A 57,671-nucleotide genomic window follows, 5' to 3' on the forward strand; every position below is an offset into this window, starting at 1 on the left:
ACTGTTTTGGATTGCAAAAAAAACGGCGCAGCCTTTTCAGGCCGCGCCGCTGTTTTTTGTGGCTACCGATCAGACGATAGGCTGGTCGCTCCACTCGCCATTGACCAGACGTTTCAGGCCCAGCGGGTTGGCGTTCTGCAGGGCAGGTGGCAACAGGCTGTCAGCCTGGTTCTGATAGCAGATCGGACGCAGGAACCGATCGATGGCCAGGCTGCCTACCGAGGTGCCACGGGCATCGGAAGTCGCCGGGTAAGGACCGCCATGGACCATGGCATCGCAGACTTCGACGCCAGTCGGGTAGCCGTTGACCAGAATACGACCGACTTTCTCTTCCAGCAGCGGCAGCAGCCAGTTGTATTTGGCCAGGTCTGTCTGCTCGCCGATCAGGGTCGCAGTGAGCTGACCACGCAAGGCCAGCAGCGCTTTCTTCAGTTCGGCATCGTCAGCGACTTCGATCACCAGCGTGGTCGGGCCGAAAACTTCTTCCTGCAACAGTTCGTCACCGTTGAGCAGCAGGCTGACATCAGCCTTGAACAGTTGCGCCTGAGCCTGCTTGCCTTCCTGCGGCTTGCCTGCCAGGTGAGTCACGCCCGGATGCGCCAGCAGGTGCTCGACACCCTTGCTGTAGCTGCGCAGGCCACCGGCGTTGAGCATAGTTTGTGGCGCCTGACCGCCCATGTGCTCGGTCAGTTGCTCAAGGAAGGCCGAGAAGGTTGCAGAGCGCAGACCGATCACCACGCCAGGGTTGGTGCAGAACTGGCCAGCACCCATGACAACCGACGCCGCCAGATCCTTGGCCACTGTTTCGCCGCGTGCTGCCAGCGCTTCCGGCAGCAGAACCACCGGGTTGATGCTCGACATTTCCGCGAAGACCGGAATCGGTTGTGGACGCTCGGCGGCCATCTTGCTCAGGGCGTTACCGCCGCCCAGAGAACCGGTGAAGCCCACTGCCTGAATGGCCGGATGCTTGACCAGACCTTCACCGACGCCATTGCCGAAGATCATGTTGAACACGCCTTTTGGCATCTGGGTGCGTTCGGCTGCGCGAATGATTGCACTGCCTACCAGATCGGCGGTGGCCATGTGACCGCTGTGGGCCTTGAAGACGACCGGGCAGCCGGCTGCCAGCGCAGCGGCGGTATCACCACCGGCGGTGGAGAAGGCCAGCGGGAAGTTGCTGGCGCCGAAGACGGCGACCGGGCCGACACCGATGCGGTACTGGCGCAGGTCGACACGTGGCAGAGGCTTGCGATCCGGCAGCGGCAGGTCGATGCGGGCACCGAGGTAATCGCCACGGCGCAGAACCTTGGCGAACAGACGCATCTGGCCGCTGGTACGACCACGTTCACCCTGGATACGCGCTTGAGGCAGAGCGGTTTCCTGGCAGACGATGGCGACGAAGTCATCGCCCAACTGGTCGATCTCGTCAGCGATGGCTTCAAGGAACTCGGCGCGACGGGCCGGGCTCAGTTGACGGAATTCAGGGAAGGCTTCTTTGGCAGCCAGGGCAGCGGCATCGATTTCGCCATCGGTGGCCTGGGAGAAGCTGTACGGCAGTTCTTCACCGGTCGTGGCGTCGAGGCTTTTCTGCTGGATCTGACCCAGGGCGCTGCGGCCGCCAGCGATGAAGTTGTGGCCGAGAATGTTAGGCATCGGTATCTCCTGTTGTTTTGAGGTGGGAGACAGGTCCGGATGAAAGCGGTACCTGCGCTCCTTTATGGGTTGCCGAATCTGTGAGGTCAGCAGTCATCGTACAACTTGGTCGACAGCATATGCAACTGCCAAAGCAGGATAGAGGTGGTGCGAATTGATCACCCGCGAAGCGCATCCAGCACCTTGCGCAATGCCTTGCTCACCGGTTTGTCCTGACGCAACACGATACCCAGTGTACGGCTCAGTCCCGGTGTCAGCGAGTGGACCTGCAGCCCGCGCCGATGATGGGTCGCGGCTACCGACATACGGGGCACGATGCTGTAGCCCAGGCCGGCGGCGACCATTTCCTTGATGGCTTCGATGCTGCCCAGTTCCATCACCGGTTTGATGCGAATCCCCGCCTGCAAGTACCACTCGTTGATGAGCAGGCGTGTGCTGCTGCCGGCTTCGAACACCACCAGCGGGTAATCGCTCAGTGCCCGGGGTGTGAAGGCCTCGGGCAGCGGGTCCTGCTGGCTGGCGAAAATCGCCACGAATTCATCTTCCAGCAATGGCGTGACTTCCAGGCTGCGGCCCGAAGCGGGCAGGGTGACCAGAGCCAGGTCCAGACGGTTTTCCTCCACAGCCTTGAGAATCCCGTCGGTATTGCCGGTGCTGACCCGCACGTCCAGATCCGGGAAGCGTCGTCTCAGGTCTTGCAGCATCGGCGGCAGCAGATGAATGCAGGCGGTGGCTCCGGTGCCGATGGCAATCTGTCCGGCTATGCCATTGGCGTGGCTGGCAAGCTCCAGCATGGCGTCTTCGACTACTGCGTCGATTCGTGAAACATGCTCCAGCAAGGTGCTGCCTGCCGAGGTGGGTTTGATGCGTTTGCCCACCCGCTCGATCAATCGCAGGTTCAGATGTTCTTCCAGTTGCCGTACTTGCAGGCTTACCGCGGGTTGGGTCAGGTTCAGGCGTTCGGCTGCCGCCGAGAAGCTGCCGTGGGCGATGACCAGCGAGAAGGTGTGCAGATGATTGAGGTTCAGTCGGCGCATGGCAAAGTTTTACTTATGCTGAGGATCAAGGATCATAGCTTTGTTTATGGTTTGCCGCGCTGCATCATTGCCCTCATTCACTAGCACCCGCCAAAGAGTTTTAAAGATGAACGATGCCCTGATTCTGCGTGACGCCCGCGACGACGATATGCCTGCGGTCCAGGCGATCTATGCCGAGCATGTCCTGGAGGGGATTTCCAGTTTTGAGCTGGAGCCGCCGAGCCTGGCGGAAATGCTGCGTCGACGCGCTGAAGTGCTGGCCAAGGGATTGCCTTACCGGGTCGCCGAGCGTCAGGGTGAAGTGGTGGGGTATGGCTATGTCACGCCGTATCGGCCACGTCCCGGCTACCGGTTTACTGTGGAAGACTCGGTTTATGTGCGCAGTGGCCTGGGTGGTCTGGGGATCGGTCAGGCGCTGCTGGGTGAACTGGTCGAGCACTGTGTCGCGGGCGGTTGGCGGCAGATGATCGCGATTATCGGTAACAGTGAGAACGTTGCGTCGATCCGCCTGCACGAGCGCCTGGGTTTTCATCGGGTGGGAGTCTTCGAGTCGGTAGGCTTCAAGCACGGGCGCTGGGTCGATACCGTGCTGATGCAGCGAGCCTTGGGCGACGGTTCGCTCAGCATGCCTGAACCTGTTGTGTGAAACCGGGTGAACGGCTCGGGGTTGCCCCGGCATGCGGTGTTACGACTGGGCGTTGCGCAGTTGATCAATTGGGGCGTGACGTTTTACCTGCCGGGCGCTTTTGGCAACGCCATCGCCGATGACCTGGGCTGGAGCGGGCAACGGGTCTTTGCCGGATTATCGGTGGCGATGCTGGTCATGGGACTGGTTTCTCCGCTGGTTGCCCGTCTGATCCAGCATCTGGGCGCACGGCAGGTGATGCAGACGGGGGCCTTGCTCAACGCGGTCGGTTGCTGTGCTCTGGCCCTGTGTCATGGCCCGACGCTGTATTTCATGGCCTGGTGCATCCTTGGCCTCGGGATGCGTCTGTCCCTTTACGATGCGCTGTTTGCAGTGCTGGCCGGATTACTGGCTGCCAGAGCACGTCCGCTGATGATGCAGATCACTTTATTGGGTGGCCTGGCGTCTGCGGTGTTCTGGCCCTTGGGCCATCACTTGCAAGAGATGTTCGGCTGGCGCAGTGCGCTCGGGGTGTATGCCGCTTTGGCATTGCTCGGCGGGATGTTGGCAGGCGGGCTGCCGAACGCCCGCACAGCTTCTATACCGGAGCGTGTCGAATCCGGTGATGCAACGATTGCTACGCCCTGGCTGCCGCAGTTCGGCTATGCCCTGAGCATGATGCTGATCGGATTCATGTCCGCGGGCCTGTCGGCGCACTTGCCCGCCATGCTCACTGGGTTGGGTGTGCCGCTGGGGCTGGTGGCCTTGTGGGGCATCGGGCAAACCTTCGCCCGTCTGTTGCAGGTCATGCTTGGGCAATCGCTATCGGCGCTGCGTTTGAATGTCTGGGTGGGCGCCGGTCTGACCCTGTGCTTTACCGTGGCGCTCATGAGCCAGGGACGAGTCTGGCTGGCCTGTCTGTTCCTCTTTGGCTATGGCGCCATGAATGGTCTGTGTACTTTGTTGCGTGCCAGCCTGCCGTTCGAGCTTTTTGCCCATGCCCGTTACACCCAGTTGCAGGGCAGGCTGCTGGCACCGGGTTTTTTGTGTGCGGCAGGCGCCCCCTGGTTCTACGCTCTGGTGCATGAACTTTCAGGGGATCGCGGGCTGATAGGGCTCTCGCTGGCCATCAGTCTGCTGGTGTGGGGCCTGGCGATTGCTCTGCGATGCCGCGGGGAGGTTTCTGTTCTTTGATAGACTATTTGCATATTTATATAGAATTTAAATGAATTTATAGAATGTTTTGTCCGGTGATATGGTTTTAAACAGTCGCTGGATCCTTGAGAAAGGTTATTAAAACCTTTCGGTGAAGGCCGTCACCGTTTTCATTCTCAAGGAAAGACCTGCATGGCCGCTTTTGATTCGTTAACCCGTCGCCGCTTGCTGGGATGGGCCAGCGCCGTCCTTGCCAGCCCTTTGCTGTTGTCGTTGCCGCGCTCCGGCTGGGCAGTGGACGAGCATGCCGGGCATCTGAGTCATCCGGATATCGAGCCTGCCGGCACCGGCGATTTCATCCGTCTGGACGAGCCGCGGGCGCTCAAGCTGGCGGTCAACCTCAATGCAGTCTGCCTGGCGCCGGTGGTCATCGCTCACGGCCAGGGTTTCTTCAAGAAGCACAATCTGGACGTGGAACTGGTCAACTTCGGCAACTCCACCGAAGTGCTGCTTGAAGCTATTGCCACGGGCAAGGCCGATGCCGGTGTGGGCATGGCGCTGCGATGGCTCAAGGCGCTGGAACAGGGTTTCGACGTCAAGCTGACGGCAGGCACTCACGGCGGTTGCCTGCGCCTGCTCAGTGCCGTCAACAGCCCGATCAACAAGCTGGAGGACCTCAAGGGCAAGTCCATCGGCGTCACGGACATGGCCAGCCCCGACCGCAATTTCTTCTCGGTGCTGCTCAAGAAGCATGGCGTTGACCCGGTGCGGGATGTGGACTGGCGTCTTTACCCCGCAGACCTGCTGGGTACGGCGCTGGAGCGGGGCGAGGTGCAGGCGGTCAGCGGCAGCGACCCGTTCATGTATCGCCTGATCAACGCTGGCAAGGCGCGTGAACTGTCGACCAATCTGGTGGAGGAATACGCCAACCTGAGCTGCTGCGTGGTGGGTGTCACCGGCAAGCTGGTGCGTGAAGAAAAGCGTGTGGTGGCGGCCCTGACTCAGGCGATTCTTGAGGCTCACGCTTACGCCGTGAAGCATCCCGAAGTGGTCGCCAAGGGCTTTCAGGCCCATGCCTTGAACACCTCGGTGGAAGAGGTTCAGGCGATCCTTCACGATCATACTCACGGCCATCATGCCGTCGGTGCCGCATTGACCAGGGAAATCCAGACCTACGTCACGGACCTGAAAACCGTTGAAGTCATCCGTCAGAGTACCGATGCCGTCGAGTTCTCCAGGGAGATTACCGCCGATGTCTTCAGCTGAAGCTTCTACCCTGACGAGTGAAGAGCCCCGCGAGACTTTCGGCTTCTGGAAGCTGGGCGCAGTGGCTGTCTTTGCCTGGATTCTGGTAGCGGCATTGACCTTGTACTTGCCCAATGCCACACGCAAATGGCCGATGACCGAAGGCCTGGCCAATCTGTGCCTGGCCATTGCCCTGTTGATTTTGCTGGCCGGTATTGCCGGGCGCTGGTCCGACAGCCTGGCGCGTCGAGCCCAAGCGGCCGGGCCGTGGCTGATTGCATTGCCGGCCCTGCTGGGGATCTGGGAAGTGCTTACGGCCAAGTCGGGTTTGCTGCCTGTGCCATTTTTTGCACCGCCACAAGCCTTGCTGGATGTCTACGTCGAAGACTGGCCGCGTCTGCTGGAAAGCCTGCTGCATTCAGCCCTGTTGCTGGGCACTGGCGTGGCGCTGGGGGCCGTGACCGGTTTTATCGCCGGGGTCGCCATCGGCTGGTCGAGCAGCATTGGCTACTGGCTGCATCCGGTTCTGCGCATTCTTGGCCCGGTGCCTTCCACAGCCCTGTTGCCGCTGTGCTTCTTTCTATTCCCCACGAGCTGGAGCGCCAGTGTGTTCCTGATTGCGCTGGCCACCTGGTTTCCGGTGACGGTGCTGACCTGGTCGGGCGTTGCCAGTGTCGACAAGGCCTATTACGACGTGGCGCGCACTCTGGGTGCCAAGCCCGGTTTCCTGATTTTCAATGTGGCGATTCCTGCTGCCTTGCCCCATGTGTTCGTCGGTCTGTTCATGGGGCTTGGGGCATCTTTCTCGACTCTGGTAGTGGCCGAGATGATGGGCGTCAAAGCCGGAATCGGCTGGTATCTGCAATGGGCCCAAGGCTGGGCGGCCTACGCCAATATGTATGCCGCGCTGTTGATCATGGCGCTGGCGTGTTCCGGCCTGATCACGGCGCTGTTCCTGATTCGTGACCGCCTTCTGGCCTGGCAACAAGGAACCATGAAATGGTAGCCACCGCTCACGCTGCAAATCCTTCCCGGGCCGGGCTTGCGTTGCGTATCGACAGCCTCAGCCATGGCTTCGCTCTGGATGGCCAGCGCCTGCCGGTACTGGACAAGGTTTCACTGGATGTCGCCCCCGGCGAGTTTGTCGCGCTGCTCGGGCCTTCCGGGTGCGGCAAGTCCACTTTGCTGCGACTGGTTGCAGGGCTTGAGCCCGCCGACTCCGGCGCCTTGCTGGCCGATGGCGTGCCGATTGGCGGCCCGGATCCTTCTCGGGTCGTGGTATTTCAGGACCCGACGCTCTATCCCTGGCGTCGGGTGTGGGACAACGTGGCGCTTGGGCTGCAAGCCCAGGGTCTGCTGAAAACCCATTCAGCCAAGGTCGATGCCGCTTTGGCCAAGGTCGGGCTCAGTCAGTTCGGTCGTGCTTATCCACGGCAGTTGTCCGGCGGCATGGCTCAGCGGGTGGCGCTGGCGCGAGCCTTGGTCAACGAGCCGCGATTGCTGATTCTCGACGAGCCACTGGGCAAGCTGGATTCCCTGACCCGGATTGCCATGCAGCAGGAACTGATCGACCTTTGGCAGCGTCAGGGCTACACCGCGTTGCTGGTGACCCACGATGTCGAAGAGGCGTTGCTGCTGGCCAATCGGGTGATCGTTTTCAGCGACAGGCCTGCCAGTATCAAGGCGCAACTGACCATCGAGCGTCCTTATCCGCGTCATCGTGACGATCCTTATCTGGTTGATCTGCGCCGTCAGATCCTCGGCCTGTTGGGGCTGGGTGAGCAGTGGTAGGTGATAGTCGGTGGTGCTACGGGATTGCGACCTGTGGCTTGAGTGAGTAGGGTACGCCCCTGAACAAGAAGGAGCCTGCCATGACCCGGCACAACTCACAGGACACGGGGTCGCCAGCTATCCGGCAACGACGTGCACCCAAAGGCGAAAAACGCCGCGAAGAACTGCTCGATGCGGCCTTGCAGGTGTTCTCTCTGGAAGGTTATACCGGAGCGTCAGTGGCCCAGGTAGCGGCGATTGTCGGTATATCCGTCGCGGGCCTGTTGCATCACTTCCCCAACAAGGTTTCGTTGCTGATGGGGGTGCTGGACCGGCGCGATGAAGTCAGCCGCAAGATTGCCGACGAGGTTCGTGCAGAAAACAACCTGGCCAGTCTGCTGGGCAGCCTGCGGGCCATCAACCGTTCCAATGCCACGGCGCCGGGCGTGATCCGGGCGTTCTCGATCCTCAATGCGGAAAGTCTGCTGGACAGCCATCCTGCCTGGGAGTGGTTCCAGACACGTTATCAACGGATTTATGAGCGGCTGCTGGGGCAGTTCACGGCGTTGGTTGAAAGCGGGGAGGTGCGGAAGGATGTGGATTTACCCGCGCTGATCCAGCAGATCCTGGCAATGATGGACGGGCTGCAGATTCAATGGCTGCGTTTCCCGGATCAGGTTGATCTGGTGAAGAGTTTCGATGCCTACATTGCGCAGGTCGATCAGGCGATAAGGGTTCGTTCCTGAACCATAGAAAAAGCATCGTCCTCGGTTTAAAAAGCGCAAGCGACAAGCACAAGCGTAAAAGCTCTTTGCCGCAATCGTGAAGGCGCCGCAGAACGCGACGTTGGTGAAGGCTGAGTGGAGGTAGTGATCCGGTGGTAACTCTGCATGGATGCAGAGTTAGCCGCACCGGGCCATGGATGGCCCATTGCGGCGACCGCCGGATCACTGCCGGAACGAAGGAACCCCGCCGTCAGGCGGGGCCGAACCCGGAGCAATGGCTTTGGTTACTTTGGCCGAAACCAAAGTGACGCGCCGTAAAGGCGCAAGGCGGCCTCAAGCCGAACACTCAGTCCGCCACAACATCGCACCTGCTTGCTGAGCGAGAGTGCGACGCCAAGGCTACGGGTGATCTCCTGCGACGTTTACTCGGTTTCCTGCTCAAACACCCCACCGGTTTTCACCGCTGGCTTGCTGACATTCACCGAGTTCAGTGCAGAACGTGGCAGCGGGTTGCTGGTGGTAGTCGAGAGTTCCTGACGGAACGGGTTGACCAGCTTGGCGTTCAGGCGGATGTCCTGAGACGAACTGCCCAGCGACAGGTTGAAAGTGTCGGCATCCACCACCCACTTCTTGGCGTTGACGTCGTAGTAAGCCAGCGAGCGATCGTTGAGCTCGATAGTCACACGCTTGCTTTCACCCGGCTTGAGGAACACCTTCTTGTAGCCCTTGAGCTCCTTGAGAGCACGCTCGACTTTCGGATTCTGCTGGCCAACATACAACTGCGCGACTTCCGAACCACCGACCTTGCCGGTGTTGGTCAGGTCGAACGAGACCTTGATCGGCGTATTGCCCACCGCTACGCCCGGCGTAACGCTGATATTGCTGTAACCGAAGGTGGTGTACGACAGACCATAGCCGAACGGGTAGAGCGGCTTGATGCCTTTCTTCTCGTAACCGCGATAACCCAGCAGCAGGTCATCCTTGTAGTCCATTTCCTTGAGCGTACCCTCGTTGTCGAATTTCGGGAAAGACGCATAGGCCGGGTTGTCTTCGATATTGCGCTCGATACTGATAGGCAGCTTGCCCGACGGGTTGACCTTGCCGAACAGGATTTCGGCCAGCGCCTGACCACCGTTCTGGCCCGGATAGAACGCATGCAGTGCCACCGGAACCTGATCGATCCAGTCGCTCATTTTCAGGGCGGTACCGCCGTACATGGTCACCACGGTATTGGGGTTGACCTTGGCGATGTTCTGGATCAGTTCATTCTGGAACTCAGGCAGATCGAAGCTGTGGTCGAAACCTTCACCTTCGTATTCGGCGCTGTTACCGACGGCTACCACTACTGCATCGTAGCCGGACAGATCCTGAGGAGCGTTCAGCGCCGCCCAGCTCAACTGCACGCCTACCAGGCCGCCCATGGTCGACAGGTAACCGGCACGACGCGAGTATTCGAGCTTCACGTCGTAGCTCTTGCCGGCTTCCAGGTTGATCTTGGCGTATTCAGGAATGGTTGGCGGAATGCTGTTGTCCGGCAGTGGCTTGCCGTCGCCGTTGTCGATGATTTTCTTGCCATTGACGTACAGGCGCACGGCACCGTCAGCACGAACCTTGAACACCTGCTCGCCGCTCTGGGTCGGGGTGATCTTGCCGGTGTAGCGAATCGACGTGGACGAGGTGTCGCCATTGAGCGAACCTGAAGTCGAGCCCTTGCTGGTGTACGGATCGGAGGCTGAGGTATTGCTGTCGAACGGCAGGTCGGTGTCGTTGGCCCAGTCCAGATCGACATGGCTTTCAGTACGGGTTACTGCTGCATCGCCGGACCAGTTGGCGTTGCTGAAGTACTCGACCTTCATGCCTTTCACTTCGTCGCCAGCGGTATTGGTGCTGGTCCACGGAGTGGTTTTCGGGTCCAGTGAGAGGCCTTCGATGAATTCGACCTTGGCGTTCGGTGCGATCTGCTGCAGGCCGCTCAACTCGCTGACGTAGCGGTTTGCCTGCACGTTGGCGCTGCCGAAACCGGTAGGCGGTGCATATCTGGCCAGGCTGCCGACCACGGCGATTTTCTTGACCTTCTGCTTGTCCAGCGGCAGCAGATCGTTCTGGTTCTTGAGCAACACGATGCCTTCACGGGCGGCGTTCAGGGCGACCTTGTTGCTGGTGGCGCTGTTCATGTTGTGGGTGGTCAGCGGCGTCTTGGTGTCGAACTTGTACAGGTAGATCTGCTTCAGGATGCGGCGGACCTTGTCGTCGATGGTCGCAGCGCTCAGTTCACCGCTGTCCAGATAAGGCTTGAGGATGGTGCTGTTCATCTGGTAGCCCATCATGTCTAGGTCGGTGCCTGCCTGAGCGGCGTTCAGACCATGGACGACAGCGTTGTAGTCGCTCTGTACGAAGCCCTTGAAGCCCCATTCCTTCTTGAGAATCTGCTTGATCAGGAGATCGTTTTCACAGGCGAACTCACCGTTCACTTTCTGGAAGGCGCACATCATCATCGCGACGTTGCCGTTCTTGGCAGCCGACTCGAACGCAGGCAGAGACATCTCGCGCAGTACGCGTTCATCCATGAGCTGGTTCAGGTTGAAACGGTTGCTTTCCTGGTCGTTGGCCGCGTAGTGCTTGGCGTTGGCCCACACTCCACGTGCCTGGATACCGTTGATGACGCCGGGTGCCAGGCTGGCGCCCAGGAACGGATCTTCACCGGAGAGGTATTCGAACGCACGGCCGCCGTAGGGCATGCGATACAGGTTCATGCCCGGGCCGGTGATGAACTGATAGCCGCCAGTGGCGGTGTCATAACCCAGGGCACGGCCCAGGTCGATGGCGCGACGCGGGTTCCAGGTAGCCGCCAGGTTCGGACCGGACGGATAGACCACGCCCTGATCGTTGCCTTCGCTGGTGTAGCGCACACCGACGCCACCATCGGCACCGTGAATCTGCGGGATACCGTAGCGGGACAGTGGCTTCACGTCCCAGCCGCCGGTACCACCGATGTAGGCCAGTTTTTCTTCCTGGGTCATCTTGTCCAGAGTCTTTTGCGCGGCCTTTTCGGCGCGGGCCTCACGAGCTTCCTGCTGAGTGGCGTCGGCAGCGTGCACCTGAGATACAGCCAATGCCAGCAGGGCCAGGGCCGACTGGGCGCCGATCATTTTCCGTTTGTTCATGCGTCTCTCCAACAACTTGTTCAATAAGGGTTCATGCAGTGAGAAGCGGCGATGGGGTCGCTGACTTCATGACTTTTCGTTGGGCAACAGTTTCCCGTCACCGCGATTCAAAGTGTTTTAACTTCGAGCGGGTGTTGCTGTTTTATGAAGTTTTTACCCTGTAACTATTATTTGATTTTTTCGCTTGATTGATTTCAGAGTGCCACTAGGTGATGGCGCTTTGAAATAACAAAACGAAACAATTAAGACGAAAAGTGCAAATAAAAGTCAAATAAAAGTGTGCTTTTGTTCGATTTTTTTCATTTTTGACTTTTTTCTTTACAATTTTGGAACTCTTGTTAAACCTACTGGTCGATGGGTTTAAGAATTTTCGAGCCCTGTCTGCGGGGTCGAAAGCCGCTTGATGGTCGCAGGCTTAGTTGCCAGGCCTGATTCGGTTTCTTGGCCTTGCTTGATGTAACCCTTGAATTTAGTTAGTTGGAGTATTTGCTATGAAGTTGTCGATTTTTGGTGCGGGTGTTGTTCTGGGTATGGCGCTTAGTGGCGCGGTAGTTGCGGCTGAAGCAACGGATGCAGATGCGACCTCCGGTGCAAGCGACTCCACGGTGATGACCCAGACTCAAGACACCAAGGCTACTCGCAAGCAGAACACCGAAACGACCAAAGGCGGTCGTCCTCAGAGTTCGACTACTCAGAAATAGTCCGATTGATTGTAAGACGTTTCTGAGCATGGCCTCCCTCGCTATGGGGGAGTGCTGTAGTCTATGCCCCTCCGATGTGTACAGATTTCCTCCCAAATGCATTCAGAACCCGTCGATGCTACTCAGCTCCTGATTCCCGATGCCGCTCAGGTATGTGCCTGGCTGATGGGCAATGCCGGTCTGAAAACCCAGGATCTTGAGCGAGCACAGCGCTTGCAGCAGGAGTCCGAAGGCACAGACCTGCTGGCTCTGTTGACCCGGTTGGGTCTGGTTTCCGAATTCGAGCTGGCCCGTGCATGGGCCGCTTTATTGAATGCCCCGCTCTTGATGGCCGAATCTGCGCCGCCCTTGCTTGACCCTTTGCCTGCGTTGACCGAGCGCTTCATGCGTCATTATCAAGTGGTGCCGGTAGGGTGGAGTGACAACGGTCTGCAGGTGCTGGCGGCGAACCCCGCCGTGTTGTATCCGTTCCAGGCCATTGCCTATGCCTGCGAAGTGCCGGTCAGTCTGTCTGTGGGGCCGCGCAATGAAGTCGAAACCCTGATCGAGCGCTATTACGGCCAGGGACGTTCGGCCATGGGCACACTGATTGAAAACCTCGATGAAGACGGCGGTTCGCTGGAAGACATCGAGCATCTCAAGGATCTGGCTTCCGAAGCGCCGGTGATTCGTCTGGTCAACCTGATCCTGCAGCGTGCAGTCGAACAGCGTGCCTCTGACATTCATATCGAACCCTTCGAGAGCCAGCTCAAGGTGCGTTACCGCATCGATGGCGTATTGCACGAAGCCGAAGCGCCGCCTTCCAGTTCATCGGCAGCGGTGATTTCCCGGGTCAAGATCATGGCCCGCCTGGACATCGCCGAGCGTCGTTTGCCTCAGGACGGGCGCATCATGCTGCGCATCCAGGGCAAGGAACTGGACTTGCGGGTTTCCACCGTGCCGACCAGTTTTGGCGAGTCGGTGGTCATGCGTCTGCTGGACCGTCAGACCATCGATTTCGATTTCCCGAGCCTGGGTTTCGATGGCGAGCGCCTTCAGCATTTCCTTGACGTGCTGGAGCGCCCCCACGGGATTCTGCTGGTGACCGGCCCGACCGGTTCCGGCAAGACCACCACGCTTTATACCGCCTTGTCGCGGCTCAACACCGCCGAGCGCAAGATCATCACGGTTGAAGATCCGGTGGAGTATCAGCTCGAAGGCATCAACCAGATTCAGGTCAAGCCTGCCATCGGCCTGGACTTTGCCGGAGCGCTGCGCTCGATTGTGCGTCAGGACCCGGACGTCATCATGATTGGTGAGATGCGCGACCTGGAAACCTGCCGTATCGCCATCCAGTCATCGCTGACCGGTCACCTGGTGCTTTCGACCCTGCACACCAACAGCGCGGCGGCGAGTATCACCCGCTTGCTGGACATGGGCGTGGAAAGCTACCTGATCGCCTCCACGGTCAATGGCATTCTGGCCCAGCGGCTGGTGCGTCGCCTGGACCCGGCTACCCGTGAAGCCTTCGATGCGCCGCCGGAACTGATCGCCGAGCACGGGCTTGAGCGCTTTACCGACGAGCGTCCGATTCGCCTTTATCGACCTCGTGCCGACGCGCCGGGTGGCGGTTATCGCGGGCGCAGTGCAATCACCGAATTGCTGGTCATGAATGAAGAGTTGCGCAGCCTGCTGATGCGTCATGCCGATGCCGCGACCCTGGAAGAAGCTGCCAGGCGTGGTGGTTTGCGTACCCTCCATGAAGAGGGCCTGCGTCAGGCCGTGGCGGGTGTGACTTCGCTGGAGGAGGTGCTGCGCGTCACCCGTGGTGAAGGCTCATGAGCCTGTTCAAGTTTCGTGCCCTGGATGCTTCGGGTGCCGTGCAGAACGGTGCACTGGAAGCCAGGGATCAGGAAGCAGCCGTGGCTGCCCTGCAAAAGCGCGGCCTGATGGTGCTGCATATAGAAAGTGCAGGTCTGGGCGGTTTGAGCCGTGCCTTTGGGCGTGGGTTGTTGAGTGGCGCGGCCCTGGTGAGTTTTACCCAGCAACTGGCGACGTTGCTGGGGGCTGGCCAGCCTCTGGAACGATCTCTGGGAATTCTGCTCAAACAGCCCGGCCAGCCGCAGACCCGAGCCTTGATCGAAAGGATTCGGGAACAGGTCAAGGCCGGTAAACCGCTGTCTGTCGCTCTGGAAGAAGAGGGCAGTCAGTTCTCGCCGCTTTATATAAGCATGGTTCGCGCCGGTGAGGCCGGCGGTGCGCTGGAAAGCACCCTGCGTCAGTTGAGCGATTATCTGGAACGCAGCCAGTTGCTGCGCGGCGAAGTCATCAATGCGCTGATCTATCCGGCGTTTCTGGTGGTCGGCGTGCTGGGCTCCCTGGCTTTGCTGCTGGCTTATGTGGTGCCGCAATTCGTGCCGATCTTCAAGGATCTGGGCGTGCCGATCCCGCTGATTACCGAAGTCATTCTCGGCCTTGGCCAGTTTCTGGGGGATTACGGTCTGGCGCTGTTTGCCGGGTTGATTGTGTTGGCCTGGGCCATGGCCGTGCGCCTGCGCGACCCGCAGCGTCGCGAACGCCGTGACCGTCGCTTGCTGGGCATCCGGGTCATCGGCCCGCTGTTGCAGCGAGTCGAAGCTGCACGCCTGACTCGCACCCTGGGCACCTTGCTCAGCAACGGGGTGGCGTTATTACAGGCGCTGGTCATCGCCCGACAGGTCTGTACCAACCGGGCCTTGCAGGTGCAGGTGGAGCAGGCCGCGGAATCGGTCAAGGGTGGCGGCACACTGGCCAGTGCCTTTGGTGCCCAACCGCTGTTGCCCGATCTGGCATTGCAGATGATCGAGGTCGGCGAACAGGCTGGCGAACTGGACAGCATGCTGCTCAAGGTTGCCGATGTCTTCGACGTGGAAGCCAAGCGCGGCATCGACCGCATGCTCGCGGCGCTGGTGCCTGCGCTGACAGTGGTCATGGCAGGCATGGTCGCGGTGATCATGCTGGCAATCATGCTGCCGCTCATGAGCCTGACCAGCAATATCTGAATTCATGAATGAGGAATGACCCCGATGAATCTTAATCGTACGCGCTTCAAACCCGGACGCCGGCAGGGCGGTTTTACCCTGCTGGAAATGCTCGCCGTGATTGTTCTGCTGGGCATCGTGGCGACCATTGTCGTGCGCCAGGTGGGCGGTAACGTCGACAAGGGCAAATACGGTGCAGGCAAGGCGCAACTGGCCAGCCTGGGCATGAAGATCGAAAGCTATGCACTGGATGTCGGCTCGCCGCCCAAGACCTTGCAGCAACTGGTGGAAAAGCCTGGCAACTCTTCGGGCTGGAACGGTCCTTACGCCAAGCCTTCGGACCTCAAGGATCCGTTCGGCCATGCGTTCGGCTACCGCTTTCCGGGTCAGCACGGCAGCTTCGATCTGATTTTCTATGGTCAGGACGGTCAGCCTGGTGGTGAAGGCTACAGCGCCGATCTGGGCAACTGGGAGTAAGGAGGCGTCATGAATTCTCCTGTCGCGAACCGCGGTTTCACCCTGATGGAAATGCTGGTGGTGCTGGTGTTGATGAGCATCGCCGTAGGTCTGGTGGGTTTCGGTTTGCAACAGGGTCTGAGTGCTGCCAGCGAGCGTCGTGCCGTGGGCGACATGGTCGAAGCACTTCGGGCTACACGGGTTCGTGCGATTGTCACCGGACAGCCGGCCCGCACCGTGTTCGACCTGCGCAAGATGACATTCAAGGCCCCCGGCAAGCGTGTGCAGCACTGGCCGGAAAACTTGCAGGTGAACATGCAGACAGCCGCCGATCTGGGATCCGCGGTGGAGTTTTACCCTGATGGCGGTTCCAGTGGCGGCAACCTCACGCTGGTCAATGGTGATCGTCGCTGGCGGATCGATATCGGCTGGCTGACCGGCAGCGTTCAGGTTCGAACACTCTGATGAACACCTCGCAGTCAGGTTTTACGCTGCTGGAAATGCTGGCGGCCCTGACCGTCATGGCGTTGTGCAGCAGTGTGCTGCTGGTGGCGTTCGGGCAGAGTGCCCGCTCATTGCAGCAGGTGTCCCACAGTGACCGGCTGAGCCACGCTGCGCGCACGATTCTGGATCAGGAAAGCGCCGGTCCGCTGGCAAACGGCACGCGACAGGGCGCCTTGGCCGGTATCGACTGGACCCTGAGTATTCGCCAGATGCCGGGGCGTGGTACCCAGTCACGTCTGTTTCGTCTTGACCTGACGCTTCAGGAAGATCAGCGTCGAGCGCAGTTCAGTACCTTGAAGCTGCGCGGTGTGTCAGCCGGAGCGGGATTTTGAAAACGTCTCAGCGTGGTTTCACGCTGCTGGAAATCATGCTGGTGCTCAGTCTGCTGGGCATTTTACTGGTGCTGATTGCGGGTGCGTTGCTGGGTGCCAATCGCGCGGTATTGAAGGCCGAACGCTACACGCAAAGCCTTGATGAAGTGCGGGCGACCCAGGCATTCCTGCGCAGCTCGATTGGTCAGGCATTGCCGCTGGACACGTCCGAGGACGATAGCGTCAGCAACGGCTTTTTCGAGGGATCGGCCCAACAATTGCAGTTCGTTGCGACCCTGCCTGGTGAACTGGGTGGGGGTATTCAGCGTCATACCCTGCAATTGAGCGGGCCAGAAGGGCAGCGCGATCTGCAAGTGGCGTTCGAGCAGATCAGGTCTGGCCCTGGCGGCATGATTGTGCAGCCATGGGGTGAGCCTCAGGTCCTGCTGAATAATGTGCAGACGCTGACGTTCAGTTATCGCGGTTTCTCGCCCAAGGGCAAGCCGACCGGGTGGCTGGCCGACTGGCCATGGCCAAGCCGCCTGCCCAGTGCCGTACGCATCGATATGAAGTTGAACGGACCGGTGCCCTGGGTCAGTGAAGTGGTTGCCTTGCGTCTGGACCTGTCCGGTGGAGCAGGGGGCCAATGAAGCGCTTTTACCCGCATCAGCAGGGCGTTGCGCTATTGGTGGTGCTCTGGGTGCTGGCCCTGTTGAGCCTGTTGCTCGGCGGGCTGGCCGGCTGGGTGCAACTGGAAAGTCGCCAGGCGCTCTGGCTGCGGCAGAACACCCAGGCGATTCTGGCGGCCGAAGCGGGCATGAACATGGCGATACAAGGCCTGCTCGATCCGGCGCAGCGCAAGATCTGGATAGCGGATGGACGTCCGGTTGCCTTGAAGTTCGATGACACTCAACTGCTCGTCAGTGTGCGCAGCGAGTTGGGCAAGCTGGACCTCAACAGTGCGCCGGTTGCGGATATTTCCAGGGTCTTGCAGGCCTGTGGTGCTGCGAAAAACCAGGCAAGTGGCGTCGCGCAGTTTCTTGAGGCGCAACGCAGCGGTGGGCAGCCGCCGTTGCGGGTGATCGAAGAGATCCGTCAACTGCCTGGCATGAATCAGGCGCTGTATGTCTGCCTGGTGCCGGAAGTCACGCTTTGGAGTGGCCTGGAGCGGCCTGATCCTGCATTTGCAACAGCTTTGATACGCCGCAGTCTGAATCTGCCGAACCAGAGTGCCGTCGGGGCCGATCCCGGCGAAGTTCTGTTCATCGACAGCCAGGCACAACGACCGGGTGGTACGTCCGCCCATTTACAAATCACGGTTTTATTGAGTCCAGCGGGGGAAAACGCACAACCTTACAAGGTGCTGCGTTGGCAAGAATGAATTCATTATCAGCACGTCTGGCGCCTGTCTTCGCGTTGCGCGACCGGGTTGCCCAGCAGTGGCGTGGAAGTCTGGCACAGCGGGGCTGGCAGTTATGGCTGGCGGAGCTACAGGCTTGCCTGCCGGTTCGTGTGCGTCACTGGCTGGTCCAGGAAACCGTCGAGCAGGTCTACCCATGGCCGCTGCCATCGCACTTGCCCAAAGCGTCCGCCGATGCGCGCCGGATCCTGCTGCTTTCGTCGGCCGATGTGCTGGTGCAGACCCTGCAATTGCCCTCGGCGGCGGCCCGTAATCTGTCCACGGTGGTGGGTTACGAACTGGACCGCTTCACCCCGTTCGATGCCGGGCAACTGTACTTTGTCGCACGGCAGGAAAGCCGCAGTGCCAGTTTCATTCAGGTCACACTGGTGGCCATTCTGCGCGAGCGCCTGGATCACATTCTTGCCGAGTGCGCTGCTCAGGGGCTGCAGCCCGATGCAGTGGATGTGGGGTCTGCCACAGAGCGGATGGGCATTGATCTGCTGCCGACTCCGTTGCGCTCGAATCATGTTCGCTCAGGTCATCGTGTGCAGCGCTGGCTGCTGTGGACCTGTGGTGCCTTGTTGCTGGGTCTGATGTTGCTCTGGCTCAACGACCGACAGCGTTTGCTGGACGAGATGCAGGCCAGCGTACAGGCGCAAAAGGCTCAGGTCGCCGAAGTCCAGAAGCTGCGCCAGCAATTGACCAATACCCGTGGCGCAGCCAATTACCTGATACGTCGCAAGGCGGCTCAGACGCCTTTGTCGGCATTGCTCAGCGAGTTGACCGCCTGCCTGCCTTCGGACACCTGGATCGAAAGTCTGGAAATCAGCGACAGCGCCGAAATCTCCTTTTCCGGCCAGAGCGCCAAGGCCAGCGCCCTGATTGCTCGGGCCAAGAATTGCCACAGCCTGGATAACGCGCAGTTTCAGGGCGTGATCCAGCCCGACAGCCGGACCGGCAAGGATCAGTATTCCCTGCGTGCCCACCTGCATCAGGAGAACGCCGATGCGCCGTCCACTGACAAGCCGTGAACGTCGGGGCGCGGCCCTGATCGTTCTGGCGCTGGTGCTCTATCTGGCCTACTGGCTGTTGATCGACAGTTGGTTTGCCGGTCCGTTGCGTGAGATCAATGAACAGACCGAGCAACTGCGCGAACAGCAACAGCGCTATGCCGGTTTGCTGCAACAGGGCGACTCCCTGCGCGAGCAACTGGAACAGGCCCGTAACGATCCGGCCAGCAGCACCAGCCTGTTGCCGGGTCAGGACCCCAGTGCCGTGGCTGCCGATCTGATGCAGCGCATTGCCGACCTGATCAACAGTCACGCCACAACCGGCGGTGGCTGCGCCTTGACCCAGCGCATGCCGATCACTCCCGAGCAGGACAGCGCCGAGCCTTATCGTCAGGTCAAGGTCAGTCTGACGCTGAACTGCGCTATCGAACCGCTGACGGCCATCCTGCATGCGCTGGAGTATCAGCGCCCGTTTCTGTTCGTCGATGAAATGAGCATGCGTCGCGATGCCAATGCTCCGGCAACCGGCGGTGCGGGCAAGCTGGTGGTGCATCTATTGGTGCGCGGTTACCTGCAACCGGCATCGGCCGGGGAGGACGAGCAATGATCAGTGCATTGCGTCCTGTCGAATGGGCATTGCTGGGACTGGCAACGTTGCTGGCTGCCCTCATTGCTCTGGTGTTCAGTGGTGCCGTTCACTCGCCGGACTGGCTGCCCGAAAAGGCACCGCGCAATCCGGTCAACCATTCGGCACAAGCCCAGCGTGCTCCCGAAGCAAGTCTGGACAGCCTGTCCAATACCTGGAAAACCCCGCTGTTCAGCACTGACCGCAGCCCTGACCGTGCGGTGGAGCAAGCCAATGTGCAGGCCTCAAGCCTGTCGGGCATGACCCTGAGTGGTGTCATCATCGACGGCTCCCTGCGGGTTGCGCTGCTCAAGCAGAAAGATGGCCCGGCCCTGAAAATCAAACAGGGCCAGCGCCTTGCAAATGGCTGGACGCTGGACAGTGTCGAGCCCATGCAAGCCACATTCAGTCTCGATGGTCGCACACAAGCCTTGCGCCTGCCCGCGCCGCGTCTGCCGCCGCCATCGAACACGCCCCCTATTACCTTAACCAACGATTCAGCCCCGTGATGGGTACCTTTTCTGGAGTTCCTGCCATCGCTACCTTGCGCACACCCCTGCTTTGTCTGGCCACTGCCGTCGCTCTTGGCGGCTGCGCGACTACGCCTGACTCTCTTGACCCCGACAACGGCATGCTGCAGGAAGCACTGCAAGGCACGGGTTCCCAACGTCCTCCGGTCGATCCTCGCACCGAGCACGCTCCTGTCGACGTTCAGCCACAGTCTGCGGCGATTTCGCCACAGCGGCAGATCATCAAGGGCAATCAACGGTTTGTCCGTACGCCCTCGGCTTCGCCTGCCGCCCAGGCTGAGACCGGCGATATCGTGTTCAACTTCACCAATCAGCCGATCCAGGCGGTCATCAACAGCATCATGGGCGACCTGCTGCATGAGAACTACAGCATTGCCCAGGGCGTGAAGGGTGATGTGAGCTTCTCCACCTCCAAACCGGTGAACAAGCAGCAGGCGCTGTCGATTCTGGAAACGTTGCTGTCCTGGACCGACAACGCGATGATTCGCCAGGGCGACCGCTACGTGATCCTGCCTTCAAATCAGGCAGTGGCGGGCAAGCTGGTACCGGAAATGCCGGTGGCGCAACCAGGTGCGGGCATGTCGGCGCGGCTCTTCCCGCTGCGCTACATCTCGGCCACTGAAATGCAGAAGCTGCTCAAGCCCTTTGCCCGCGAAAATGCTTTCCTGCTGGTCGATCCGGCCCGCAATGTCCTGAGCATGGCGGGTACACCCGATGAACTGGCCAACTATCAGGACACCATCGACACTTTCGATGTCGACTGGCTCAAGGGCATGTCGGTTGGCGTCTTCGGTCTGCAGCGCGCATCTGTCAGCGAACTGATGCCTGAGCTGCAAAAGATCTTCGGCCCCAAGAGTGGCATGCCACTGGCCGGCATGGTGCGCTTTCTGCCCATCGAGCGGACCAACTCGGTGGTGGCGATTTCCTCTCAGCCTGAATACCTGAATGAAGTCGGTCAGTGGATTCACACCATAGACGAAGGTGGCGGCAACGAGCCGCAGATGTACGTCTATGACGTACGCAATATGAAGGCCACCGACCTGGCTAAATACCTGCGTCAGATCTACGGCACTGCCGCCATCAAGGATGATTCCCCGGCCAGGGTCGCGCCGGGGTTGCGGACGGCCACGCTGTCGTCGCCCAACTCCAGTGGTGGCTTCGGTTCCAGTTCCGGCCTCAACGGCAGCTCCGGCGGTCTGGGCAACAGTGGCGGGTTCGGCAATAACCGTGGCATGAACAACAACGGTGGCATGAATAACCAGAATGCTGACGACACCGAGGCGCAGGAAGAAGATCAGGGCAGCGATTCTGCTGACAGCGCCCAGGGCTCTAACGCCAGCAAGAGTCTGGATTCCAGCACCCGGATCACTGCGCAAAAGAGCAGCAACCAGTTGCTGGTCCGTACACGCCCGGCGCAGTGGAAGGAAATCGAATCGGCCATCAAGCGCCTCGACAATCCGCCACTTCAGGTGCAGATCGAAACCCGGATTCTGGAAGTCAAACTCACCGGCGAACTGGACATGGGCGTGCAGTGGTATCTGGGTCGCCTGGCGGGCAACTCCTCAAGCACCACGGTAGGCGACACCGCAGGCAGCCAGGGCGCACTGGGTTCCGGCGGGGCCGGGCTGGGCGCGACGGATTCGCTGTTCTACTCCTTTGTCAGCAGCAACCTGCAGATCGCGTTGCGGGCTCTTGAAACCAATGGCCGCACCCAGGTGCTGTCGGCTCCGTCCCTGGTGGTGATGAACAACCAGCAAGCGCAGATTCAGGTGGGCGACAACATCCCCATCAGCCAGACCACGGTCAATACCAACACCTCCGACACGACCCTGAGCAGTGTCGAATACGTGCAGACCGGTGTGATTCTGGATGTGGTGCCACGCATCAATCCGGGTGGCCTGGTGTACATGGACATCCAGCAACAGGTCAGCGATGCCGACAGTTCGGGTGTTACCGATGACAATGGCAACCCGCGTATTTCCACTCGCTCGGTGGCGACTCAAGTGGCGGCGCAAAGCGGCCAGACTGTGTTGCTGGGTGGTCTGATCAAGCAGGACAATGCCGAAACCGTGAGTTCGGTCCCGTATCTGGGGCGCATTCCCGGCCTGCGCTGGCTGTTTGGCGCAACCAGTAAATCCAAGGATCGCACCGAGCTGATCGTGCTGATTACCCCACGGGTCATCACCAGCAACAGCCAGGCACGTCAGGTCACCGATGACTACCGTCAGCAGATGCAATTGCTCAAGCCGCAAGCCTCAGGCACCAGCCTGCAGAACTAAGCAGCTATCATGAGGCTCGACGCCCACTCACGGCACTGCCGCTGGCAGGCAGTGCCCCTGGAGGATATGGACACATGCTGAAGTTTCTTGCCGTCTTGCTGTTTGCCTTCTCGGGTCTTGTGCAGGCAGAAAATACGTTGCACACCGATCTGCCTCTGAAATACCTGGCCCAGGCCAGCGCCGATGTGTCGAACAAGCCGCTGGTCATCTTCATTCACGGTTCCGGCAGCAATGAGGCTGACCTGTTCAGCCTCAAGGATCTCTTGTCCCCGGACTACAACTACCTGTCCGTGCGGGCACCCATCGAGGTAAGGCCGGGTGGCTACAAGTGGTTCAATCGCCGGATCGAGGAAGGCAACTACGATGGCGTGACCGAGGACCTGAAAAACAGCGGTGAGCTGCTGAAGGCCTTCATCAAACAGGCCACCAAGAAATACCGGACCCAGCCAGACAAGGTGGTGCTGGTGGGCTTCAGCCAGGGTTCTGTAATGAGCTACGAAGTGGCGCTGCGCGATCCTGACATGGTCGGCGGTATTGCGGCCTTGAGCGGCCCTGTCCTGTCTGTACTGAAAGCCAGCCTCAAGCCCGAGGAACGCTTCAAGACATTCAACGTGTTCGCTGCCCATGGCACCGCAGACCCGGTGTTGCCTTTCAGTGGCGCAACCCGTACCGAGGAAACCTTGAAGGGGCTAGGCATCAAGCCGGAGTTTCATGCCTATGAAGGGATGGGGCATACCATCAATCAGGAAGAAGTTGCCGACTTGAAGCGGTGGCTGGAACATGCGTTTTAGGTGATTCCATTCGCGAATGGATTCGCTTCCGGTGGGAGCGAATTCATTCGCGAAACTCTCTACCCCCGCGAATCCCGCAAAAACCCCAGCAGCGCAATCAAGGGCAGGGCAGTGCCCACCACGCTGATCCACACCCAGCCCCCATGATCGAACAGCACACTGGCAACCGACGAGCCGATGGCTCCGCCAATGAAAATGCTGGTCATGTACAAGGCATTGAGTCGGCTGCGGCTGGCCGCATCCAGCGCATAAACAGCCCGTTGTCCCACCACCAGATTCATCTGCACGCAGAAGTCCAGCACTACACCTGTCACGGCAAGGCCGATCAGGTTGTAAGGAGCAGGGATCAGACCAGGCAGGAAACTCAAGGCACCAAAGAGCAGGGCGCTCAGCGTAGCGATTCGGCTGTGGCCCGCATCGGCAAGGCGTCCACTGATGGGCGCAGCAATCGCGCCAATAGCACCGATCAGTGCAAACAAGGCAATCTGGCTTTGCGACAAGCCATGGTTACGTGCCAGCTCCAGAGGCACGGCTGTCCAGAACAGGCTGAAAGTGGCAAACATGCAGGCCTGATAAAACGCTCGTTGCCTCAATACCGGTTGCTTACGCAGCAGAGTCCACAGGGAAAACAGCAACTCACCATATGATGCCCGATGGTCCGGTACACGCTTGGGCATGGTGGTTGCCAGCACAACACTGATCCCGGCCATCAGCACCGCCGCCGAGCCAAACACTGCGCGCCAGCCAAAATGGTCTGCCACCAGGCTCGAAACCGGACGAGCCAGCAGAATTCCCAATAACAGCCCGCCCATGATCGAACCGACTACTCGCCCGCGAGTCTCCTCAGGCGCCAGATGCGCAGCCAGCGGAATGAGCATCTGCACCGAAACCGAACTGAAACCCACCAGCAACGAGACCACCAGAAACAGATTGGGCTGCTCGGCAAATGCGGCGCCCAGCAGGCTGAGAATCGCAACCCCGGTGGTCACCAGCATCAAGCGCCGGTTCTCCAGCAGATCCCCCAGCGGCACCAGAAAGAACAGCCCCAACGCATAACCCACCTGAGTCAACGACACAATGAGACTGGCCATGGTGCTGGACAACCCAATGTCCGGCGCAATCAGCTCGATGATCGGTTGGGCGTAATAAATGTTGGCAACGATAGCGCCGCAGCAGAACGCAAACAGCATCACCAGACCCTTGGTCAGGGTGACAGCGCTGTGCCGGGTGTGAAGCGAAGTGCTCATGAATATTCTCGCTTGTGCAAAAGACCGGAAAGCCGCTCAAGGTGTGCCTGCCAGAGCGGTCGGGAGTGGATGCTGAGCAGGCTAACGGCTTTGTTGGAGATTAGGTAGGGATGGCGGAGTGATACAAGATATTTCTGAAAACGATGGTTGGCCATCATGGGGCCAAGCGCATGACAGGCATGCACTTGGATTTACTTTTCTAGGTTGAGCGTTGTGGGGGGATGAAAAATCAGAGTTTCTGGAAAGTGGCTCGATGGTTGACTCGGGGTCTGAGTTAAAGGAGAAAATGTAAGGATTGGGCGTATATTTACATAATCGTGCATCCGGGGTTGGTATTGCTCAAGGAGGTACAAAAGCTTCCATCCCACGTTCCAAAGTCGCCTGCCATGGGGCAGTACTCGGTAAAGGGAACATAGGAAGCCTCCTGCCAGAAGTGATCGGAAAATATAACCTTCTTTGAGTTGGGCATACAGTCTTCGCAGCCTGCTTCGGAGGAAGTGCCTGGCAAGAAAATGTTTAGACCATATTTACTTTCGTCTAAGAAGTAGTATGTCTGTGTGATTGCGGGGCCTCCTACAACTACCTCAAGAGCGGTCATGAGGATATATTCGCCATTGTCTGATGGGGTGGTGTAGGCCATGACGCCACGACAACTAACCTCTTGTCTGGTTTCAACTCTGGGTGAGGCGTGCGCCATGGCCCCGCTCATGATGAGAATGGTGTATATAAAATATTTTATTGGCTGCATTTTTCGTGACCTTATAAGGTTTTTTCTTCCAGAGAAATGACTTCGTTTGCATACCTTATAAGCCAGGCTCTTGTGAATGAGTTTGTCCCATCCCTCTCAATGATGTGATGAATATTTTTTGAAGTCCAGCTTAAATTGGTGAAGCTTTTTCCTTGAGAGTTTTTGATGCCGTACATGACGCCTTTTGTATTTAGAAGTTCTACGTTGTTTTGCTCTTTTATGCCTGTGATCTTGATCCCTTCCAGAAGCATGTCGCGTAAGTAGACTTTTTCCCCAGCGCAATCGTAGAATTGAGCGAAGCCAGTATATTTAGATTTGCGATATATGCCGTTGTATTGTGTAGACTTAAGGTCGCACGTCTGCAGCGTTTGTATTCTATTGGGTTGAATTTTTAACAAGCTGTAGTCGGTAACGGTTTTTTTAGGGTTGATTTCCCAAGAGCTTCTTGCATCTGGCTCATCATAGACCTTGTATGCAGGAAATTTAATTTCTTTGATTTCTTTTTCGACTCTTGCCAATGGTCTTATTTTTAAGGAGTTATCTGGTTTTGCTTCTCCATTAGTATTCGCTTTGTTGTAGTCGATCATTGCCTTTTCGAGATTTTTCGAACTGCCGGTTGGCAGGTCATACATGGATATTTCTTTATATCCAGGATTCTTAGCTGGGAGTTCGTTCGCATTGGAAGGGCCTTGATTTAACAAGACCAATATTGCGGCGCTAGCGATAATCTGATTTTTCATGCAATTCCCTTGACATTTTTTATCGGCGTGGTTTTTCTTTTGAGGTGCTCCACTCTATAAAGACGAATGCATTCTTTTTTTTTTCAGTTTTTTTCGCATTTATTTGTTCAAGGGCTGACGCGCCTTCATGAGCTTGTAAGCGCTGTGCCTAAGGCACTGCTCCCACCAGAAAGCTCCACTCCTTCGCCTGTCTGCCTTGCCTCACCTTCACTCGAAAATATTCGCACAAAGCCCGAGAAACGGTCACTCTGCTCCTGAAGAATGATGGCAATCTGCTCATCAAATCCTTGACGTTCATTTGTAACAGATGAATACTGCGCATATTCATATATATGACTGGATGAATCAGGGAATGAATAAGCTCTCAAGTGATGAACGTCTGCCGCTCTACCAACGTCTGCGTGATTGCCTGGCCGAGCAGATCGCCAACAATCGCTGGCGTCCGGGGGAGGCGATTCCTACCGAGGCGGCGCTTTCCGCCGAGTATTGCCTGTCTACCGGCACGGTACGCAAGGCCATCGACATCCTGGTCAATGACAACATTCTCGAACGTCAGCAGGGTCGTGGCACCTTCATTCGACGTGCGCAGTTCCAGTCTTCGTTGTTCCGCTTCTTCCGTTTCCAGACCGAGTCCGGCGTCCGGCAGGTTCCGGAAAGCCGGATTCTGTCTATCGAGCCTGTTGCTGCGCCGTCGGCGGTCAGCCATGCCCTGGGGCTGCTTCCGGATGCGCCGGTTATTCGCATGATCCGCCTGCGACTGCTGGATGCGCAGCCGGTTCTGACCGAAGAGATCTGGCTGCCTCGGGTTCAGTTCCAGGCCTTGCTGGACGTGGACCTGAACGCTCAGGGGCCTTTGCTCTATCCGATCTATGAACAGCTGTGCGGTCAGGTTGTGGCGTATGCCGAGGAAACCCTGACAGCCGAGTCCGTTACTGACGTCTATGCCCGCATGTTGCAGGTTCAGACCGGCAGCCCGGTCGTGGTGATCGAGCGGCTGGCGCGCAATTACGCCGGTGAGCCGCTGGAATGGCGTCGCTCCCGTGGGCATGCCAGCCATTTCCGTTACAGCGTAGAAATTCGCTGAGTCTTCAATCCCGTCATTTACTGCACGCTTCATAAGGATATTGCGCATGTTCAGTTGGTATCGCGAAGTCACTCCACGGGAACGCAAGACGTTTTGGGCCTGCTTCGGCGGATGGTCGCTGGATGCGCTGGAAGTACAGATGTTCGGTCTGGCGATTCCTGCGCTGATCGCCGCTTTTGCCTTGAGCAAGGGCGACGCCGGCATGATCAGTGCCGTCACCCTGGTCACTTCGGCGCTGGGCGGTTGGGTGGGCGGTACATTGTCCGACCGTTATGGCCGGGTCCGTACCCTGCAATTGATGATTCTGTGGTTCTCCTTCTTCACCTTCCTGTCGGCCTTCGTGACCGGCTTCAACCAGCTGCTGATCGTCAAGGCCATGCAAGGCTTTGGTATCGGTGGTGAGTGGGCGGCGGGCGCGGTGTTGATGGCCGAGACCATTCAGTCCAAATACCGCGGCAAGGTCATGGGCACCGTACAAAGCGCCTGGGCCGTGGGTTGGGGCATGGCGGTTCTGCTGTTTACCCTGATCTATTCGTTCGTGCCGCAGGATATTGCCTGGCGGGTGATGTTCGGCGTCGGTCTGCTGCCTGCCTTGCTGATTATCTGGGTGCGTCGCAACGTTGAAGAGCCGGACAGCTATCAGCGCATGCACAAGGAAAAGGCCCCGTCGGGCAACTTTTTCAAATCCATGGCGGGCATTTTCCGTCCCGAGCTGCTGCGCGTGACGCTGCTGGGCGGTCTGTTGGGGCTGGGTGCGCACGGTGGCTACCACGCGGTCATGACCTGGTTGCCGACCTTTCTCAAGACCGAGCGCAATCTTTCGGTGCTGAGTTCAGGTGGCTATCTGGCGGTGATCATCTTCGCCTTCTGGTGTGGCTGTATCACCAGCGGCATGTTGATCGACCGTATTGGTCGTCGCAAGAACATCGTGTTGTTCGCACTGTGCTGCATCGTTACCGTGCAGTGTTATCTGATGTTGCCGCTGAGCAACACACAGATGCTGTTCCTCGGTTTCCCGCTGGGTTTCTTCGCGGCAGGCATTCCGGCCAGTCTCGGCTCGTTCTTCAACGAGCTGTACCCGGCAGATGTACGCGGGGCAGGGGTTGGCTTCTGCTACAACTTCGGCCGTGTGCTGTCGGCTATCTTCCCGTTCCTGGTCGGACACATGAGCGAATCCATGTCGCTGGGTACGGCGATCGGTATCGATGCCGGGATCGCCTACGGCGTGGCGATGGTGGCTGCGCTCTGCTTGCCTGAAACCCGAGGACGCACCCTGGATGGCGCGCCAGTCACGGCGGATGCCACCGACAAGGGCGCACCACAGCAGGCCTGACCGGCTATTTCTCTGCGCGGTGTCACGGCACCGCGCTCATTTCGTAGATGAGTTCCATGACTGATCCCTGTACTTCGCCGATTCTCGGTATCGATGCTCATGCCCATGTCTTCGGCAATGGTGTGAGCCTGATTCCGGGTCGACGTTATACCCCTGATTACGAAGCCACTTTGCAGTCCTATCTGGCGAACTTGCGCGAGCATGGCCTGAGCCATGGTGTGCTGGTGCAGCCCAGTTTTCTGGGTACGGACAATCAATGCCTGCTCGATGCCCTGGCCCATGCGCCTGGCCAACTGCGCGGTGTAGCGGTGGTGGATAACACCATCAGCCGTTCGGCGTTGCAGCGCATGGCCGATCAGGGTGTTGTCGGCATCAGGTTGAACCTGATGGGCAAGCCTTTGCCGGATTTCAGTGAGCCGGGCTGGCGGGACCTGTTCAAGAATGTCTGGGCGCTGGGATGGCACATTGAGTTGCATCGCCATGTGGCCGATCTGCCGGGACTGATTCGCGACCTGCTGCCGTTTGGCTGCAAGATCGTGGTCGATCATTTCGGTCGGCCCGATGCGAGCGTCGGCGTCGACGATCCGGATTTTCAGGCCTTGCTGGAACTGGGCCTGAGCGGGCAGATCTGGATGAAGGTTTCTGCCATCTACCGCCTGGGCGGCAACGATGAACAGAACATGGCTTTCGCCAATGCGGCGTTGCCTTTGCTGGTCCAGGCTTTCGGCGCGCGTCGCATGGTCTGGGGCAGTGACTGGCCGCATACCCAGCATGAGCATCACGTCAGTTACGCCACGGTAGTCGAGCAGTTTCGCAACCTCGACTGCCCGGCCCCGATCAAGCAGAGCATGCTGGTCGAGGCGGCGCAGTCGTTGTTCGATTTTTCTGCTGTCGAGCTCTGATCCAGCGATCAGCCTTTGGGTGCCTGGATCCGGTAACAGACCAGGTACAAGGCGGGCAGGAAGAACAGCGTCAATACGGTGGCTATCGCAATGCCGCCGATCATGGCGTAGGCCATGGGTCCCCAGAAAACTTCACGGGCAATGGGGATCATCCCCAGGCTGGCGGCCGCTGCCGTCAACAGAATCGGCCTGCAGCGGTGCTCGGTGGCCTTGACCACCGCCGTCCAGGCATCTTCGCCCGCTGCCATGAACTCATCGATCTGTGTCACCAGAATCACCGAGTTGCGGATGATGATGCCGATCAGCGCCAGCACGCCAAGAATCGCCACAAAGCCCAGCGGATAACCCGTCAGCAACAGGGCGGCTACTACACCTATCAGGCCCAGCGGTACGACACTGACCACCAGCATCAGCTTTTTCACGCTGTGCAGCTGGATCATCAGGAAGCTCGCCACCAACAGCAGCATCAAGGGCACCACTTTCAGGATCGGCCCCTGTGAGCGGGCACTGGCTTCTACCGCGCCGCCTGTGGCCACCGAGTAGCGCACCGGCAATTGATCGGTGAAAGCCTTGACCTGCGGTTGCAACTGTTTGACCAGTGCTGCCGGTTGCAGATGGCCGATGACATTAGCCTTCAGGGTGATGGTCGGCAGGCGATCACGGCGCCAGACCAGTGGCTGTTCCTGTTCGTAGCTCAGGGTGGCGAATGCCATCAGCGGTACCGTGGCGCCGTTGGGTGTCGGGATCTGCAGGCTGCTCAGGGTTTGCAGGGAGCTGCGCTCCTGATCTTCGGCACGACCTATCAGATCGATCAGGTAAGTGTCGTCGCGCACCTGAGTGATGCTGGTGCCGGTGACCAGGCTGTTGAGGATCTGTGCGACGTCTTCGGAAGAAAGGCCGAACTGGCGCACCTTGTCCTGGGCGATATGAATCTTGAGCACCTTGCCTGGCTCGTTCCAGTCATAAATGACCTGCCCGATATTGGGGTTGGCATCCAGAATGGCGGCCAGGGCCATGGCATTGCTGCGAACCTGTTCGATGTCCGGGCCGCTGACCCGATACTGCACCGGCCAGCCCACGGGCGGTCCCATGTTCAGGAGTTGCACGTAGCCGCCCACGCCGACAAAGTCATCGCGAAAGCGTTGGCGCAGGCGTTCGATCAGGCGGTCACGGCCTTCGCCGCCTCGGCTGACAATCACCAGTTGCCCATAGAACGGGTTGTTCAACTGCTGGTCCAGAGGCAGATAGAAGCGCACGGCGCCTTTGCCCACATAGGAACTCCAGCGCAGGATGTCCGGATCATCCTTGAGCGTGGCCTCGAAGCGGTCCATGGTCTGGCGGGTGCCTTCGATCGAGCCGTTCTGCGGCATATAGATATCGACCAGGATTTCCGGGCGATCGGAGTCGGGGAAGAACTGGTTCTGCAGCAGCTTTCCGGCAAACAGCGAGCCGACAAAGACCACGGCTGTGACGCCGATCACCCACCAGCGATGCTTGAGAGCCTGCAACAGCACGCGCTGGAAGGTGCTGTTGCAGGCGCTATTGTGTGCCTGATGCCCCTCGGGTTTTTTCAGGATATAGATGCCGATCAGTGGCGCGAACAGCACTGCCACCAGCCAGGACAACAGCAGGGCAACGGCAATGACCGCAAACATGGTGAACACGTATTCACCCGCAGAACTGGAGTTCAGGCCGATGGGCACGAAACCGGCGACGGTCACCAGCGTGCCGGTGAGCATCGGAAAGGCGGTCGAGGTGTAGGCAAAGGTCGCAGCCTGTTGCAGGGAATCTCCGCCTTCAAGCCGGGTGACCATCATCTCCACGGTGATCATCGCATCATCCACCAGCAGGCCCAGGGCAATGATCAAGGCCCCGAGTGAAATGCGCTGCATGGTGATGCCGCTGTATTCCATGAAGACAAACACCAGCGCCAGCACCAGCGGAATCGAACAGGCCACCACCAGGCCTGCGCGAATACCCAGGCTGATGAAACTCACCACCAGCACGATCAGGATTGCCTCGAACAGGGCGCGTGTGAAACCGCCGATGGCCTTGTCGACCACATCGGCCTGGCTGGACACCAGATGCACATCGATGCCCAGCGGCAGCTCGCCGGTGAGTTCATCGATACGCTGTTGCAGACGGTTGCCGAACTCCTGGATATTGCCGCCTTGCTTCATGGCCACTGCCAGGCCAATGGCTGGCTGGCCGTTGAAGCGAAACAGCGAGGAGGGCGGGTCGGCATAGCGGCGCTCGACCGTTGCCAGATCGCTCAGGCGAAAGAAGCGGTCGCCAAAGCGCAGGTTCACCGCCAGCAGGTCCTGTTCGTTGGTGAACTGGCCGCTGGTACGCACGGCGATACGTTCCGGGCCGGCTTCCATGACTCCGGCCGGTGTGACCGAGTTCTGTGCCTGAAGACTTTGCAGCACCTGACGCTGATCGATACCCAGCGCAGCCAGTTTGCGGATGGAGAAGTTCAGGTAGATGACTTCGCGCTGGGCGCCCAGCAGTTCGATCTTGCCCAGGTTCGGTACGCTGCGGATATCCGCCCGGACCTGCTCGACATAATCGCGCAACTGGCGGAATGACAGGCCGTCGGCGGTGAAGGCGTAGATGCTGCCGAACACATCGCCGAATTCGTCGTTGAAGGCTGGGCCCTGAATGCCGCTGGGCAATTCGCCGCGAACGTCCATGATCTTCTTGCGCACCTGATACCAGGCGGCGGGAATATCGGCGCTGCGGGTTTCACTCTTGAGGAACACGAAGATCGTCGATTCGCCTGCCAGCGTGTAGCTCTTCACGTAATCCAGCGCGTCGATTTCTTCGAGCTTCTTTTCCAGGCGGTCGGTCACCTGCTGCAAGGTGTCGGGCAATGTCGCACCCGGCCAGCGTGCCTGGATGACCATGGTCTTGATGGCGAAAGAAGGGTCTTCCTCACGGCCCAGATTGAGGAACGACCAGCTTCCCATCAGCAGTGACACGAACATCATGTACCAGACCAGCGTGCGGTGTTTGAGGCCCCAGGCAGACAGATTGAAGCGCTCTCTCACAAACTGACCTCGCGTTCGACACGGATTTTCTGGCCGGGTCGCAGGCTGTTCACGCCAGCGATCACGACCTTGTCGCCATCATTCAATTCACCGCTGACCCGCACCGACGAACCATGGCGCGTCAGCACCTGCACCGTGCGCGGGTTCAGGGTGGCGGTCTGCGGGTCGATGACCCAGACCTGCGCCTGGCCGTCACGCTCCAGCAGGGCGGTGTCGGGCAACTCGCGGAAGGTGGGCACGTTGCTGCTGATTTCGACACTGACGGTCGAGCCCAGGCGGAAGCTGTCCGGAATCTGCTGCAGGGTCAGGCGCACTCGCTGGGTGCGGGTCGCGGCATCGATCTGCGGTGACAACTGGCGAACCTGAGCGCTGACGAACACCTGCTCGTTCAACTGGGAAACCACCTTGATCTGCATGCCTTTATCCAGATTCGTTGCCAGCTCTACCGGCAGGTCCACCACGGCTTCGCGGCTTTCTGGACGTGCCAGACTGACCACCGAATGACCGGTGACCATCACCTGGCCGACCTCGGCATGCCAGCCGGTGACCACACCGTCGAACTCGGCCAGCAGGCGCGTGTAGGAGAGATGGTCGCTGGCCTGTTCAGCGGCAATTTTCGCCTGATGCAGAGCGGCTTCCTGACTGCGCAGGTCGCTGCTCAACCGGTCAAGACGTGCCTGCGAGCCCACGCCCCGTTCGAACAGTTGCTGGTAGCGCAACTGTTCATCCCGAGTCTGTTGCCACGACGCCTGAGCCTTGCTCAGTTCTGCCTGTTGAGCCCGCAACCGGTTCTGCTGGTCGCTGGGTTCAAGAGTGGCCAGCAAGTCACCTTTGCGCACCAGTTGGCCCGTCTCGGCATGCCGGGTGGCGATGCGCCCGGCGACCCGAAACCCCAGGGCCACTTCGTATTGCGGCTGGATGCTGCCTGCGAAGCGCCCGTGCAGGTCATTGCGCTGGTCGACGATCTCGGTGAACAGCACAGGCCGTTCGATGAACTCGCGAACCGGTTTGTCACGACAACCCGAGAGAAACATGAGCACCACGCAAAACAGCCACAGTTGTATGCAGGTCTTTACGGTCAGACTCATAGCGTGTTTTCCGATGACGCGGCGGAGGTTGAGGCGCTGCTGGTTGTGTGTTCAGCGACATCGACTTTTTGCCCGGGATAGAGGAACTGAGCGCCTTTGGAAACCACCTTGTCGCCATCCGACAAACCGGAGGCAATCACAACCTGTCCCTGTTCGTAACGCATCACCTGCACCTTGGCCAACCTGACCTGGGACTTGTCGTCCAGCAGCCAGACGGCAGGCTGCCCGTGGGTACGGCTCAAGGCCGACCAGGGGAGGGTGAAGGCCCGTTGCGAACGGGTCAGAAGTTGTGCACTGACGACGGTTCCCAGCGCCAGCGTTGCAGAGGTGTCCGGCAGTGAAACCCGTACCCGCAACGTGCCGCTGGATGCGGACACGATGGGCGTGATTTCACGGATCTTGCCTGGCACTTCGATATCGGGCAGGCCTAGGGTCCTGATCAGTACGGCACCGCCGGGCTGATCTGAACTCAGTAAAGACTCATAAGCGGCGAATACGGCTTCACGTTCGCCATCATGAGCAAGGCTGAAAATCGGTGTAGCGGCCTGTACCACCTGGCCTTCTTCGGCGTGGCGAGCGGTGATGACTCCGTCGGCCACCGCAATCAGTTCGGTATAACCGACCTGGTCACGGGCATTGGCCTGGCGGGCCTTCAACGAGGCCAGGTCCCCGCGGGCACTTTCCAGAGTGGAGAGTGCCTGCTGGTATTCACTGAGATTGGTATAACCTTTGGGCAGTAATGTCTGCTGACGCTTATAGTTGTTTTGTGCAAGGCGCAACCGTGATTCCCGGGCTGCCAGTTCGGCATTTGCCGACTCGAGGTCGGTCTTTTGTTCACGCGGGTCCAGTCTGGCTAATACCTGATTGGCCCGCACCCGATCCCCTACATCCACGAACCGCTGCACCAGCTTGCCTGACACGCGAAAGGCCTGATCGGTCACTTTGCGTGCCTGGATGTCGCCTGTGAGTACGACACTGGTCGTGACATCGCTGGATGTCACTTGCTGGACCGCTACGCGAACCAGTGCTTTTTCCGCAGGTTTCCCGGCAGAACAAGCGCTGATCGAGAGCGCCAGAACGCAGTGAAGTCCCAGGGCCAGCAAGGGCCGGCCCGGGGACGGTCCAGGGTGCGAAGGTCGGATTTTTCCGGTAACACGGCAAAACGAACGTAAAAGAGTTTCAGGGTTAATAGTCATCAACAACACAGCCACTGCCTTGTGGAATAAGCCAACACCGGTGAATCACCGTTTCACGGGTGCTGTCAGGCAATCGCGGTTGCGTCAGGCCATACTTGCTCGCTGCTCACTTCTTCGGTGCCAAAGAACTCCAGCACGTTCTTTTGCGACGCCAGCCAGGCTGCCTTGCTTTCCAGGTCCAGGAAATGCCCGGTATCGGGGACTGCCTTGAAGCTGCTCTGGGCAATGTAATCGGCAAAACTGCGGGCATCTTCGACCGTGGTGTATTCGTCTTTTTCACCATTGATGAACAGCACCGGGATCTTGATCGAGGAAAAACGCTCGACATAGTTGCTGGCGCTCAGCTTGCGGATCTGGCTGATGTGGAAGTCGATCTGCTTGTATTCGTGCTCGGCAAGACTGATCAGGTGCTTGTAGTTGTAGAGCTTGAACAGGCGCGGCAGGTACTTGCCCACGGTGTCGTTGAGCAGGGAGCCGATTTTGCGTTTTTCACGGGCTGCCAGGTAGATTTGCGCCTTGTCGATGTAGTCGAGCATTGGCTCGTTCAGCACCGGAGAGAAGGAGGAAATGAGTGCCTTTTCTACCGTTGGTGGCGATTCGGCCAGTGCCAGCAGCGCCGATACGCCGCCCCAGGAAACCGAAAGCAGGTAGTTGACCTGGAAACGTTCGATGATTTGCAGAAGGATCTTGACCTCATCTTCCTTGGTCACGATCAGGTCGTCGCGATTGTGGGCGCGGGACTGTCCTGCAAACGGCAGGTCGAACAACACGAGGTTGTAGTGGGGTTGTAAATACTTGACCGTCTGGCCAAAGGAACCGGTAGTGGAAAGTGCTCCGTTAATCAACAAAACGGTCTTTGCAGCACTGCTTTTCCAATAGGTTTCGGTGTAGAGCTTGAACTCTCCAACGCTTATGATCTTTGATTGCGCGCCCATAAATAGAAGCCTCCCAGGCTAAGTCGATCCTACTAATTAATACGGTTTTCTCTGCTCTAGCGGCCATGCCAAAGCCTCGCCTGGTTAGTGGCGAAATCCATTGAGTCTTTATTGTTATGGTTGGGGTGTTGCGGGAAGAACATGAATCACGGTGGCTATTGATAACGCAGCGGCCTCGGACCGACAAGTGGCTGGCGTCATAAAAATGCCGACGAGCGGTGTCCCGTCTTTCCGGGGGGAAATCGAAGAGGTGATATCAAAGAGATATTATTCGGTGAAAAGCAGCGTATCGAGCGTGAAAAACTCGTCAATGGTGCGGAACTTGTGTTTGCTGAATCGGTCCAACAAAGTCACTTTTTGAAATGATTTGTTACAAATAAGTGCTTGCCAGCCTGCGCCAGATTTATAGCGAAGTGCCGTTTGCCGCGGGCTAGAGCCTTTATCTTCGTCAAAATGCAGGCACGGCATGTTTTTTCAAGAAGGAAGGCCCTGCTTTATATCAGGGTATTAACGTTTTGGCACTCCATTACGATGCTGGCTCCTCCGTACTGGCTGGTACCGATCTGCACACTGAAGCCATGCAGATTGACGATGGCCGCAACCACCGACAGGCCAAGGCCGAAGCCGCTTTGCTGGTTCCCGTCTTCACAACGGTAGAAACGCTGGAAGACTGCCTCGCGTTCAGAGGCCGGGATGCCGGGGCCGGAGTCCTGAACTTCGATACAAGGGCTGCTGCCATCGCCTTTGCTATAGGCACTGATCAGGACTGTGCCACCCGCAGGTGTGAATTTGATTGCATTGCTCAGCAAGTTGGCCAGTGCTTCAAACAACAAGGCGCGATCACCGACCAGCGTCGGTAACGGCTCATTGAGTTGCAGTATCAGCAGCACTTCGTCTTCTTCGGCAAGTGGCAGGTAAAAGTCGTGAAGTTCCTGCAAGAGTGGACGCAGATCCAGCTCCACGAAGGCCGAGCGCCTCTGGTGGTCCTCTATTTCCGAAATACGCAAAAGTCCTCGAAAACGGGCCATTAACGTGTCGGCATCGGCGATCACCTGCGCCATCTGTGTTGCCTGGGGTGAATCGTCCGCCGATTGCTGCTGGATGCGGTAGAGCTGAGCGCGCAGGCGGGTCAGCGGGGTACGCAAATCATGGGCGATGTTGTCGCAGACACCCTTGACCTCGTTCATCAGTTTTTCGATGCGATCGAGCATGACGTTGACGATCACCGCCAGCATGTCCAGCTCGTCGCGTTTGTTGGACACCGGCAGGCGCCCTGACATGTCGCCGGCAATGATCGATTCCGCGCTGGCCTGTATGGCGCGAATGCGGCGCAAGGGGCGGCGGCGCAGCAGATGCCAGCCAGCTACGCCGGGGATGATGGTCAGGGAAATGCCCCACAGCAGGGCCTTGAGGATCAGGGTCGAGACGGCGAACAGCGAGCCGTTGTCACGTACCAGCACCAGCCAGCGGCCATCGGGGGTTTCTGTGGCAATCGCATCGCAACTGTCGCTCGGCAGTTCCGGGTCGCTGGATTCGATGCAGTTTTTCAGTTGATGGATGCTGCCATCGAGCGGCAGGCTTGGGGGAATCTGGCGGATCGGTCCGGCCAGCGGTTGCAGATTGGCATCGAACAGGCCGTAGGCATCCACGGAGCGCATATCGAACGTCATGCTGGTGGCCAGCGCATCGACCAGTTCATGGCCTTCAAAGCGGGAAAACAGTTGCTGGCGCTGCATCAGCGAATGGCGGGCGAGGTTGCCCAGGTAGGAGGTGACTTCCCAATACAGCACGCCCAGCAGAATGCCGCTCCAGGCCACGAACAGAAAACTGTACAGCGCCAGCAGGCGACTGCTTGAAGAACGCCAGCCTTTAGACGGGTTCGGCAATAACATAGCCGGAGCCCCGAACAGTCTGGATCAGCGGCGGGGTGCCTGGCGGGTCGATCTTCTTGCGCAGACGGCCGATATGTACATCGATCAGGTTGGTGCCCGGATCGAAGTGATAACCCCAGACTTCCTGGAAAATCATCATCCGGGTAATGATCTGCCCGCTGTTGCGCATGAGAAATTCCAGCAGCTTGTATTCGGTAGGCAGCAGAGTGAGTGGTTTGCCGCCCCGGCAGGCTTCACGGCTGATCAGGTTCAACTCCAGGTCGGCGACCTGCAGGACGGTCTTGGCAGCCGTCACGGGATTGCTGCGGCGCAGCAGCACTTCGACCCGTGCCGCCATTTCATCGGAGGCGAAAGGTTTTGGCAGGTAGTCATCGCCCCCGGCACGCAGGCCACGCACACGCTCGTCCACATCCGACAGCGCGCTGATCATCAGGATCGGGGTGGCAATCCCCTGGGCGCGCAGGTTGGTGACGATACTCAAGCCGTCCATTTCCGGCAGCATTCGATCCAGCGTGATGAGGTCATATTCGCCGCTCGCGGCCCGGGCGAAACCATCACGACCGTTATCCACCCAGTCCACTTCAAGGCCATGGCTGCTGAGCTCCGCAACGATTTCCCTTGCGGTGACAGCATCGTCTTCGATTGCCAGGATTCTGGTCATGATCTTTGCCTGAATAAATACGGGAAAACCGTAGTTTGCCTTTTAATGCCCGGGTGTTTGCTTAATAAAAGTTTAAGAAACTTTGATTGTCGTGGTCTGGGGTTGCCGGGTTATGCACTTTCGGCACGTTTCTGTTCTTTTTGTGCCAGCGCTTCGGCGTGACGTTTCTTGCGATCGCGTTCCCATTTGGCCGTCGTGTCCTTTTCACTGCGAATCTGCGCATGGCTGAGCAGCCCGAAAATGAAACTGCCGCCGATGATATTGCCGGCCAGGGTAGGGCCTGCGAAGACCAGCCAGAAATCTTTCCAGGCAATTTCCCCGGCAAATACCAGGTAGGACACTTCGGCGGAGCCGACCACGATATGGGTGAAGTCACCCAAAGCCATCAGGTAAGTGATCATTACAATGATGGCTATCTTAGCGTTCTCCATGGAGGCGATCATCCAGACCATGGTCGCAATCATCCAGCCGGAGACGATGCCTTTGGAAAACATGTGGCTGACGTCGTTTTCCATGACCTTGCGGCCGATCTCCAGAAACGCCTGGTCGGTTTTGCTATCGAAAATCGGCAGGTTCAGCATCACGTAGGCCACCAGCAGGGTGCCGGCCAGATTACCTGCCAGGACGATGGTCCATAACCGCAGCAGCCTGGCGACGTTGCCCAGGGTCAGCTTGCTCATGACCGGCAATACGGCGGTGAGGGTGTTTTCCGTGAAGAGTTGCTGGCGAGCGAGGATCACCGCCAGAAAACCTGCCGAATAACCGAGGCTGGCGATGACATGGCTGGCTTCCACATCTGCCAGCCGCGACTTGAACAGCCCCATGGCCATCAGCGACAGCCCCATGGTCAGGCCCGCGGCCAGCGCCGACCACCACAGGGCCGCAGCGCTGCGTTCCAGTTCATGGTCGCCCTGGATACGAATGGTTTCATGCAGAACAGCCGCACGAGGCGGCTGGTTTTCATCGATTTCGCGTTGCTCTTCGGCTGAAAGGCCTGGGGTCTTGCCGTCTGGGGTCTGGTCCATGGAACTCAACTTCCTGCGTCTGTGGGCTGTTGGTTCAGACACGGACCAGCGGTCGTTCGTTCGACTGTTCAGGCGCAAGCTTTTATGGGGTCAACACGTCCTCGCTCTGAACCCGGTTTACCCCGCTTGCCAGCATCGCCTGCCAGGCATTTTCCAGTGAGCCGTTCATGTCGATGGCGCGGCAGGCGTCTTCGATCACGTAGGTATTGAAGCCAGCCTTGCGGGCGTCCTGGGCTGACCAGGAGACGCAGAAATCCAGCGCCAGGCCGACCACGAATAACGTGTCGATGCCGCGCTCTTTCAGGTAACCGGCCAGCCCGGTTGTGGTGGTGCGATCCGCTTCCAGAAACGCGGAATAGCTGTCGATCTGCGCATTGCAGCCTTTGCGGAGGATCAGTTGTGCGTGGGGCAGGTTCAGCTCGGCATGCAACTGCGCGCCCTGGCTGCCTTGTATGCAGTGATCCGGCCACAGTGTCTGAGGACCGTAGGGCAGGGTGATGCTCTCGAAAGGTGTGCGGCCCTCATGGCTGGAGGCAAAGGAGATATGACCGGCCGGATGCCAGTCCTGAGTGACGATCACTTGTGTGAAGCGTTCGCCCAGACGGTTGATCAAAGGCAGAACGGCGTCGCCGTCGGTGACTGCCAGGCTGCCACCGGGCATGAAGTCATATTGCATGTCGATGACCAGCAGTGCGCAGTTGGCAGAAGCGGGCTGGTGTGAGAGTGGCATTTTGGGTGGCTCCTGATGAGGCTGTGCAGGACGCCAGTTTGCCTCTTTCTCGATGCATTTGTGAGAGGTCCGTTTCTGTCCATTTTTATTTATTGGCAATTTGTATCAAGTAGTAATGAGAATCTATACTATTCGCGCAAAAAAACCTGCCGGGTCCAATGAAGGCCTGGTTTTCATCGGGGATATACACGTTCATGCGTCGTACTTTAGTTTCTCTTTGCGTCATCCAAGCCATCAGCCAGGCTGCCTGGGCTGATCAGGTTACTGCCGATAAAGCATCGATCGAGTTGCAGAATATCGATATCCAGGGCTCTGCCGACACCGAGCGGGCCACAGGTCCTGTCCAGGGCTATCGTGCGACCCGTTCCGCCAGCGCCACCCGCACCGACACTTCCTTGCATGAAACGCCGCAGTCGGTCAGCGTTGTCACCCGCGAAGCGGTGGAAGACATCAGCGCGACGCGCCTGCAGGATGCACTCGACTACGCCGGTGGCGTGGGTCGTGCCAACAATTTCGGCGCTCAGGGCCTGACGACCTTCACCGTGCGTGGTTTTACCACCGGCGAGTTCTATCGCAACGGTTTCCCGATCAACCGGGGTTATCCGAGCATGCCCGATGCCAACACCATCGAGCGTCTTGAGGTCCTGCGCGGCCCGGCGACCACGCTGTATGGCCGTGGCGATCCCGGCGGTACGTTCAACGTGGTTTCCAAGCAGCCGCTGGCAGAAAGAGCCGTGACCCTGGGCAGCCAGATCAACGATCAGGGCATGAAGCGTGGCACGCTGGATGCCACCGGCCCGCTTGATGACGAAGGCCGTTTTGCCTATCGCCTGAATGTGGTGGGCGAGGGCGGCGATACCTTCCGCGATCACGTTGAAACCGAGCGTTACGGCATTACTCCGGTCTTGAGCTGGCAGGTCAACGACGCGACCCGCATCATCTTCGAGGGTGATTTCATGCGCAACAATGCGCCCCTCGACCGTGGTCTGACACGCTATACCAACCAGCCGCGCACCGCTTCCCGTGACTCGTTCTTCGGCGAAAAGGACGCGGGCAAGCTGCACACCGACACCAGCATGGCCCAGGTGCGTTTCGAGCATGATCTCAACGACAGCTGGAAGCTGGGCGGCGGTTTCCAGTTGCTCGACGGCACTATGCAAGGTGACGCGGTCGAAGCCAACGGCATGAATCCCGATGGCCGCACGCTGGCGCGTAACTACAACTATCGCAAACTGGAGTGGACCGACCGCGACGTGCAGTTCAACGTCACCGGCAACTTCACGGCCGGTGGCTTCGATCACACACTGCTGGCCGGTGTGGAATATGAGGACTACGACTACAAGTCCATCATCCAGCGCTCCGCAGCAGGTCTGAACGCCTACACCATCGACATCTACGATCCGGTCTACGGCCAGGCTCGTCCGGCGCTGACTCGCACCACGACCCATGACAAGGAAAACCTCAAGACCTACGCAGCGTTCCTGCAGGATCAGGTGGCCCTCACCGAGCGTCTGAAATTGCTGGCCGGTGCCCGCTTCGAGCGTTTCGAGCACGACTATGACTCCTACCTCTCCACCACCGAAGACTTCACCAAGGCTGAAAACGCGGTCACTCCGCGTCTGGGCCTGATCTACGACCTGACCGACACGGTCGCGGTCTACGCCAACACGGCGCGCTCCTTCAAGCCAAACACTGGCGCGAGTCGTCTGGGTGGTGGCTTCAAGGCCGAAGAAGGCAAGTCTTATGAAGTCGGTGTGAAGTGGCAGGCTCTTGATCGTCAGTTGAGCGTCGATGCCGCTGTCTATCAGATCGACAAGAAAAACGTCCTGACCAGCGATCCGGTCGACCCGGCCTTCAGTGTGGCTGCGGGTGAAGTGCGCAGCCGTGGTTTCGATCTGAGCGTGGTCGGCAACCTGACGCCTGAATGGCGCCTGATGGGTAACTATGCCTACGTTGATGCCGAAGTCACCAAGGACAACTCCCTGAGAAAAGGCACTCGCCTGGCGAATATCCCGGAGCAGAGCTTCAGCCTGTTGAACGTCTATGAATTCCAGGACGGCTTTTTCAGAGGTCTGGGTGTTGGCGCGGGTGGCCGTTATGTGGCGCAGCGTGAAGGGCGGACGGTCAATGAGTCGTTTGACATGGACAGCTACACGGTTTTCGATCTGCTGACCTACTACAAGGTCAACGATCGCGTGAAGCTCAATCTTGATGTGAAAAACCTCTTCAACAAAGAGTTTGAAGAAGGGGCGTGGGGCAATGCCTTTGCCTACCCAGGGGCACCTCGCACTGTGCAGGCCGGTATTTCCTACAGCTTGTAAGGCATGAAGTCTTCGCGAGACGGCTCGCGAAGACGTTCCTTCACGTCAGGCAAATACCCGGATTGGCGCGCCCGCATGCCAGGCCTGGATATCTTCGATCATCTGACCGAAGAAGGTCCGGTAGTTGTTTTCGGTGACATAACCGATATGCGGGGTCGCCAATACATTGTCCAGCGTTCGGAACGGATGTTCGGCTGGCAATGGCTCGGTATCGAAGACGTCCATCGCAGCACCGGCAATCCTGCGTTGTTGCAGGGTCGCAATCAGCGCCGCTTCATCGATGATCGGCCCACGGGACGAGTTGATGAGATAGGCACTCGGTTTCATCCAGCCCAGGGCTTGTGCATCCACCAGTCCACGACTGCGGTCGCTGAGCACCAGATGCACCGACAGCACGTCGGCCTGCTCGAACAATTCCTGCTTGCTGACATACGTGACACCCGACTCGGCTGCTGCTTCGGCTGTCAGGTTCTGGCTCCAGGCGATGACGTTCATGCCGAACGCCTGCCCGTAGCGGGCAATCCATTTACCGATGCTGCCCAGCCCCAGAATCCCCAGTGTCTTGCCATGCAGATCGCTGCCCAGGCCGACTTGCCATTTGCCGTCGCGCAATGAGTTGGCTTCCGCAACCAGATTGCGGGTGACGCCCATGATCAGCGCCCAGGTCAGTTCCGGCGCGGCATGTTTATAGCTCTCGGTGCCACAGACTTCGATCCCCAGCCGCTTCGCAGCCTTGATATCAATGGCGGCGTTGCGCATGCCGCCTGTCACCAGCAGCTTGAGGCGCGGTAACTGGCTCAGCAGGGCTTCATCGAACAGGGTGCGTTCGCGCATCACGCAAATGACTTCGAAACCCTGCAGGCGCTGCACCATGGTTGCGGTGTCGGCCGGGAACTCATGCAGAAAACTGACTTCGCCGATAGGCGCCAGCACGGACCAGTCCACCACATCGCTGGCAATGTCTTGCCAGTCATCGATCACTGCAATGCTTGTTTTTGTCATTCGAGGGCTCCAGAGGCCTGGTTTTCTGTCAGCCAAACAGGCTGGCTGCGATGTTGATGGAAAACCCCAGGATCGCGGTATTGAACACAAAGCCGATCAGGCTTTGGGCCAGGACGATCCGGCGCATGTTCCGGCTGGCTACGCCCACATCCGAGGTTTGCACGGCGACGCTCAGGGTGAAGGAGAAATACAGGAAGTCCCAGTAATCGGGCCGGGTTTCGCCATCGGCAAAACGCAGGGCCGGTTCCTTGCCTTTCCATGTGTAGAACAGGCGGGCGTAATGCAGGCTGAAGACCACCCCGATCATCAGCCAGGAACCTGCAATGGTCAGGCCGGTAAAGGCGTAGTGCAGCATGCGCTCGTTGGCGGTCATGTCCTTGTTGCCTGCCAGTTCGAGGAAGATTGCCGCGAGGCTGGCCAGTGCCGCGATGCTCACGGTCACCAGGATCACGCCGGCATTTTCATCCTCGATCAAGGCGACTCTCTTGACGTCTTCGGCGTTGCTGCGCAGGGTGCGGGTAAAGATCAGGATCAGGTAAAGCCACACGCCGATGTTCCAGCCGGTCAGGCAATTGCTGGTAACGGAGGCGTCTTTATATAGAAGGGTGGAGGCGATGCCGCCAACCAGGCCCATCAATGTGGCCAGAATCAGGCGCGGGTGGGTGCGGGCGATATGCAGCATGACAGTCAGTCGCGGCAAATGGTGCGCACACCATAGCACGTCATGAGCGGAGCAAAAAAACGGCGCGCAAGGGGGTTACGCGCCGGTTGCCAGGGAGGAAAGGCAAGTGTCTCGGTGAAAGGGGGAAATCAACGCACCAGGCAAGGCTGCTTGTTGTTGAACTCCCAGTTCGGAATCAGGAACTGCATGGCGACCGCATCGTTGCGGGCGCCCAGGCCCATGCCTTTGTACAGTTCATGGGCCTTGTTGAGCTGGTCCACATCCAGTTCGATACCCAGCCCCGGTTTTTTCGGGACCTGCACATGACCACCGATGATCCGCAGAGGCTCTTTGGTCAGGCGCTGGCCGTCCTGCCAGATCCAGTGGGTATCGATGGCGGTGATATCACCCGGTGCAGCGGCGGCTACATGGGTAAACATCGCCAGGGAAATATCGAAATGGTTGTTGGAATGCGAGCCCCATGTCAGGCCCCATTCGTTGCACATCTGGGCGACCCGTACCGAGCCCTGCATGGTCCAGAAGTGCGGATCGGCCAGCGGAATGTCCACGGACTGCAACTGGATCGCATGACCCATTTCACGCCAGTCGGTGGCGATCATGTTGGTGGCGGTCTTCAGGCCGGTGGCGCGGCGGAACTCGGCCATGACTTCGCGCCCGGAGAAACCGTTTTCGGCGCCGCACGGGTCTTCGGCATAGGCCAGCACATGATGCTGGTCACGGCACAGGCGAATGGCTTCTTTCAATGACCAGGCGCCGTTCGGGTCCAGGGTGATGCGCGCATCGGGGAAACGTTCGGCCAGGGCGGTCACGGCTTCGATTTCCTCGTCGCCGCGCAATACGCCGCCCTTGAGCTTGAAGTCCTGGAAGCCATAACGGCTGTGAGCGGCTTCTGCCAGGCGAACCACGGCCTCGGGTGTCAGTGCCTTTTCGTGGCGGACCCGGAACCAGTCGTTGTCGGCATCCGCTTCGCTGCGGTAGGGCAGGTTGGTCTGGTGCTGGTCGCCGACATAAAACAGATAACCGAGCATTTCCACCGAATCGCGCTGCTGGCCTTCGCCCAGCAGGGCGGCCACCGGCACTTCCAGATGCTGGCCGAGCAAGTCGAGCAGCGCAGCTTCCAGTGCGGTGACCGCGTGAATGGTGATGCGCAAGTCGAACGTCTGTTGGCCGCGGCCTCCCGAATCGCGTTCGGCGAATGCCTGGCGCACGTCGTTGAGGATCTTCTGATACGTGCCGATGCTGCTGCCGATCACCAGTGAGCGGGCATCTTCCAGCGTCTGGCGAATGCGCTCGCCGCCAGGCACTTCACCCACGCCGGTATTACCGGCGTTGTCCTTGAGAATCACGATGTTGCGGGTGAAGTAAGGGCCATGCGCGCCGCTGAGGTTGAGCAGCATGTCATCGTGGCCCGCCACCGGCACGACCTGCAGGCTGGTGATGACAGGGGTCTTGTTTGGAGTGTTCATGGTCTGATCCTTTTAAAGGCGAGTCCGTGAGTGATCAATGACTGGCCGATGTCTGTACGGCGGCAACCGGTGTGGCGCCAGGCTTGGGCTTGTTGCGGGCGGCAAAGACGATGACTGCGGCAATCAGCGACGTTGCGGTCAGGCCATAGAGCCCGCCCTGAATCGAGCCGGTGTTCTGTTCGAGAATGCCGAAGGTGGTCGGGGCCACGAAACCGCCCAGGTTGCCCACCGAGTTGATCAGTGCGATGACCGCCGCAGCGATGCGCGCATCCAGATAGGCTTGCGGGATAGGCCAGAACAGTGACGATGCCGACTTGAAGCCCAGGGCCGCGAAACAGATGGCGACAAAGGCAAAGACCGGGCTGCCGGTGGTGGACAGGAACATCCCGGCGGCCGCGATCAGCAGGGCAGTGGCGACCCAGGCCTGCTGGTGTTTCCATTTGGCCGACAGCGAAGCGAAGGCGTACATGCCGATGATCGACAGCAACCAGGGGATCGAGTTGAAGAAGCCCACCTGAATGTCGCTCAGGTCACCCATTTTCTTGATGATGCTGGGCAGCCAGAAGGTTGCGGCATAAATGGTCAACTGGATGAAGAAGTAGATCAGGCAGAACAGAATGATCTGGCTGTCCTTGAGCAGCTTGCCCAGTGACGGCTTGATGGGGGTTGCCGCTTCGCGGGCCAGTTGCTCGTCGTCGATGGCTTTGACCAGAGCGTCCTGTTCCTCGCGGGTCAGCCACTTGGCATCGTGAGGTTTGGAGTCCAGCCAGAACCAGACAAAGAAGCACAGCCCCACCGAGAACATGCCTTCGATGAAGTACATCCACTGCCAGCCTTTCATGCCCAGACCGTTGATCTGCAACAGCAGGCCTGACAGCGGGCCGGCAATCAGCGAAGCAATGGCCGAGCCGCTGAGGAAGATGGCAATGGCCTTGCCGCGTTCGGCGCCTGGCAGCCAGCGGGTGAAGTAGTAGATCACGCCCGGGAAGAAACCGGCTTCGGCCACGCCCAGCAGGAAACGCAGGATATAGAAGTGGGTTTCGTTCTGGATGAAGGCCATGCAGGAGGCAACGATGCCCCAGGTGAACATGATGCGTGTCAGCCAGATTCGGGCGCCGACTTTTTGCAGCAGCAGGTTGGAAGGAACTTCGAACAGCGCGTAACCGATGAAGAACAGGCCGGCACCCAGGCCATAGGCCGCAGCACCGATGCCCAGATCATGCTCCATGTGCGAACGCACGAAGCCGATGTTCACCCGGTCGATGTAGTTCACGATGAACATGATGACGAAAAGCGGCAGAACGTGGCGTTTTACTTTGGATATGGCCGAACTCAGGACGGGGTCCTTGTGGTCAGCTATCCCGGGATTGGACGTGCTCAAGGTTGAATCTCCCACTCGTTGTTTTTATGCGGGTATGTGCAAGATGTGTCCCTTGCATTGTCGGTCATCATACAAGTAAAAGTTTGCCGCGCAAGTCCCTCTGACGCTTGGTATCAGGCATTTTTTGTCTTTTTTGAAAATGAGCAGGTTTGGAATTGATGTGGATTTTTCAGGGGTTTTATTGTTTTAACCCCATTATTCATTGGGTTTAAAGGATTTGTGTAGCTGGGATTTGAGAGCGTTTTCGAGAAAGGGAGAGCAGAAGGTTCTGGAAAAGACAGCCGGTGCTGAAAAAGCTGTTTTTTGATTTAATGATCACTTGTCTGACAAGTTAGACAAGTGCAGAGCCCTTGGCGAATGGGCATCCCGCAGGCTATCCGGTGTTATGATCCAGCCCATCGTCGACCTTCCACTCCTTGTTTCAGACAAGTGAGAAGGTCGGAAACCGGTGTTTCAGGACATGACCGTCATGCAAGAACCCAGCATCGCCTCTTCGAAACGTCGTCAGCACAGCCTGGCCACCGATCTGGTCACCGAGCTCAGCCAGCGGATCCTGCTGGGCAAGATCGCGCCCGGCCAGAAGCTGCCGTCCGAAAACGAGATCGTTCGTGAGCACGGCGTCAGTCGCACCGTGGTGCGCGAAGCCATTTCCAAATTGCAGGCGTCGGGGCTGGTCGTGACTCACCATGGCGTCGGCACCTTCGTGCTGGAGCGCAGCGATCAGACCGGGTTGCGTCTCAAGGTTGAAACGGTCTCCCGGGTGCGGGACATCATCGAACTGCGCATCGGCCTGGAAACCCAGGCCGTGGCCCTGGCCGCATTGCGTCGTACCGATGAGCAACTGGCGGCGATGCGTCAGGCGCTGGATGACTATCAGGATCTGCTGGCCAATGAAGACAGTTGCGTGGAAGCCGACAAGCGCTTTCACATGCTGATCGCCGAAGCCACAGGCAACCCGTACTTCATTGAAATCATGCAGCACCTGGGCAGCGCGATCATTCCCCGCACGCGCATCGCATCGAGCGAGCGCGCCGGTGCCAGCATGGCTCCCCACGGCTATCTGGCCAACCTCGAACATGAAGCCCTGCTCAGCGCCATCCGTCGCAAAGACCCCGATGCCGCAAGGGCTGCAATGTGGACTCATCTGAGCAACAGCCGCGAACGGTTGGTGCCGCTGTAGCGGCGCACGCCGGGCTAAAGACAATCCCCAAACTTGCAGGCACACTTCCGGTCTCAATAAATCCAAAAATGTGTCCCATGCCTATCCATTCCAAGCCTTTCCTGCCGCAGGGTCTTTTCCATGTTCGCCCTTGACCGAGTGCTGGCTCAGGACATTGTCGATCGGGCCATGGCGATCCTTCCTTACAACGTCAATGTCATGGACTACCTGGGCATCATCATCGGCAGTGGCGATCCCGAACGTCTGTGTACCCGCCATGAAGGAGCGCAACTGGTGCTGGCCAACAGCCGGGTGGTGGAGATCGACTCCCAGGCCGCGCTGCATCTGGGCGGCGTCAAACCCGGCGTGAACCTGCCGCTGATGCTCGACCACAAGCTGGTGGGCGTACTGGGCATTACCGGTGAGCCGGACGAGGTGCGTGTCTACGGCGAACTGGTGCGCATGACTGCCGAAATGCTGATGGAGCATCGCCGTCAGCAGGCTGATCGACAGTGGCGCTTGCAGCGCAGTGAAGACCTGCTGGCCCGCCTGCTGTTACAGGACTGCCCGGAAAGCCTGGTGGATGAAGCACGACAACTGGGACTGCAACCTCACTTGCCGCGTCAGGCGGTATTGATCCGCCTGTCCGAGCCTGCGTCCACGGCCAGTCAACTGGTTGCCTGGCTCAATGGGCGCTATGCCGACAGCTGGTGTGTGATGCGCGAGCCCACTTTGCTGTACTGGTGTCGGGCACAGGGCAAGGATCGGGACGATGCCTTGCTGCTCAAGCAGTTCGACGAGCATGGCTGGCCGGTGTTACGCATGGCCACTGCAGAGCAATCGGCGGATCTGCCCGCTTTGCGCCATGCCTGCAGCGCAGCGCAGGACCTGCTCGATTACGCCAGTCAGTCGCGGCCCGATCAGCGTCTGTTGCGTCTGTCGGCTTATCGTCTGCCGGTGCTGTTCTGGCGTCATCGTCACGACTGGCTGGCTCAGGAAGTCGCCGAGCCGATTGGCCGTTTGCACAATCATGGCCAGTTGCTGGAAACCCTGTGCAGCTGGTTCGAGTACAGCGGTGAAAGCCAGGCCTGCGCCGAAGCTCTGGGTATCCATCGCAACAGCCTGCGTTACAGGCTGGAAAAGATTGCCGAGCTGACGGGCTGTGATCCTTACAAGACCGATGACTTGCTGCGTTTGTATCTGGGCGTGCAGATGACACCTCGCTCTGGCTGAAGGCGAGTTTTGTTCAAATGACCGATAACCTTTGAAAATCATTGTGCGAAGGGCAGGCGGAAAATCCATGACGGGGTGAGAACATCCCTGCATCGGATATGGAGAACAACAATGAAAATCGTCATCGCACCCGACTCTTTCAAGGACAGTCTCAGCGCCCAGGCTGTCGCTAGTGCCATTGCCAGCGGCCTTGCCGACGTCTGGCCGACTGCCGAATTGATACAATGCCCGATGGCCGACGGTGGCGAAGGCACCATCGAAGCCGTATTGGCCGCCTGTAACGGGCAATTGATGAGCGCCGAAGTTCGCGGCCCACTGGAAAGCCCGGTTCACGCCCACTGGGGCTGGCTGCCCCACAGCCGCACCGCGATTATCGAAATGGCCATGGCCAGCGGCCTGCAATTGCTGACCCTCGAACAACGCAATGCCTGCATCACCACGACTTACGGTACGGGTCAGCTGATTGCCCTGGCGCTGGACGCCGGAGCGCAACGGGTGATCCTGGCCATTGGCGGCAGCGCGACCAACGATGCCGGCACCGGCATGCTGTCGGCGCTCGGCGCACGGTTTCTCGACGGCAATGACCAGCCTTTGGCGTCGGGTGGCCTGGCATTGGCGCAACTGGCTCGCGTTGATCTGAGCGGCTTTGATCCGCGTTTGGCCGATGTACGCTTTGAAATCGCTGCCGATGTGGACAACCCCTTGTGCGGCCCGAACGGTGCGTCGCACATTTTCGGCCCGCAGAAAGGCGCATCTCCTGAACAGGTTCTGGCGCTGGATGCTGCCCTCGGGCATTTCGCCGACCTGTCCGTGCAGGCGGTCGGCCAGGATCTGCGCGACAGCCCCGGCAGCGGTGCCGCGGGCGGCATGGGCTTTGCGGCCAAGGCCTATCTCAAGGCTTCCTTCAGGGCAGGCGTGGAAGTGGTGGCCGATCTCACGGGGCTTGAACAGGCGCTGGTGGGCGCGGACCTGGTGATTACCGGGGAAGGGCGCTTCGATGCCCAGACCTTGCGCGGCAAGACGCCCTTTGGCGTCGCCAGAGTCGCCGCCCGTCATCAAGTACCCGTCATAGTGCTGGCCGGTACTCTGGGCGAAGGCTATGAGCGCCTGTACGAACATGGCATCAGCGCCGCATTCGCCCTGGCCAGCGGGCCGATGACTCTGGACGAAGCCTGCCGCAATGCAGCGAGCCTGCTGCATGACCGGGCGCGGGATCTGGCGCGGGTCTGGCGTGTGGCAAAGCTGTAAATGCTGTTGTTGACGCCTGTCATCGAACTTCCCTAAGGTGACGGCGTTTGCAATTTGCGGAGGCCATTCTCATGCCTTCGTGTCACTGAGTATGTAAAGGCTGCGTAATGAGGAAGTACCAACCCCCTCTGACCTTGACCCCGCGTATGTTGAATCTGGTCGCGAATATCAGCGAGCGGGTCGGACGCTTGTCCGCCCTGGATGAAACCAGCCAGACTCCCATGCTCAGGCGCGGAAACCGTATTCGTACCATTCAGGCGTCGTTGGCCATTGAAAACAACACCCTGAGTCTGGAGCAGGTTACGGCTGTGCTTGAGGGGCGGCGAGTGCTGGGATTGCCTCGCGAAATTCAGGAAGTGCGCAATGCTTTTGCTGCTTATGAAGGCATGCCAGGCTGGAGTCCCGGCTCGCTTGAGAATCTGTTGCTGGCGCACCGCACACTGATGTATGGCTTGATCGATGACGCAGGTCATTTCAGGTCGGGCGGTGTCGGTATCTACCGTGGCGATCAATTGATGCATATGGCGCCACCCGCCAGCCGGGTTTTGTCCTTGATGAATGACTTGCTGGAGTGGGCAAGAACATCCGACCTGCATCCGTTGATTGCCAGTTGCGTTTTTCATTACGAGTTTGAGTTCATTCATCCGTTTGCTGACGGTAACGGTCGAATGGGGCGTCTCTGGCAAACACTGATGCTGAGTCAGTGGAGACCGGTGTTGGCATTTCTGCCCGTTGAGACCGTTATTCGTGATCAGCAGGAAGCCTACTACAGCGCGTTGTCTGCTGCTGACAGAGCGTCAGAAGCAACACCCTTTGTCGAGTTCATGCTGGTTGCGTTGCAACAGGCACTGGATGAAGCCGCTCAAACCGACTCAACCCCTGTGCTAGCTACCGCACAAGTAACCGCACAAGTAACCGCACAAGTAAAACGACTGCTTGAAGTCTTTTTGATGAGTGAGTCCGAGTTGAGCGCTGCAGGTTTGATGGAGCTTTTAGGGCTCAATCATCGGCAGTCGTTTCGTACCCGTTATCTGGCTCCCGCTCTGGCGGCCGGGCTGGTGGAGATGACGAATCTGAGTGCACCGCGCAGCCCCAGGCAAATGTACCGTCTGACCGAGCAAGGGCGATCCCTTGTCACTGCTCCTTGAAACCAGGCGCAGCTGTGCTGTTGCGTAACGTCAATTCAAACGGCAGCACGATATGGCGTTGTTCGATGGGTTTCTTTTCGATCAGGGCGATCAGCATCTGGACGGCGGTCTGGCCAAAGGCTTCGGCAGGCTGTGAGATGGTGGTCAGGGGCGGGTCGCAGTAGGCCGCCAGGGGAATGTCGTCGAAGCCCACCAGGGAAAGGTCTTCGGGCACGCGCAGGCCTTGTTCCTTGATGCGTTTCAGTGCGCCGATGGCCATTTCATCGTTTTCGCAGAACAGCGCGGTGGGACGTTCGGGTAGTTCCAGGATGGCGCCTGCGCCGTCATAACCGGCCTGCAGGCTGAAGTTGCCGTGGCACACAAGCGCAGGATCGAATTCGATACCGGCCTGTTCCAGAGCATCAAGGTATCCGGCCACGCGGTCGCGGGTCAGGGGGCTGCTTCTGGGGCCTTTGATCAGGCCGATTCGGCGATGCCCCAGTTCGATCAGGTGCTGGGTCATGGCTTTGGCGGCGGCATGGTTATCCAGGCTGATGGTCGGATGGCGGCCATTGCTGATCACTTCGCAGGCATTGACTATGGGGGGCAAGTCGGCGCTGGAGCAGGTTGTGTCGTAAGGGTCGTAGGCGCGCAGTTGAATCACGCCATCTGCCTGATGGGCATACACCAGCTCGGCAAATGTCCGTTCGATTTCTTCGCGTCCCTGGGTGTCGCACAGCAGCAGTCGATAACCGGCGGCCTGGGCGGCCTGCTGAGCGCCGCTGATCACCCGGGCAAAGAAGGTGTTGGCGATGGTCGGCACCAGGATGACCAGATTGGCGGTCTTGCGGGAGCGAAACTGCACCGCCATGAGGTTGGGGCGATAACCGGCCTGTTCCACGGCGGCATTGACCTTGTCACGGGTCTCGGGCAGCACGCGCTCGGGGGATTTGAGCGTTCGCGACACGGTGGCTACCGAAACCCCTGCCAGTCGGGCTACTTCACGGATATTGGACAAAACCACCTCGTTTCAAGCTGTGCGGTCTGCGAGCTTACCGCAGGTTGAGCGTGTGCAGAAATCTTCGCAAACCCGGCTCCGGAGTTTGACACCCGAGATGGGAGGGGATAAGTTCTCGCCACGATGTAACCGGTTACATATCAGTAAAACCTGAGCCTGACCTTGCTTCGAACAGAGAAGATTTCGTGATGAATGCAGCAATTCCAAAAATAAGAATGGGCTTTGTCGGTGGAGGTGAGGGCGCGTTCATTGCCAAGGCTCACCGCCAGGCCGCCGGGCTTGATGGACGCTATGAGCTGGTGTGCGGCGCGTTTAGCCGGGATATTCAGAATAGCCGCAACACAGGCGTGGCGCTGGGGCTGCCAGAGTCCGGCTGCTACAACTGCTGGCAGCAGATGCTTGAAGACGAGCGTGCGCTACCGGCTGACCAGCGCATGGAGTTGCTGGTGATCGTCACCCCCAATCATCTGCATGCTCCCATTGCCAGCAAGGCGCTGGCTGCGGGTTTTCATGTGTTCAGCGAAAAGCCTGCTGCATTGAACCTGGCCGAGTTGCTGGACTTGAAGGAAGTCGTCGGTCGCAGCAACCGCCTTTATGGCCTGGCCCACACGTACCTGGGTTATCCGATGGTCTGGCAGGCCCGGGAGATGGTGCGCAGTGGTGTGATCGGCGAGCTGCGCAAGGTGATTGTCGAGTATCCCCAGGGCTGGCTCAGCCAGGATGTCGCAGGGCAGGGCAACAAGCAGGCCGACTGGCGGGGGCGACCCGAGCTGTCCGGAGTGGGCGGCTGCATTGGCGATATAGGCACCCATGCGTTTTCCCTGGCAGAGTTCGTGGCCGGTCAGCCGATTGTTCAACTGTGCGCGATGCTGGGCGTACATGTCGAAGGCCGACAGCTGGACGATGACGCTTCGATGCTGTTCAAAATGGCTGAAGGTGCCAGCGGCGTATTGATTGCCAGCCAGGTATGCGCCGGTGAAGAAAACCCTCTCAAGATTCGCCTTTACGGCAGCAAAGGTGGTCTGGAATGGCGTCAGGAAGAACCCTCCAGCCTTATCCATCGTTCTCTCGACCAACCTTTGCGCATCTTGCGTTCCGGTGTCGGCCAGCCCTGGCTGTGTGACGCCGCCAGCCAGCGCATGCGTTTGCCTGCCGGTCATCCCGAAGGCTATCTCGAAGCGATGGCCAACCTCTATGGCGATTTCGCCAGCGCCATTCGTTCCGACATCACTGGCAACAATGCCGCAGGTGTGCCGGGTATCGATGTCGGATTGCGCGGCATGGCCTTTATCGAAACCGCGATCGCCAGCCATCGCAGCGACGCCAAGTGGACCGATCTGGTCTGCACTCAGGGAGCACTGTCATGAGCCAGGCATCCACAGGTTTGCGCGGGCCGGGCATTTTTCTCGCCCAGTTCATGTCGGCCGAAGCACCGTTCGACACACTCGCCAACATTGCCCGCTGGGCCGCGTCACAGGGTTACAAGGCCATTCAGTTGCCGACGCTGGGCACGCAGTTCATCGATCTGGCACGGGCTGCCGAAAGTCAGAGCTATTGCGATGAACTCAACGCCGTCTGCGCCGAGGCCGGTGTCCAGATCAGTGAACTGTCCACGCACCTGCAAGGCCAGTTGGTGGCAGTGCATCCGGCGTTCGACACGCTGTTCGACGACTTCGCGCCGGCTCATCTGCGCGGCCAGCCGCAGGCGCGTACCGAATGGGCAATCGATCAGTTGAAGCTGGCCGCACGGGCCAGTCAGCGCCTGGGCCTGACGGCGCATGCGACCTTTTCCGGTGCGTTGCTGTGGCCTTATGTCTATCCATGGCCGCAAAGGCCTGCCGGACTGGTGGAGCAGGGCTTTGCCGAACTGGCGAAACGCTGGTTGCCGATCCTCGATTGCTTCGATGAGGCTGGCGTCGACCTGTGCTACGAGATTCACCCCGGCGAAGACCTGCACGATGGCGCCAGCTTCGAGCGTTTTCTTCAGGCCGTCGATCATCATCCACGGGCTGCGATTCTGTATGACCCGAGCCATCTGCTGCTGCAGCAAATGGATTACCTGGGTTTTATCGACCGTTATCACGAGCGCATTCGCATGTTTCACGTCAAGGACGCGGAATTCCGTCCTGATGCCCGATCCGGTGTCTACGGCGGTTATCAGGGCTGGGTCGAGCGCCCCGGTCGCTTTCGTTCTCTGGGCGATGGCCAGATCGATTTCAAATCCATCTTCAGCAAGCTGGCGCAATACGACTTTGCCGGCTGGGCGGTGCTGGAATGGGAATGCTGCCTGAAGGATGCCGGGCAGGGCGCGGCGGAAGGCGCGGCATTCATCCGGCAACACATGATTACCAAGACCCGAAAGGCATTCGACGACTTCGCCAGTGTGGCGGCCGATGAACGATCCAACCGCCGGCTGCTGGGGCTGCCCGACGCCTGATTCCAGCACCTGAACCCGATGCTGTTTACCGCTATAAAAATAAAACGGTGACTGTTATGACCCCTATGACTGCGCGTCTGAGCGCCATGATGTTCCTGCAATTCTTTATCTGGGGGGGCTGGTTCGTCACCCTGGGGACTTTTCTCTCCACCAGCCTGGGTGCCAGTGGCGGTCAGGTCGGGATGGCATTTTCCACACAATCCTGGGGCGCGATCATTGCGCCTTTTGTCATCGGCCTGATCGCCGACCGCTATTTCAACGCCGAACGTATTCTCGCCGTGCTGCACCTGTTGGGCGCGGTGCTTTTGTATCAGTTGTATCGTGCGCCTGACTTCAGCCAGTTCTATCCCTATCTGCTGGCCTACATGATCATCTATATGCCGACCCTGGCACTGGTGAATTCGGTGGCCTTCCGGCAGATGAAAGACCCGGCCCTGGAGTTCGCCCGTATCCGTGTCTGGGGCACCATCGGCTGGATTGTGGCCGGGGTGGTGATCAGCTTTGTCTTCACCTGGGACTCCCAGGATGCAATCTCGTCCGGCGCTCTGCGCAGCACTTTCCTGATGTCATCCCTGGCGTCACTGGCGCTGGGGCTGTACAGCTTTACCCTGCCCAGTACGCCATCGCAGAAATCCACATCGGGTCGTGACGGTTTCAGGCAGTTGCTCGGGCTGGACGCCCTGGGTCTGTTGAAGGACCGCAGCTATCTGGTGTTCTTTGTCGCCTCGATCCTGATCTGCATTCCGCTGGCTTTCTATTACCAGAACGCCAACTCGTTTCTGGCAGAAATCGGTGTCGCCAACCCCACGGCGAAAATGGCGGTGGGCCAGGTTTCCGAAGTGGTGTTCATGCTGCTGTTGCCGCTTTTCATTCATCGCTTCGGTATCAAGGTTGCCTTGTTGGTCGGGATGCTGGCCTGGGCCTTGCGCTATCTCCTGTTCGCTTACGGCAATAATGGTGACCTGGCTTTCATGCTGTTCGCGGGCATTGCCTTGCATGGCATCTGTTATGACTTCTTCTTTGTATCGGGCCAGATCTATACCGACGCCAAGGCATCGGAGCGCTTCAGAAGTTCGGCTCAAGGGCTTATTACTCTGGCCACTTATGGGGTAGGCATGCTGATCGGTTTCTGGGTCGCGGGGCATGTCTCCGATTATTACGCAGGCCCCGAAGGCCATCTCTGGCGCAGCATCTGGTTATTCCCGGCGACTTTTTCACTGGGTGTCGTGCTGGTCTTTCTTCTGGCTTTTCGCGATGCGCGGCCGGCCGGTATCACGTTTTCCAAGTCCTGAATAAATCAATAGCCAAAGGAAGTTGCCATGGGTTTCATGAAGTCTGCCGTACTGTCCGCACTCTTTGTCGGGGTTGTAACGGGAGGAGGTGCCGCAATGGCTGCGCCGCCTTCAAGTGCAACCAGTCCGATTGCCTTGCAAATGTATACGTTGCGCAATGCCGGCACGCTTGAGCAACAACTGGCCATGGCAAAAAGTGCAGGTTTCCGCTCCCTTGAAGTCGTCGGCAATCAGGGCGTTACTGCCAATGAACTCAAGTTCCTGCTGGACAAGTATCAGTTGAACGTCGTCTCTTCCCATGAACAACTGGCAACCCTGCGCAACAATCTTCCGGCCACCATTGTCTTTAACCAGACCATCGGCAACAAGGTGCTGGTACTGCCCTGGCTCGATCCGGCCGATCGTCCGACCGATGCCGCAGGCTGGCGCAAACTGGGTGGGGAACTGGATCGTCTGGGCGCCAGGCTGCGGGAGTACGGCATGAAGCTGGCTTACCATAACCATGACTTCGAAATGAAAAAGTATCAGGGCAAGACCGCTTTCGAGTGGCTGGTCAGTTCTACAAAACCCGAGAACCTGCTGCTTGAAGTCGATGTGGCCTGGATTTACCGCGGCGGACATGACCCGGCCCGTTTCATCAGACAGTATGCCGGTCGACTGTTTGCCATTCATGCCAAGGACAACTCCGGCATCGGAGTGCGTGACGATGAAATGAACTTCGCGCCTTTGGGAGAAGGCCTGTTGAGCTGGAAGGAAATCATTCCGGCTTATGAGCGGACCGACAGGCCTCTCTATATCGTCGAACATGACCTGCCCAAGGATCCGGCCGCCATCATCACGACTGCAAGACGCAATCTTCTGGCCGAACTAGCGGCCGAGCGTGTTGCGGGCAAGTGAATGCATAAAGTTTGAAACAGTTGTTTGAGCGGGGCCTGTTGATGACAGGCCCTGTCGCAAAAGAGCGTTGCTCTTCTCGAAAAATGATTTAACTCCGCTCTCAAGAAGTGTTGCACACCGTCGATATGATAGGAGGTTGTCTGACAACATAGCTATAAAACTGCCTTCCAAATATAAGAGCCTCTCGCCATGAACTTACGCACATTAACTATCGCTCGCCGTGCGGGCCTGGGTTTTACCCTGATTTCCCTGTTGGTTGCGTTGTTGGGTTGGTTCTCGCTTGTGCAGATGTCTGCGATTCGCCAGAGCGAAATCGCCGTTGAAACCAACTGGTTGCCGAGCATGCGAGTGGTCAATGACATTCGCGAAATCATGCTGCGCATTCGCACGATTTCCCTGCGTATGGCTCTGGACACGGACCCCAAGAATATTCCTACCTATCGCAGCCAGATGGACGTACGTAATCAGGATCTGGCCAAGAAGCTCGACATTCTCGACAAGTTTGTCGATACCCCGGAAGAGAAGACTCTCGCCGATCAATTCCGTGTCAGCCTGGGTGAATATCAGAAAGCCCTGGAGCGTTCATTCGTGCTGGCAGGCCAGGGCGACAGTGCCGGCTTGAACAAGTTGTTGCTGGTGGACATGAAAACCATCGTCGATGGTTCGGGCAAGCAACTGAGTGACATGGCCGAGTTCTACAATCAGAAGGTCGATGCCGAAGGCAAGGCCGCTGAAATCCAGTATGACCAATCACGCAATATCGTGATTGCGTTTGTGATCCTTGCTGCACTGGGC

General features: G+C 58.7%; 51 protein-coding genes and 1 pseudogene (1 of these 52 only partly in view). 32 read left to right on the forward strand and 20 right to left on the reverse strand.

What is annotated here, in order from left to right:
• Window positions 1-69 precede the first annotated feature (69 nt).
• Both KQP88_RS09235 and KQP88_RS09240 read right to left on the reverse strand, forming a co-directional pair.
• Window positions 70-1,653, reverse strand: a complete 1,584-nt coding sequence (locus KQP88_RS09235) for an aldehyde dehydrogenase (NADP(+)) (protein ID WP_216705450.1) — start codon at window positions 1,651-1,653, stop codon at window positions 70-72.
• A gap of 158 nt (window positions 1,654-1,811) precedes the next feature.
• Window positions 1,812-2,690: a LysR family transcriptional regulator gene (locus KQP88_RS09240; protein WP_216705451.1), complete on the reverse strand. Its 879-nt coding sequence runs from the start codon at window positions 2,688-2,690 to the stop codon at window positions 1,812-1,814.
• Between the two features lie 106 nt (window positions 2,691-2,796).
• Between KQP88_RS09240 and KQP88_RS09245 the strand changes: the two genes are divergently transcribed.
• The 6 genes from KQP88_RS09245 (at window position 2,797) to KQP88_RS09270 (ending at window position 8,231) form a co-directional block, all read left to right on the forward strand.
• The gene (locus KQP88_RS09245; RefSeq protein WP_200993119.1) at window positions 2,797-3,336 is read left to right on the forward strand and encodes a GNAT family N-acetyltransferase; all 540 of its coding nucleotides are present in this window, start codon (window positions 2,797-2,799) and stop codon (window positions 3,334-3,336) included.
• A 6-nt stretch (window positions 3,337-3,342) separates the two neighbouring features.
• A complete protein-coding gene (locus KQP88_RS09250; RefSeq protein WP_216705452.1) occupies window positions 3,343-4,509 on the forward strand; it encodes an MFS transporter in 1,167 nt (388 codons plus the stop codon).
• A gap of 153 nt (window positions 4,510-4,662) precedes the next feature.
• Window positions 4,663-5,736, forward strand: a complete 1,074-nt coding sequence (locus KQP88_RS09255; RefSeq protein WP_216705453.1) for an ABC transporter substrate-binding protein — start codon at window positions 4,663-4,665, stop codon at window positions 5,734-5,736.
• Window positions 5,723-6,721, forward strand: coding sequence for an ABC transporter permease (locus tag KQP88_RS09260; RefSeq protein ID WP_216705454.1), 999 nt, complete (start codon window positions 5,723-5,725; stop codon window positions 6,719-6,721). Before KQP88_RS09255 ends, KQP88_RS09260 begins: the two co-directional genes overlap by 14 nt.
• A complete protein-coding gene (locus KQP88_RS09265; protein WP_216705455.1) occupies window positions 6,715-7,506 on the forward strand; it encodes an ABC transporter ATP-binding protein in 792 nt (263 codons plus the stop codon). Before KQP88_RS09260 ends, KQP88_RS09265 begins: the two co-directional genes overlap by 7 nt.
• Window positions 7,507-7,586: 80 nt before the next feature.
• Complete coding sequence (locus KQP88_RS09270; protein WP_200993114.1) at window positions 7,587-8,231, forward strand: TetR/AcrR family transcriptional regulator; 645 nt, start codon at window positions 7,587-7,589, stop codon at window positions 8,229-8,231.
• 401 nt (window positions 8,232-8,632) lie between these two features.
• Here the strand turns inward: KQP88_RS09270 and KQP88_RS09275 are convergent, their stop codons facing one another.
• Complete coding sequence (locus KQP88_RS09275) at window positions 8,633-11,374, reverse strand: beta-glucosidase (RefSeq protein WP_216705456.1); 2,742 nt, start codon at window positions 11,372-11,374, stop codon at window positions 8,633-8,635.
• A 491-nt stretch (window positions 11,375-11,865) separates the two neighbouring features.
• On the opposite strand from KQP88_RS09275, the gene KQP88_RS09280 reads away from it, so the two are divergent.
• The 13 genes from KQP88_RS09280 to KQP88_RS09340 all read left to right on the forward strand — a co-directional run bounded on the left by KQP88_RS09280 (window position 11,866) and on the right by KQP88_RS09340 (window position 22,982).
• Complete coding sequence (locus KQP88_RS09280; RefSeq protein WP_216705457.1) at window positions 11,866-12,075, forward strand: hypothetical protein; 210 nt, start codon at window positions 11,866-11,868, stop codon at window positions 12,073-12,075.
• Window positions 12,076-12,171: 96 nt separating this feature from the next.
• Complete coding sequence (gspE, locus tag KQP88_RS09285) at window positions 12,172-13,896, forward strand: type II secretion system ATPase GspE (RefSeq protein ID WP_216705458.1); 1,725 nt, start codon at window positions 12,172-12,174, stop codon at window positions 13,894-13,896.
• Window positions 13,893-15,095 (forward strand): type II secretion system inner membrane protein GspF, encoded by a 1,203-nt coding sequence (gene gspF, locus KQP88_RS09290; RefSeq protein ID WP_200993112.1) that lies wholly within the window; start codon window positions 13,893-13,895, stop codon window positions 15,093-15,095. Before gspE ends, gspF begins: the two co-directional genes overlap by 4 nt.
• Before the next feature lie 24 nt (window positions 15,096-15,119).
• The gene (gene gspG / locus KQP88_RS09295) at window positions 15,120-15,551 is read left to right on the forward strand and encodes a type II secretion system major pseudopilin GspG (RefSeq protein ID WP_025259586.1); all 432 of its coding nucleotides are present in this window, start codon (window positions 15,120-15,122) and stop codon (window positions 15,549-15,551) included.
• A gap of 9 nt (window positions 15,552-15,560) precedes the next feature.
• Window positions 15,561-15,995, forward strand: coding sequence for a GspH/FimT family pseudopilin (locus KQP88_RS09300; RefSeq protein WP_198728704.1), 435 nt, complete (start codon window positions 15,561-15,563; stop codon window positions 15,993-15,995).
• Window positions 15,995-16,366, forward strand: a complete 372-nt coding sequence (locus KQP88_RS09305) for a type II secretion system protein (RefSeq protein WP_198728703.1) — start codon at window positions 15,995-15,997, stop codon at window positions 16,364-16,366. Before KQP88_RS09300 ends, KQP88_RS09305 begins: the two co-directional genes overlap by 1 nt.
• Window positions 16,363-16,995: a prepilin-type N-terminal cleavage/methylation domain-containing protein gene (locus tag KQP88_RS09310; protein ID WP_200993110.1), complete on the forward strand. Its 633-nt coding sequence runs from the start codon at window positions 16,363-16,365 to the stop codon at window positions 16,993-16,995. Before KQP88_RS09305 ends, KQP88_RS09310 begins: the two co-directional genes overlap by 4 nt.
• Window positions 16,992-17,726 carry a general secretion pathway protein GspK gene (locus KQP88_RS09315; protein WP_216705459.1) on the forward strand — a complete coding sequence of 245 codons (735 nt, stop codon included), beginning with the start codon at window positions 16,992-16,994 and terminating at the stop codon, window positions 17,724-17,726. Before KQP88_RS09310 ends, KQP88_RS09315 begins: the two co-directional genes overlap by 4 nt.
• Complete coding sequence (locus tag KQP88_RS09320) at window positions 17,723-18,778, forward strand: type II secretion system protein GspL (protein ID WP_216705460.1); 1,056 nt, start codon at window positions 17,723-17,725, stop codon at window positions 18,776-18,778. Before KQP88_RS09315 ends, KQP88_RS09320 begins: the two co-directional genes overlap by 4 nt.
• Window positions 18,753-19,364 carry a type II secretion system protein GspM gene (gspM, locus tag KQP88_RS09325; RefSeq protein ID WP_200993107.1) on the forward strand — a complete coding sequence of 204 codons (612 nt, stop codon included), beginning with the start codon at window positions 18,753-18,755 and terminating at the stop codon, window positions 19,362-19,364. The genes KQP88_RS09320 and gspM overlap by 26 nt, the downstream gene beginning before the upstream one ends.
• On the forward strand, window positions 19,361-19,891 hold the full coding sequence (locus KQP88_RS09330; protein ID WP_216705461.1) for a general secretion pathway protein GspN: 531 nt from the start codon (window positions 19,361-19,363) through the stop codon (window positions 19,889-19,891). Before gspM ends, KQP88_RS09330 begins: the two co-directional genes overlap by 4 nt.
• Entirely contained in the window at window positions 19,891-22,191 is a 2,301-nt protein-coding gene (gene gspD, locus KQP88_RS09335) for a type II secretion system secretin GspD (RefSeq protein ID WP_216705462.1), read from the forward strand. Before KQP88_RS09330 ends, gspD begins: the two co-directional genes overlap by 1 nt.
• A gap of 74 nt (window positions 22,192-22,265) precedes the next feature.
• A complete protein-coding gene (locus tag KQP88_RS09340) occupies window positions 22,266-22,982 on the forward strand; it encodes an alpha/beta hydrolase (protein WP_216705463.1) in 717 nt (238 codons plus the stop codon).
• A 59-nt stretch (window positions 22,983-23,041) separates the two neighbouring features.
• Here KQP88_RS09340 and KQP88_RS09345 read toward each other — a convergent pair whose 3' ends face one another.
• The 3 genes from KQP88_RS09345 to KQP88_RS09355 all read right to left on the reverse strand — a co-directional run bounded on the left by KQP88_RS09345 (window position 23,042) and on the right by KQP88_RS09355 (window position 25,717).
• On the reverse strand, window positions 23,042-24,229 hold the full coding sequence (locus KQP88_RS09345) for an MFS transporter (RefSeq protein ID WP_216705464.1): 1,188 nt from the start codon (window positions 24,227-24,229) through the stop codon (window positions 23,042-23,044).
• 307 nt (window positions 24,230-24,536) lie between these two features.
• Window positions 24,537-24,977: a hypothetical protein gene (locus KQP88_RS09350; protein WP_122321651.1), complete on the reverse strand. Its 441-nt coding sequence runs from the start codon at window positions 24,975-24,977 to the stop codon at window positions 24,537-24,539.
• An 11-nt stretch (window positions 24,978-24,988) separates the two neighbouring features.
• Window positions 24,989-25,717, reverse strand: a complete 729-nt coding sequence (locus KQP88_RS09355) for a hypothetical protein (protein ID WP_216705465.1) — start codon at window positions 25,715-25,717, stop codon at window positions 24,989-24,991.
• Window positions 25,718-26,069: 352 nt separating this feature from the next.
• Here KQP88_RS09355 and KQP88_RS09360 point away from each other — a divergent pair, with 352 nt between their 5' ends.
• The 3 genes from KQP88_RS09360 to KQP88_RS09370 are packed head-to-tail and all read left to right on the forward strand — an operon-like array spanning window position 26,070 to window position 29,036.
• Window positions 26,070-26,801: a GntR family transcriptional regulator gene (locus tag KQP88_RS09360; protein WP_177434638.1), complete on the forward strand. Its 732-nt coding sequence runs from the start codon at window positions 26,070-26,072 to the stop codon at window positions 26,799-26,801.
• 37 nt (window positions 26,802-26,838) lie between these two features.
• Window positions 26,839-28,134, forward strand: coding sequence for an MFS transporter (locus KQP88_RS09365; protein WP_264302374.1), 1,296 nt, complete (start codon window positions 26,839-26,841; stop codon window positions 28,132-28,134).
• A gap of 56 nt (window positions 28,135-28,190) precedes the next feature.
• Complete coding sequence (locus KQP88_RS09370; protein WP_216705467.1) at window positions 28,191-29,036, forward strand: amidohydrolase family protein; 846 nt, start codon at window positions 28,191-28,193, stop codon at window positions 29,034-29,036.
• An 8-nt stretch (window positions 29,037-29,044) separates the two neighbouring features.
• On the opposite strand, the gene KQP88_RS09375 is transcribed toward KQP88_RS09370, so the two are convergent.
• The 9 genes from KQP88_RS09375 to pncA form a co-directional block, all read right to left on the reverse strand.
• Window positions 29,045-32,086 (reverse strand): efflux RND transporter permease subunit, encoded by a 3,042-nt coding sequence (locus KQP88_RS09375; RefSeq protein ID WP_216705468.1) that lies wholly within the window; start codon window positions 32,084-32,086, stop codon window positions 29,045-29,047.
• On the reverse strand, window positions 32,083-33,174 hold the full coding sequence (locus KQP88_RS09380) for an efflux RND transporter periplasmic adaptor subunit (RefSeq protein WP_216705469.1): 1,092 nt from the start codon (window positions 33,172-33,174) through the stop codon (window positions 32,083-32,085). Before KQP88_RS09380 ends, KQP88_RS09375 begins: the two co-directional genes overlap by 4 nt.
• Window positions 33,171-34,370, reverse strand: a complete 1,200-nt coding sequence (locus tag KQP88_RS09385) for an efflux RND transporter periplasmic adaptor subunit (protein ID WP_216705470.1) — start codon at window positions 34,368-34,370, stop codon at window positions 33,171-33,173. Before KQP88_RS09385 ends, KQP88_RS09380 begins: the two co-directional genes overlap by 4 nt.
• A gap of 65 nt (window positions 34,371-34,435) precedes the next feature.
• Entirely contained in the window at window positions 34,436-35,215 is a 780-nt protein-coding gene (locus KQP88_RS09390; protein WP_253950570.1) for an alpha/beta fold hydrolase, read from the reverse strand.
• 357 nt (window positions 35,216-35,572) lie between these two features.
• Window positions 35,573-35,773, reverse strand: coding sequence for a hypothetical protein (locus KQP88_RS09395; RefSeq protein ID WP_216705471.1), 201 nt, complete (start codon window positions 35,771-35,773; stop codon window positions 35,573-35,575).
• 26 nt (window positions 35,774-35,799) lie between these two features.
• The gene (locus tag KQP88_RS09400; RefSeq protein WP_095067674.1) at window positions 35,800-37,197 is read right to left on the reverse strand and encodes a sensor histidine kinase; all 1,398 of its coding nucleotides are present in this window, start codon (window positions 37,195-37,197) and stop codon (window positions 35,800-35,802) included.
• Window positions 37,175-37,858 (reverse strand): response regulator transcription factor, encoded by a 684-nt coding sequence (locus KQP88_RS09405; protein WP_198728686.1) that lies wholly within the window; start codon window positions 37,856-37,858, stop codon window positions 37,175-37,177. Before KQP88_RS09405 ends, KQP88_RS09400 begins: the two co-directional genes overlap by 23 nt.
• Window positions 37,859-37,968: 110 nt before the next feature.
• The gene (locus KQP88_RS09410; protein WP_198728685.1) at window positions 37,969-38,883 is read right to left on the reverse strand and encodes a formate/nitrite transporter family protein; all 915 of its coding nucleotides are present in this window, start codon (window positions 38,881-38,883) and stop codon (window positions 37,969-37,971) included.
• Window positions 38,884-38,965: 82 nt separating this feature from the next.
• On the reverse strand, window positions 38,966-39,613 hold the full coding sequence (gene pncA / locus KQP88_RS09415; protein ID WP_216705472.1) for a bifunctional nicotinamidase/pyrazinamidase: 648 nt from the start codon (window positions 39,611-39,613) through the stop codon (window positions 38,966-38,968).
• A gap of 194 nt (window positions 39,614-39,807) precedes the next feature.
• Between pncA and KQP88_RS09420 the strand changes: the two genes are divergently transcribed.
• Window positions 39,808-41,934, forward strand: coding sequence for a TonB-dependent siderophore receptor (locus KQP88_RS09420; RefSeq protein ID WP_216705473.1), 2,127 nt, complete (start codon window positions 39,808-39,810; stop codon window positions 41,932-41,934).
• 45 nt (window positions 41,935-41,979) lie between these two features.
• Here the strand turns inward: KQP88_RS09420 and KQP88_RS09425 are convergent, their stop codons facing one another.
• The 4 genes from KQP88_RS09425 to KQP88_RS09440 form a co-directional block, all read right to left on the reverse strand.
• Window positions 41,980-42,936 carry a D-2-hydroxyacid dehydrogenase family protein gene (locus KQP88_RS09425; protein ID WP_216705474.1) on the reverse strand — a complete coding sequence of 319 codons (957 nt, stop codon included), beginning with the start codon at window positions 42,934-42,936 and terminating at the stop codon, window positions 41,980-41,982.
• Window positions 42,937-42,964: 28 nt separating this feature from the next.
• Entirely contained in the window at window positions 42,965-43,618 is a 654-nt protein-coding gene (locus KQP88_RS09430) for a DUF1345 domain-containing protein (protein ID WP_200993195.1), read from the reverse strand.
• 128 nt (window positions 43,619-43,746) lie between these two features.
• The gene (gene gudD, locus KQP88_RS09435) at window positions 43,747-45,084 is read right to left on the reverse strand and encodes a glucarate dehydratase (RefSeq protein WP_216705475.1); all 1,338 of its coding nucleotides are present in this window, start codon (window positions 45,082-45,084) and stop codon (window positions 43,747-43,749) included.
• Between the two features lie 34 nt (window positions 45,085-45,118).
• Window positions 45,119-46,444, reverse strand: coding sequence for an MFS transporter (locus tag KQP88_RS09440; protein ID WP_216705920.1), 1,326 nt, complete (start codon window positions 46,442-46,444; stop codon window positions 45,119-45,121).
• Window positions 46,445-46,934: 490 nt separating this feature from the next.
• On the opposite strand from KQP88_RS09440, the gene KQP88_RS09445 reads away from it, so the two are divergent.
• From KQP88_RS09445 to KQP88_RS09460, 4 genes are all read left to right on the forward strand, one after another.
• A complete protein-coding gene (locus tag KQP88_RS09445; RefSeq protein WP_025259616.1) occupies window positions 46,935-47,645 on the forward strand; it encodes a FadR/GntR family transcriptional regulator in 711 nt (236 codons plus the stop codon).
• 120 nt (window positions 47,646-47,765) lie between these two features.
• On the forward strand, window positions 47,766-48,857 hold the full coding sequence (locus KQP88_RS09450) for a sugar diacid recognition domain-containing protein (protein ID WP_216705476.1): 1,092 nt from the start codon (window positions 47,766-47,768) through the stop codon (window positions 48,855-48,857).
• Window positions 48,858-48,968: 111 nt separating this feature from the next.
• Window positions 48,969-50,105: a glycerate kinase gene (locus tag KQP88_RS09455; protein WP_216705477.1), complete on the forward strand. Its 1,137-nt coding sequence runs from the start codon at window positions 48,969-48,971 to the stop codon at window positions 50,103-50,105.
• Window positions 50,106-50,212: 107 nt separating this feature from the next.
• The gene (locus KQP88_RS09460) at window positions 50,213-51,253 is read left to right on the forward strand and encodes a Fic family protein (protein ID WP_216705478.1); all 1,041 of its coding nucleotides are present in this window, start codon (window positions 50,213-50,215) and stop codon (window positions 51,251-51,253) included.
• On the opposite strand, the gene KQP88_RS09465 is transcribed toward KQP88_RS09460, so the two are convergent.
• A complete protein-coding gene (locus KQP88_RS09465; protein WP_216705479.1) occupies window positions 51,240-52,250 on the reverse strand; it encodes a LacI family DNA-binding transcriptional regulator in 1,011 nt (336 codons plus the stop codon). The genes KQP88_RS09460 and KQP88_RS09465 overlap by 14 nt on opposite strands.
• A 188-nt stretch (window positions 52,251-52,438) precedes the next feature.
• On the opposite strand from KQP88_RS09465, the gene KQP88_RS09470 reads away from it, so the two are divergent.
• The 5 genes and pseudogenes from KQP88_RS09470 to KQP88_RS25575 form a co-directional block, all read left to right on the forward strand.
• Window positions 52,439-53,617, forward strand: a complete 1,179-nt coding sequence (locus tag KQP88_RS09470; protein ID WP_216705480.1) for a Gfo/Idh/MocA family protein — start codon at window positions 52,439-52,441, stop codon at window positions 53,615-53,617.
• Window positions 53,614-54,687: a sugar phosphate isomerase/epimerase family protein gene (locus tag KQP88_RS09475; RefSeq protein ID WP_216705481.1), complete on the forward strand. Its 1,074-nt coding sequence runs from the start codon at window positions 53,614-53,616 to the stop codon at window positions 54,685-54,687. Before KQP88_RS09470 ends, KQP88_RS09475 begins: the two co-directional genes overlap by 4 nt.
• A 56-nt stretch (window positions 54,688-54,743) precedes the next feature.
• Window positions 54,744-55,979 (forward strand): MFS transporter, encoded by a 1,236-nt coding sequence (locus tag KQP88_RS09480; protein WP_200993090.1) that lies wholly within the window; start codon window positions 54,744-54,746, stop codon window positions 55,977-55,979.
• Window positions 55,980-56,006: 27 nt separating this feature from the next.
• Complete coding sequence (locus KQP88_RS09485; RefSeq protein ID WP_216705482.1) at window positions 56,007-56,876, forward strand: sugar phosphate isomerase/epimerase family protein; 870 nt, start codon at window positions 56,007-56,009, stop codon at window positions 56,874-56,876.
• 189 nt (window positions 56,877-57,065) lie between these two features.
• Window positions 57,066-57,671: pseudogene (locus KQP88_RS25575) on the forward strand (MCP four helix bundle domain-containing protein); its annotated part runs 165 nt beyond the window's last position; the annotation flags it as partial.

The organism is Pseudomonas lijiangensis (assembly GCF_018968705.1).
Classification (GTDB): Bacteria; Pseudomonadota; Gammaproteobacteria; order Pseudomonadales; family Pseudomonadaceae; genus Aquipseudomonas; species Aquipseudomonas lijiangensis.

Bases quoted from the DNA above. Each gene is read 5' to 3' on its own strand.
- KQP88_RS09235 (WP_216705450.1), bottom strand. From the start codon at position 1,653: ATGCCTAACATTCTCGGCCACAACTTCATCGCTGGCGGCCGCAGCGCC.
- KQP88_RS09240 (WP_216705451.1), bottom strand. From the start codon at position 2,690: ATGCGCCGACTGAACCTCAATCATCTGCACACCTTCTCGCTGGTCATC.
- KQP88_RS09245 (WP_200993119.1), top strand. From the start codon at position 2,797: ATGAACGATGCCCTGATTCTGCGTGACGCCCGCGACGACGATATGCCT.
- KQP88_RS09255 (WP_216705453.1), top strand. From the start codon at position 4,663: ATGGCCGCTTTTGATTCGTTAACCCGTCGCCGCTTGCTGGGATGGGCC.
- KQP88_RS09260 (WP_216705454.1), top strand. From the start codon at position 5,723: ATGTCTTCAGCTGAAGCTTCTACCCTGACGAGTGAAGAGCCCCGCGAG.
- KQP88_RS09265 (WP_216705455.1), top strand. From the start codon at position 6,715: ATGGTAGCCACCGCTCACGCTGCAAATCCTTCCCGGGCCGGGCTTGCG.
- KQP88_RS09270 (WP_200993114.1), top strand. From the start codon at position 7,587: ATGACCCGGCACAACTCACAGGACACGGGGTCGCCAGCTATCCGGCAA.
- KQP88_RS09275 (WP_216705456.1), bottom strand. From the start codon at position 11,374: ATGAACAAACGGAAAATGATCGGCGCCCAGTCGGCCCTGGCCCTGCTG.
- KQP88_RS09280 (WP_216705457.1), top strand. From the start codon at position 11,866: ATGAAGTTGTCGATTTTTGGTGCGGGTGTTGTTCTGGGTATGGCGCTT.
- gspE (WP_216705458.1), top strand. From the start codon at position 12,172: ATGCATTCAGAACCCGTCGATGCTACTCAGCTCCTGATTCCCGATGCC.
- gspF (WP_200993112.1), top strand. From the start codon at position 13,893: ATGAGCCTGTTCAAGTTTCGTGCCCTGGATGCTTCGGGTGCCGTGCAG.
- gspG (WP_025259586.1), top strand. From the start codon at position 15,120: ATGAATCTTAATCGTACGCGCTTCAAACCCGGACGCCGGCAGGGCGGT.
- KQP88_RS09300 (WP_198728704.1), top strand. From the start codon at position 15,561: ATGAATTCTCCTGTCGCGAACCGCGGTTTCACCCTGATGGAAATGCTG.
- KQP88_RS09305 (WP_198728703.1), top strand. From the start codon at position 15,995: ATGAACACCTCGCAGTCAGGTTTTACGCTGCTGGAAATGCTGGCGGCC.
- KQP88_RS09315 (WP_216705459.1), top strand. From the start codon at position 16,992: ATGAAGCGCTTTTACCCGCATCAGCAGGGCGTTGCGCTATTGGTGGTG.
- KQP88_RS09320 (WP_216705460.1), top strand. From the start codon at position 17,723: ATGAATTCATTATCAGCACGTCTGGCGCCTGTCTTCGCGTTGCGCGAC.
- gspM (WP_200993107.1), top strand. From the start codon at position 18,753: ATGCGCCGTCCACTGACAAGCCGTGAACGTCGGGGCGCGGCCCTGATC.
- KQP88_RS09330 (WP_216705461.1), top strand. From the start codon at position 19,361: ATGATCAGTGCATTGCGTCCTGTCGAATGGGCATTGCTGGGACTGGCA.
- gspD (WP_216705462.1), top strand. From the start codon at position 19,891: ATGGGTACCTTTTCTGGAGTTCCTGCCATCGCTACCTTGCGCACACCC.
- KQP88_RS09340 (WP_216705463.1), top strand. From the start codon at position 22,266: ATGCTGAAGTTTCTTGCCGTCTTGCTGTTTGCCTTCTCGGGTCTTGTG.
- KQP88_RS09345 (WP_216705464.1), bottom strand. From the start codon at position 24,229: ATGAGCACTTCGCTTCACACCCGGCACAGCGCTGTCACCCTGACCAAG.
- KQP88_RS09350 (WP_122321651.1), bottom strand. From the start codon at position 24,977: ATGCAGCCAATAAAATATTTTATATACACCATTCTCATCATGAGCGGG.
- KQP88_RS09355 (WP_216705465.1), bottom strand. From the start codon at position 25,717: ATGAAAAATCAGATTATCGCTAGCGCCGCAATATTGGTCTTGTTAAAT.
- KQP88_RS09360 (WP_177434638.1), top strand. From the start codon at position 26,070: ATGAATAAGCTCTCAAGTGATGAACGTCTGCCGCTCTACCAACGTCTG.
- KQP88_RS09370 (WP_216705467.1), top strand. From the start codon at position 28,191: ATGACTGATCCCTGTACTTCGCCGATTCTCGGTATCGATGCTCATGCC.
- KQP88_RS09380 (WP_216705469.1), bottom strand. From the start codon at position 33,174: ATGAGTCTGACCGTAAAGACCTGCATACAACTGTGGCTGTTTTGCGTG.
- KQP88_RS09385 (WP_216705470.1), bottom strand. From the start codon at position 34,370: ATGACTATTAACCCTGAAACTCTTTTACGTTCGTTTTGCCGTGTTACC.
- KQP88_RS09395 (WP_216705471.1), bottom strand. From the start codon at position 35,773: ATGCCGTGCCTGCATTTTGACGAAGATAAAGGCTCTAGCCCGCGGCAA.
- KQP88_RS09400 (WP_095067674.1), bottom strand. From the start codon at position 37,197: ATGTTATTGCCGAACCCGTCTAAAGGCTGGCGTTCTTCAAGCAGTCGC.
- KQP88_RS09405 (WP_198728686.1), bottom strand. From the start codon at position 37,858: ATGACCAGAATCCTGGCAATCGAAGACGATGCTGTCACCGCAAGGGAA.
- KQP88_RS09410 (WP_198728685.1), bottom strand. From the start codon at position 38,883: ATGGACCAGACCCCAGACGGCAAGACCCCAGGCCTTTCAGCCGAAGAG.
- pncA (WP_216705472.1), bottom strand. From the start codon at position 39,613: ATGCCACTCTCACACCAGCCCGCTTCTGCCAACTGCGCACTGCTGGTC.
- KQP88_RS09420 (WP_216705473.1), top strand. From the start codon at position 39,808: ATGCGTCGTACTTTAGTTTCTCTTTGCGTCATCCAAGCCATCAGCCAG.
- KQP88_RS09425 (WP_216705474.1), bottom strand. From the start codon at position 42,936: ATGACAAAAACAAGCATTGCAGTGATCGATGACTGGCAAGACATTGCC.
- KQP88_RS09430 (WP_200993195.1), bottom strand. From the start codon at position 43,618: ATGCTGCATATCGCCCGCACCCACCCGCGCCTGATTCTGGCCACATTG.
- gudD (WP_216705475.1), bottom strand. From the start codon at position 45,084: ATGAACACTCCAAACAAGACCCCTGTCATCACCAGCCTGCAGGTCGTG.
- KQP88_RS09445 (WP_025259616.1), top strand. From the start codon at position 46,935: ATGCAAGAACCCAGCATCGCCTCTTCGAAACGTCGTCAGCACAGCCTG.
- KQP88_RS09450 (WP_216705476.1), top strand. From the start codon at position 47,766: ATGTTCGCCCTTGACCGAGTGCTGGCTCAGGACATTGTCGATCGGGCC.
- KQP88_RS09455 (WP_216705477.1), top strand. From the start codon at position 48,969: ATGAAAATCGTCATCGCACCCGACTCTTTCAAGGACAGTCTCAGCGCC.
- KQP88_RS09460 (WP_216705478.1), top strand. From the start codon at position 50,213: ATGAGGAAGTACCAACCCCCTCTGACCTTGACCCCGCGTATGTTGAAT.
- KQP88_RS09470 (WP_216705480.1), top strand. From the start codon at position 52,439: ATGAATGCAGCAATTCCAAAAATAAGAATGGGCTTTGTCGGTGGAGGT.
- KQP88_RS09475 (WP_216705481.1), top strand. From the start codon at position 53,614: ATGAGCCAGGCATCCACAGGTTTGCGCGGGCCGGGCATTTTTCTCGCC.
- KQP88_RS09480 (WP_200993090.1), top strand. From the start codon at position 54,744: ATGACCCCTATGACTGCGCGTCTGAGCGCCATGATGTTCCTGCAATTC.
- KQP88_RS09485 (WP_216705482.1), top strand. From the start codon at position 56,007: ATGGGTTTCATGAAGTCTGCCGTACTGTCCGCACTCTTTGTCGGGGTT.